Source organism: Kitasatospora sp. NBC_01266 (assembly GCF_036242395.1).
Taxonomy (GTDB): domain Bacteria; phylum Actinomycetota; class Actinomycetes; order Streptomycetales; family Streptomycetaceae; genus Kitasatospora.
Genome location: NZ_CP108458.1, coordinates 1310478 through 1366404 on the forward strand (window position 1 = coordinate 1310478; position 55927 = coordinate 1366404).

General features: G+C 69.8%; 61 protein-coding genes and 2 pseudogenes (2 of these 63 only partly in view). 23 read left to right on the forward strand and 40 right to left on the reverse strand.

The window, feature by feature from the left end; all coding sequences use genetic code 11:
• From OG403_RS05895 to OG403_RS05915, 5 genes are all read right to left on the reverse strand, one after another.
• Positions 1 to 134, reverse strand: partial view of a TRM11 family SAM-dependent methyltransferase gene (locus OG403_RS05895; protein ID WP_329562001.1) — the start only. Its footprint begins 865 nt before the window's first position; the window shows 134 of its 999 coding nt (coding positions 1–134); it begins with the start codon at positions 132 to 134; the stop codon falls past the left edge of the window.
• A gap of 43 nt (positions 135 to 177) precedes the next feature.
• Positions 178 to 954 carry a hypothetical protein gene (locus tag OG403_RS05900; RefSeq protein ID WP_329562002.1) on the reverse strand — a complete coding sequence of 259 codons (777 nt, stop codon included), beginning with the start codon at positions 952 to 954 and terminating at the stop codon, positions 178 to 180.
• Between the two features lie 372 nt (positions 955 to 1326).
• Positions 1327 to 1680: a hypothetical protein gene (locus tag OG403_RS05905; protein WP_329562003.1), complete on the reverse strand. Its 354-nt coding sequence runs from the start codon at positions 1678 to 1680 to the stop codon at positions 1327 to 1329.
• Between the two features lie 117 nt (positions 1681 to 1797).
• The gene (locus OG403_RS05910) at positions 1798 to 2175 is read right to left on the reverse strand and encodes a ribosomal protein L7/L12 (protein WP_329562004.1); all 378 of its coding nucleotides are present in this window, start codon (positions 2173 to 2175) and stop codon (positions 1798 to 1800) included.
• 178 nt (positions 2176 to 2353) lie between these two features.
• Complete coding sequence (locus OG403_RS05915; protein ID WP_329562005.1) at positions 2354 to 2836, reverse strand: WapI family immunity protein; 483 nt, start codon at positions 2834 to 2836, stop codon at positions 2354 to 2356.
• A 159-nt stretch (positions 2837 to 2995) separates the two neighbouring features.
• Here OG403_RS05915 and OG403_RS05920 point away from each other — a divergent pair, with 159 nt between their 5' ends.
• A complete protein-coding gene (locus OG403_RS05920) occupies positions 2996 to 3577 on the forward strand; it encodes an HAD domain-containing protein (protein WP_442911048.1) in 582 nt (193 codons plus the stop codon).
• 1 nt (position 3578) lies between these two features.
• Here the strand turns inward: OG403_RS05920 and OG403_RS05925 are convergent, their stop codons facing one another.
• Positions 3579 to 3854 (reverse strand): DUF6966 domain-containing protein, encoded by a 276-nt coding sequence (locus OG403_RS05925; RefSeq protein ID WP_329562008.1) that lies wholly within the window; start codon positions 3852 to 3854, stop codon positions 3579 to 3581.
• Between the two features lie 164 nt (positions 3855 to 4018).
• Positions 4019 to 5527 (reverse strand): S1 RNA-binding domain-containing protein, encoded by a 1509-nt coding sequence (locus tag OG403_RS05930; RefSeq protein WP_329562010.1) that lies wholly within the window; start codon positions 5525 to 5527, stop codon positions 4019 to 4021.
• 180 nt (positions 5528 to 5707) lie between these two features.
• Between OG403_RS05930 and OG403_RS05935 the strand changes: the two genes are divergently transcribed.
• The 5 genes and pseudogenes from OG403_RS05935 to OG403_RS05955 all read left to right on the forward strand — a co-directional run bounded on the left by OG403_RS05935 (position 5708) and on the right by OG403_RS05955 (position 8931).
• Positions 5708 to 6241 carry a hypothetical protein gene (locus OG403_RS05935; RefSeq protein WP_329562012.1) on the forward strand — a complete coding sequence of 178 codons (534 nt, stop codon included), beginning with the start codon at positions 5708 to 5710 and terminating at the stop codon, positions 6239 to 6241.
• 8 nt (positions 6242 to 6249) lie between these two features.
• A pseudogene (locus OG403_RS05940) lies at positions 6250 to 6525 on the forward strand (hypothetical protein); the annotation flags it as partial.
• A complete protein-coding gene (locus OG403_RS05945; RefSeq protein ID WP_329562016.1) occupies positions 6492 to 6785 on the forward strand; it encodes a hypothetical protein in 294 nt (97 codons plus the stop codon). The pseudogene OG403_RS05940 and the gene OG403_RS05945, both read left to right, overlap by 34 nt.
• An 88-nt stretch (positions 6786 to 6873) precedes the next feature.
• On the forward strand, positions 6874 to 7554 hold the full coding sequence (locus OG403_RS05950; RefSeq protein WP_329562018.1) for an SMI1/KNR4 family protein: 681 nt from the start codon (positions 6874 to 6876) through the stop codon (positions 7552 to 7554).
• 243 nt (positions 7555 to 7797) lie between these two features.
• A complete protein-coding gene (locus tag OG403_RS05955) occupies positions 7798 to 8931 on the forward strand; it encodes a hypothetical protein (RefSeq protein WP_329562019.1) in 1134 nt (377 codons plus the stop codon).
• A gap of 156 nt (positions 8932 to 9087) precedes the next feature.
• Here OG403_RS05955 and OG403_RS05960 read toward each other — a convergent pair whose 3' ends face one another.
• Positions 9088 to 9945: a YwqG family protein gene (locus OG403_RS05960; protein WP_329562021.1), complete on the reverse strand. Its 858-nt coding sequence runs from the start codon at positions 9943 to 9945 to the stop codon at positions 9088 to 9090.
• Between the two features lie 328 nt (positions 9946 to 10273).
• Between OG403_RS05960 and OG403_RS05965 the strand changes: the two genes are divergently transcribed.
• The 11 genes from OG403_RS05965 to OG403_RS06015 all read left to right on the forward strand — a co-directional run bounded on the left by OG403_RS05965 (position 10274) and on the right by OG403_RS06015 (position 23612).
• Positions 10274 to 11068, forward strand: a complete 795-nt coding sequence (locus tag OG403_RS05965; RefSeq protein WP_329562022.1) for a hypothetical protein — start codon at positions 10274 to 10276, stop codon at positions 11066 to 11068.
• A gap of 300 nt (positions 11069 to 11368) precedes the next feature.
• Positions 11369 to 11683, forward strand: a complete 315-nt coding sequence (locus tag OG403_RS05970; protein WP_329562023.1) for a pilin — start codon at positions 11369 to 11371, stop codon at positions 11681 to 11683.
• A 326-nt stretch (positions 11684 to 12009) separates the two neighbouring features.
• A complete protein-coding gene (locus OG403_RS05975; RefSeq protein ID WP_329562025.1) occupies positions 12010 to 13434 on the forward strand; it encodes a hypothetical protein in 1425 nt (474 codons plus the stop codon).
• Positions 13435 to 13440: 6 nt separating this feature from the next.
• On the forward strand, positions 13441 to 14406 hold the full coding sequence (locus OG403_RS05980) for a PrgI family protein (protein ID WP_329562026.1): 966 nt from the start codon (positions 13441 to 13443) through the stop codon (positions 14404 to 14406).
• A complete protein-coding gene (locus OG403_RS05985; protein ID WP_329562027.1) occupies positions 14403 to 16160 on the forward strand; it encodes a VirB4 family type IV secretion system protein in 1758 nt (585 codons plus the stop codon). The genes OG403_RS05980 and OG403_RS05985 overlap by 4 nt, the downstream gene beginning before the upstream one ends.
• Positions 16157 to 18523, forward strand: coding sequence for a type IV secretory system conjugative DNA transfer family protein (locus OG403_RS05990; RefSeq protein ID WP_329562029.1), 2367 nt, complete (start codon positions 16157 to 16159; stop codon positions 18521 to 18523). The genes OG403_RS05985 and OG403_RS05990 overlap by 4 nt, the downstream gene beginning before the upstream one ends.
• Before the next feature lie 8 nt (positions 18524 to 18531).
• Positions 18532 to 19494 (forward strand): replication-relaxation family protein, encoded by a 963-nt coding sequence (locus tag OG403_RS05995; RefSeq protein ID WP_329562030.1) that lies wholly within the window; start codon positions 18532 to 18534, stop codon positions 19492 to 19494.
• A gap of 9 nt (positions 19495 to 19503) precedes the next feature.
• Entirely contained in the window at positions 19504 to 20454 is a 951-nt protein-coding gene (locus OG403_RS06000) for a C40 family peptidase (RefSeq protein WP_329562032.1), read from the forward strand.
• A 124-nt stretch (positions 20455 to 20578) separates the two neighbouring features.
• Positions 20579 to 21253, forward strand: a complete 675-nt coding sequence (locus tag OG403_RS06005; protein ID WP_329562034.1) for a hypothetical protein — start codon at positions 20579 to 20581, stop codon at positions 21251 to 21253.
• 99 nt (positions 21254 to 21352) lie between these two features.
• The gene (locus OG403_RS06010) at positions 21353 to 21958 is read left to right on the forward strand and encodes a hypothetical protein (RefSeq protein WP_329562035.1); all 606 of its coding nucleotides are present in this window, start codon (positions 21353 to 21355) and stop codon (positions 21956 to 21958) included.
• Between the two features lie 121 nt (positions 21959 to 22079).
• Entirely contained in the window at positions 22080 to 23612 is a 1533-nt protein-coding gene (locus OG403_RS06015; protein ID WP_329562036.1) for a hypothetical protein, read from the forward strand.
• A 78-nt stretch (positions 23613 to 23690) separates the two neighbouring features.
• Here the strand turns inward: OG403_RS06015 and OG403_RS06020 are convergent, their stop codons facing one another.
• The 9 genes from OG403_RS06020 to OG403_RS06060 all read right to left on the reverse strand — a co-directional run bounded on the left by OG403_RS06020 (position 23691) and on the right by OG403_RS06060 (position 30268).
• Positions 23691 to 24194 (reverse strand): hypothetical protein, encoded by a 504-nt coding sequence (locus tag OG403_RS06020; RefSeq protein ID WP_329562037.1) that lies wholly within the window; start codon positions 24192 to 24194, stop codon positions 23691 to 23693.
• A gap of 241 nt (positions 24195 to 24435) precedes the next feature.
• The gene (locus OG403_RS06025) at positions 24436 to 25638 is read right to left on the reverse strand and encodes a hypothetical protein (RefSeq protein WP_329562038.1); all 1203 of its coding nucleotides are present in this window, start codon (positions 25636 to 25638) and stop codon (positions 24436 to 24438) included.
• Between the two features lie 83 nt (positions 25639 to 25721).
• Positions 25722 to 26564 (reverse strand): hypothetical protein, encoded by an 843-nt coding sequence (locus OG403_RS06030; RefSeq protein ID WP_329562039.1) that lies wholly within the window; start codon positions 26562 to 26564, stop codon positions 25722 to 25724.
• Between the two features lie 146 nt (positions 26565 to 26710).
• Positions 26711 to 26998, reverse strand: a complete 288-nt coding sequence (locus tag OG403_RS06035; RefSeq protein WP_329562040.1) for a hypothetical protein — start codon at positions 26996 to 26998, stop codon at positions 26711 to 26713.
• A 48-nt stretch (positions 26999 to 27046) separates the two neighbouring features.
• Positions 27047 to 27439, reverse strand: a complete 393-nt coding sequence (locus OG403_RS06040; protein ID WP_329562042.1) for a hypothetical protein — start codon at positions 27437 to 27439, stop codon at positions 27047 to 27049.
• A 68-nt stretch (positions 27440 to 27507) separates the two neighbouring features.
• Positions 27508 to 27975 (reverse strand): hypothetical protein, encoded by a 468-nt coding sequence (locus OG403_RS06045; protein ID WP_329562043.1) that lies wholly within the window; start codon positions 27973 to 27975, stop codon positions 27508 to 27510.
• A 73-nt stretch (positions 27976 to 28048) separates the two neighbouring features.
• Entirely contained in the window at positions 28049 to 28522 is a 474-nt protein-coding gene (locus OG403_RS06050; RefSeq protein ID WP_329562044.1) for a hypothetical protein, read from the reverse strand.
• 96 nt (positions 28523 to 28618) lie between these two features.
• Positions 28619 to 29425 (reverse strand): DUF317 domain-containing protein, encoded by an 807-nt coding sequence (locus OG403_RS06055; protein WP_329562045.1) that lies wholly within the window; start codon positions 29423 to 29425, stop codon positions 28619 to 28621.
• 126 nt (positions 29426 to 29551) lie between these two features.
• Entirely contained in the window at positions 29552 to 30268 is a 717-nt protein-coding gene (locus OG403_RS06060) for a hypothetical protein (RefSeq protein WP_329562047.1), read from the reverse strand.
• A gap of 805 nt (positions 30269 to 31073) precedes the next feature.
• On the opposite strand from OG403_RS06060, the pseudogene OG403_RS06065 reads away from it, so the two are divergent.
• Both OG403_RS06065 and OG403_RS06070 read left to right on the forward strand, forming a co-directional pair.
• A pseudogene (locus OG403_RS06065) lies at positions 31074 to 31371 on the forward strand (hypothetical protein); the annotation flags it as partial.
• Between the two features lie 17 nt (positions 31372 to 31388).
• Positions 31389 to 31697, forward strand: coding sequence for a hypothetical protein (locus OG403_RS06070; RefSeq protein ID WP_329562048.1), 309 nt, complete (start codon positions 31389 to 31391; stop codon positions 31695 to 31697).
• Positions 31698 to 31741: 44 nt separating this feature from the next.
• Here the strand turns inward: OG403_RS06070 and OG403_RS06075 are convergent, their stop codons facing one another.
• Complete coding sequence (locus tag OG403_RS06075) at positions 31742 to 33085, reverse strand: AfsR/SARP family transcriptional regulator (RefSeq protein ID WP_329562050.1); 1344 nt, start codon at positions 33083 to 33085, stop codon at positions 31742 to 31744.
• A 388-nt stretch (positions 33086 to 33473) separates the two neighbouring features.
• Between OG403_RS06075 and OG403_RS06080 the strand changes: the two genes are divergently transcribed.
• Both OG403_RS06080 and OG403_RS06085 read left to right on the forward strand, forming a co-directional pair.
• On the forward strand, positions 33474 to 33857 hold the full coding sequence (locus OG403_RS06080) for a hypothetical protein (protein ID WP_329560511.1): 384 nt from the start codon (positions 33474 to 33476) through the stop codon (positions 33855 to 33857).
• Between the two features lie 20 nt (positions 33858 to 33877).
• Positions 33878 to 34882, forward strand: coding sequence for an IS3 family transposase (locus tag OG403_RS06085; protein ID WP_329560509.1), 1005 nt, complete (start codon positions 33878 to 33880; stop codon positions 34880 to 34882).
• On the opposite strand, the gene OG403_RS06090 is transcribed toward OG403_RS06085, so the two are convergent.
• From OG403_RS06090 to OG403_RS06160, 15 genes are all read right to left on the reverse strand, one after another.
• Complete coding sequence (locus tag OG403_RS06090) at positions 34877 to 36085, reverse strand: LysM peptidoglycan-binding domain-containing protein (RefSeq protein ID WP_329562052.1); 1209 nt, start codon at positions 36083 to 36085, stop codon at positions 34877 to 34879. The genes OG403_RS06085 and OG403_RS06090 overlap by 6 nt on opposite strands.
• Positions 36082 to 36522 (reverse strand): pilus assembly protein TadG-related protein, encoded by a 441-nt coding sequence (locus tag OG403_RS06095; RefSeq protein ID WP_329562053.1) that lies wholly within the window; start codon positions 36520 to 36522, stop codon positions 36082 to 36084. The genes OG403_RS06090 and OG403_RS06095 overlap by 4 nt, the downstream gene beginning before the upstream one ends.
• Complete coding sequence (locus tag OG403_RS06100) at positions 36519 to 36950, reverse strand: TadE family protein (protein ID WP_329562055.1); 432 nt, start codon at positions 36948 to 36950, stop codon at positions 36519 to 36521. The genes OG403_RS06095 and OG403_RS06100 overlap by 4 nt, the downstream gene beginning before the upstream one ends.
• Positions 36951 to 36980: 30 nt before the next feature.
• A complete protein-coding gene (locus tag OG403_RS06105; RefSeq protein ID WP_329562057.1) occupies positions 36981 to 37400 on the reverse strand; it encodes a TadE/TadG family type IV pilus assembly protein in 420 nt (139 codons plus the stop codon).
• 9 nt (positions 37401 to 37409) lie between these two features.
• On the reverse strand, positions 37410 to 37622 hold the full coding sequence (locus OG403_RS06110) for a hypothetical protein (RefSeq protein WP_329562058.1): 213 nt from the start codon (positions 37620 to 37622) through the stop codon (positions 37410 to 37412).
• A 33-nt stretch (positions 37623 to 37655) separates the two neighbouring features.
• On the reverse strand, positions 37656 to 38540 hold the full coding sequence (locus tag OG403_RS06115) for a type II secretion system F family protein (RefSeq protein WP_329562059.1): 885 nt from the start codon (positions 38538 to 38540) through the stop codon (positions 37656 to 37658).
• On the reverse strand, positions 38537 to 39196 hold the full coding sequence (locus OG403_RS06120) for a type II secretion system F family protein (RefSeq protein ID WP_329562060.1): 660 nt from the start codon (positions 39194 to 39196) through the stop codon (positions 38537 to 38539). Before OG403_RS06120 ends, OG403_RS06115 begins: the two co-directional genes overlap by 4 nt.
• A 209-nt stretch (positions 39197 to 39405) precedes the next feature.
• Positions 39406 to 40620: a CpaF family protein gene (locus tag OG403_RS06125; protein ID WP_329562061.1), complete on the reverse strand. Its 1215-nt coding sequence runs from the start codon at positions 40618 to 40620 to the stop codon at positions 39406 to 39408.
• Between the two features lie 107 nt (positions 40621 to 40727).
• Positions 40728 to 41525 carry a hypothetical protein gene (locus OG403_RS06130; protein ID WP_329562063.1) on the reverse strand — a complete coding sequence of 266 codons (798 nt, stop codon included), beginning with the start codon at positions 41523 to 41525 and terminating at the stop codon, positions 40728 to 40730.
• Between the two features lie 6 nt (positions 41526 to 41531).
• Positions 41532 to 42086 carry an SAF domain-containing protein gene (locus OG403_RS06135; protein WP_329562064.1) on the reverse strand — a complete coding sequence of 185 codons (555 nt, stop codon included), beginning with the start codon at positions 42084 to 42086 and terminating at the stop codon, positions 41532 to 41534.
• Positions 42087 to 42289: 203 nt separating this feature from the next.
• Positions 42290 to 43036, reverse strand: a complete 747-nt coding sequence (locus OG403_RS06140; protein ID WP_329562065.1) for a hypothetical protein — start codon at positions 43034 to 43036, stop codon at positions 42290 to 42292.
• A 125-nt stretch (positions 43037 to 43161) separates the two neighbouring features.
• On the reverse strand, positions 43162 to 43800 hold the full coding sequence (locus OG403_RS06145; protein WP_329562066.1) for a hypothetical protein: 639 nt from the start codon (positions 43798 to 43800) through the stop codon (positions 43162 to 43164).
• A 369-nt stretch (positions 43801 to 44169) separates the two neighbouring features.
• Positions 44170 to 44883 carry an HAD family hydrolase gene (locus tag OG403_RS06150; protein ID WP_329562068.1) on the reverse strand — a complete coding sequence of 238 codons (714 nt, stop codon included), beginning with the start codon at positions 44881 to 44883 and terminating at the stop codon, positions 44170 to 44172.
• Between the two features lie 2 nt (positions 44884 to 44885).
• The gene (locus OG403_RS06155) at positions 44886 to 45902 is read right to left on the reverse strand and encodes an XRE family transcriptional regulator (protein WP_329562069.1); all 1017 of its coding nucleotides are present in this window, start codon (positions 45900 to 45902) and stop codon (positions 44886 to 44888) included.
• 189 nt (positions 45903 to 46091) lie between these two features.
• Positions 46092 to 47246, reverse strand: coding sequence for an IS701 family transposase (locus OG403_RS06160; protein WP_442911049.1), 1155 nt, complete (start codon positions 47244 to 47246; stop codon positions 46092 to 46094).
• A gap of 334 nt (positions 47247 to 47580) precedes the next feature.
• Here OG403_RS06160 and OG403_RS06165 point away from each other — a divergent pair, with 334 nt between their 5' ends.
• Positions 47581 to 47799: a hypothetical protein gene (locus tag OG403_RS06165; RefSeq protein WP_329562070.1), complete on the forward strand. Its 219-nt coding sequence runs from the start codon at positions 47581 to 47583 to the stop codon at positions 47797 to 47799.
• 19 nt (positions 47800 to 47818) lie between these two features.
• Here the strand turns inward: OG403_RS06165 and OG403_RS36660 are convergent, their stop codons facing one another.
• Both OG403_RS36660 and OG403_RS06170 read right to left on the reverse strand, forming a co-directional pair.
• On the reverse strand, positions 47819 to 48553 hold the full coding sequence (locus tag OG403_RS36660) for a 2'-5' RNA ligase family protein (RefSeq protein ID WP_442910868.1): 735 nt from the start codon (positions 48551 to 48553) through the stop codon (positions 47819 to 47821).
• Positions 48554 to 48600: 47 nt separating this feature from the next.
• The gene (locus tag OG403_RS06170) at positions 48601 to 50016 is read right to left on the reverse strand and encodes a helix-turn-helix domain-containing protein (protein ID WP_329562071.1); all 1416 of its coding nucleotides are present in this window, start codon (positions 50014 to 50016) and stop codon (positions 48601 to 48603) included.
• Between the two features lie 246 nt (positions 50017 to 50262).
• Here OG403_RS06170 and OG403_RS06175 point away from each other — a divergent pair, with 246 nt between their 5' ends.
• Positions 50263 to 50874 carry a hypothetical protein gene (locus OG403_RS06175; RefSeq protein WP_329562072.1) on the forward strand — a complete coding sequence of 204 codons (612 nt, stop codon included), beginning with the start codon at positions 50263 to 50265 and terminating at the stop codon, positions 50872 to 50874.
• A gap of 19 nt (positions 50875 to 50893) precedes the next feature.
• Here the strand turns inward: OG403_RS06175 and serS are convergent, their stop codons facing one another.
• From serS to OG403_RS06200, 5 genes are all read right to left on the reverse strand, one after another.
• Positions 50894 to 52126, reverse strand: coding sequence for a serine--tRNA ligase (serS, locus tag OG403_RS06180; protein WP_329562074.1), 1233 nt, complete (start codon positions 52124 to 52126; stop codon positions 50894 to 50896).
• A gap of 123 nt (positions 52127 to 52249) precedes the next feature.
• Positions 52250 to 53014, reverse strand: coding sequence for an NAD-dependent epimerase/dehydratase family protein (locus OG403_RS06185; protein ID WP_329562076.1), 765 nt, complete (start codon positions 53012 to 53014; stop codon positions 52250 to 52252).
• A gap of 181 nt (positions 53015 to 53195) precedes the next feature.
• On the reverse strand, positions 53196 to 53984 hold the full coding sequence (locus tag OG403_RS06190; RefSeq protein ID WP_329562078.1) for a sugar phosphate isomerase/epimerase family protein: 789 nt from the start codon (positions 53982 to 53984) through the stop codon (positions 53196 to 53198).
• A gap of 266 nt (positions 53985 to 54250) precedes the next feature.
• On the reverse strand, positions 54251 to 55804 hold the full coding sequence (locus OG403_RS06195; RefSeq protein ID WP_329562080.1) for a hypothetical protein: 1554 nt from the start codon (positions 55802 to 55804) through the stop codon (positions 54251 to 54253).
• A 16-nt stretch (positions 55805 to 55820) separates the two neighbouring features.
• A protein-coding gene (locus OG403_RS06200) for a radical SAM/SPASM domain-containing protein (protein ID WP_329562082.1) crosses the window boundary here: on the reverse strand, positions 55821 to 55927 show its 3' end. The gene runs 1375 nt beyond the window's last position; only the last 107 of its 1482 coding nucleotides appear in the window; its start codon lies off the right edge, out of view; the stop codon is at positions 55821 to 55823.

Here is a 55927-nt window from a genome sequence, read left to right on the forward strand (position 1 = left end):
TTGCGGGCGTCCTTCTGCGCGGTGACCCACACCGAGGTGGGCAGCGAGGCGAGGGTCACCGGGGCGGGGATGGTTCCGGGGGCTCGGCGCGGCGAGGGCTGAGCAGCGGGGGCGGGCTGGCGGTGAACGGTCATGGAGCGCTCCTCACTCGGGGGCTGGGGGTCGGGTGGGGAGGGTTCACGGCTTGATGAAGGCGAACAGGTCGTTGTGGATCACGTTGTGGCGTCCGGGCACCGGCTGGGTGTGGTGGCATACGCAGTCCTGGCGGTGCCGGACCCGCGCCGGGGTCGCGGGGATCAGGTGCCCGTCGGAGGCGGTGGCCTCGGCGGCGACGATGTGCTGCAGGTACACCAGGCCGCTGGCGCGGGCGTGCGCGACCAGGTAGCCGGCGCTGTCCTGGCCCGTGCTCTGACGGGAGGTCATCACCAGGACACCGTCGGGCGCGAGCGCCTGGGCGCAAGCGTCGGTCAGCGCCGCGAGCTGGGCGTGGGTGGTGAAGGCGTGCGGGGCGGCGATCGCGAGCCGCGCGCTGCCGTCGTGGTGGTCGGCGCTGGTGGAGTGGGTGTCGGGGTGGCCGCGGCGCAGCAGCGCGAGGGAGGCGACCTGGGCGGCCTGGTCGTGGAGAGTGCTGTAGGCGAGGTCCGCGTCGTGCCGGGTGCGGGCGTAGCCGAGCACCTTGCGACCAGCCCGGACGGCGGCGATCAGGCAGGAGGCGTTGCCGGCCTCGGGGACGTAGACGAGGTCGCCGGGGGCCGTGAACGCCTCGACGATCCGCCGCGCCAGGCCGATGGGCAGGCGGTTGGCACAGGCGGCGCCGATCGGGCTCTCGCAGACCGGGCAGCAGCCGGCGAGGGGCTCGGTCAGCCACACCGAGAGCGGGACTGGCCTGCTCGTCGAGTGGGGGCGGGAGCTGGAGCGGTAGATGGTGTTACTGGCAGTGGTGGGCTCGCTCATGGGCGTCGACCCGATGGTCGCCGCAGGACGTTGACAACCAGGGAAACCGCGATCCCCTCAGGTTTCTAACGCCTCCAGACATCGGTCCACATTATCCTCTGCATGCAGACCGTGAATTGCCGCCCGCCTGCTTCCGCGCGCGCTCGTGAAGCCCCTGCAGCACGGCTGCACAGGTGAGTTGATGAGGCTTCTGGACAACGGCTCGATGGATCACGAACAGGAAGGACTCGGGGCACCTACTATGACAAGAAGATCAGCCAGGGCAAACGGCAAACCCAGGCCCTTCTCTGCCTGGCCAGACGCCGGGTCGACGTCCTGTTCGCCATACTCCGGGACGGCACCTCTTACGAACCCCGGCCCGTCGGATCAGTCTCAATCGCCGAGAGCCCGCCTTGCCGCAGCCCATAGCTGCTCGAACTCCTCCGCAGAGATCTCGGCCGCATGGGGCTGGTCCTGCCAGCCGTCCATCAGGCCCTCGGCGAGAACGCCGTACTGCCGTTCATAGCGGCCCATCGCCGCGACATCGGCATGATCACGCAGGTGCAGCACCTCCACCAGAGAAGCTGCCACCACTGGCCGTGAGTCCTCGCCCCGGACCTCAACCTGACGCGCTGCCCAGCCCTCGTCGTCAGCCTCGACGTACAGCCACAGATCTTCATCCTCGTAGTAGGTGCGGAACCAGGTCGTCATGTCGTCATCCTGGCGCACGCCGTTGACCAAGCCCATAGGGGCACCCCCACCACCAAAAACGCCGGGTCCCGCACCGCCAGTCGGCCCTCCCGGGCGAGAGGCATCCAGGCCGGATCGTTCCGCTTCGGATGCGTAGGTGCGCCCGACGCGGCGTCAGAGGGTGAGGCTCGGAGACCCGTAGGCACTGCAGAATCCGCAGTCACAACTGGTGAGAGAGTTCGCCCGGCAGTGGGCAGTCGGCCAGGCGCGGGATGCGCAGGGGCCTGGCTCGAGCAGCGCCCCGTCGCGGGGCACTGTCCTGGCGCACCAGGTACAGCGGATCGTTGCAGGCACGCCGGCTTCCTGCAGCTGCTGGGCCGCGACGGCCGCCATGTCGAGCGGGACGTCCTCCAGAACCGCCGCAGGAGCGCTGCCCAGGAGGAGCTTGCTGCGCCACAGGCTCAGTCCGGTGACCGCCCCGATGGCTTGCAGGGCCTTCTGTCCGCCGTTTCCGGGCTCCGTCACCAGCACGGTGAACCCTGGGTCCTCCACAGACGCATCTCCTTCGCTGGCGGGACAACCGCCCTCAGTATGTCCATGGAAGAAGCCTTCGGCCCGTCAGTTTTCGGTGACCGCCGTGCCGCCACGTATCGGCGTACTCACGAAACTCCGGCCGGCCGTGAACGGCTGCAGCAGCGATTTCGTGATGTCAGCTGAAGAACGATGCTTGTCAGCGGGCCGGGAAGGACGCGAGAGCAAGATCCCACTGGTCGGCGGCGTGAAGCAGGGCTTCCGTATCCACCCGAACCTCCACGGCGTACTGGTAGATGCCCGTTCTCTCGTCGCCCTGCTGCCACGGGGGTGCAGCCTCCAAGGACAGGTGGATGCGAATCACCGCCCCGCCCTCGCTCCGATCGGCGACGCTGAAGGCCAGGACCGGCTCGACGAACCAGGTATCCGGGGCCAACTCGCCCTCGGCGTCCCGACCGGTCACGGCCACTGTCCCCGCCGCCACCGCACACAGCCAGGCGGTCACCTCGCGGGCTTCGCCGGTCAGCAGGCATGGATCGGCGAACGACCAGGCGCCCTGGGGAGTCGTCACCTTCCCGCCGATGACCAGCCAGTTGTCGTCGTACGGGTCTCCCCCGGTGGTGGGGAACTGGTAGCGCAGGGGGAAGAGTTCGACGGCGCTCGCGTGATCACTCAATAGCACTGCCGCAGGATGTCATATCCAGCTCAGTAGCCCCGGGTCAGGAGTGTGCTCCGGGGCACGGCGGCTGGGCGAGAACGACGGTCCGCACGAATAGATCGCTTCCAGGCGGAAATTCCGGGTGAGGTTCGTGGTGACGGCGGTACGGTGCCGGGCATGCGTATGGATGGTGAGTCGGTTCGGTGTCAACGGCCGTTGCTGCTGCTCGACGTCGATGGTCCGCTCAACCCGTTCGGTGGGATGCCGAACCGGCGCCCGGCCGGCTTCGAGACGCACCGGCTTATGCCGCCGAGCTGGGAGGCTGCCGAGCTCGCGCGCTTGGAGGCCTGGGGGCGGCCGGGGAAGCATCCGACGCCGTTGCCGGTGTGGCTGAACCCGGGCCACGGGGCTGAGCTGGCAGCGCTTCCGTTCGAGTTGGTGTGGGCCACAACGTGGGAGGACGAGGCCAATACCTTCATCGCACCGTTGATCGGCCTACCCGAACTGCCGTTCATCGCCGGGTCGACGCCACGCCCCACGCCGGGCGGGAAGGTGTTCTGGAAGACCCCGGAGATCGTCTCCTGGGCGGCCGGTCGAGCGTTCGCCTGGGTGGACGACGAGATCACCAGCGCGGATCACCACTGGGTGGCCGCCCACCACGAGGGACTGGCGCTGCTGCACCGGGTCGATCCGCATATCGGCCTGACCTCTGAGGACTTCCGCGCCCTCGAAGACTGGGCCGCAGCCCTGTGCGGCTCGGCTTGATCTACCGCAGTACGCCCGCGAGCCCGTAGGCCTCGCTCTTCAGGCGCTGGAACTGGTCGTTCACCGCGTCGACCTGGTCGGCTGAAACCGGGTGCCCGTTGGCTGGGTGGATGATCAGGTCGTTGAGGCTGCCCATACCGCCGAAAGCACTGAGGAAGTGGCGGATTCCCTCATCGTCACCGCCGTCGATGAGCTCACGGTCATGCTCAATCCAGGCCGCCCAGTGCTGAACGTCGTAGCTCCAAAGGAGGCTCGACAGTTCGGTGAGCGCGGCCACGAGGCGCTCTCTGGTCGGAGTCACCCCGTCAGTGTCCCACTGCAGGGCCCGCTGACTCCCTCGAAGGGCTCCGCGTCGACCGCCGGAACAGCTGGGCGGAGTACCTCGAAGCTGTCCAGGCCGTCGAACGATGATGGGCCGCGTTGAATACAGCCCCCGTGTCCTCATTCCGGCCGGGCGCGTTTGAGAGAAAGGCTGATGCGGCGACGCTCGCGGTCCACGTCGAGGACGGCAGCACGAACCTGGTCGCCGACGGCGAGCACCTCCTGCGGGGCCTCGACGTCGTGATCGACCAACTCGGTGAGGTGGACGAGGCCCTCGACGCCCTCCTCCACCTGGACAAACGCGCCGAACGGCACCAGCTTGGTCACCGTCCCCGAGACCGAGTCGCCGACGTTGTGGGTATCGGCATAGAGCCGCCAGGGATCGGGCTGCAGCGCCTTCATGGACAGGCTCACCTGTTCCCGTGCGAAGTCGACACTGATGATCTCGGCGCGGATTTCCCGACCGATCGGGGCGATGTCGTCCACCGAGTCAAAGCGGGTCCAGGACATCTCGGGAACACGCAGGAAGCCGAGGAAACGGCCCAGGTCGTCATCGAGGTGCACATACACCCCGATGTCGTTGAGTCCCGTCGCGACGACCCCGGAAACCGCGTCTCCAATCCGCAAGGAGCCCAGGAACGTCCGGCGCTCGTCCGCCTGACTCCGATTGGTGCGCCAGCGCGCCCGCAGGACACCGTCCCCGTCGGGCAAAACCGCAGCGAGAAGGGGGCGGCGATCAGCTGGTTCCAGCGGAACCAATGCAGCGCGGTGGCCCGGGCCGGCCGAAATCTGGGGATTCGGCACGTCTGCCCGGCCCATGCCCGGTTCTGCGACCCGCGCCGCGTGGAATCCCCCACCGGGATGCTGCCGCACAAGCAGTTGGAGGCGCTCCCCGCGCACGACGGCGGCGCGGATCACGTCAACGTCGTCGGTGAGGTCCGGCCAAACCGCCAGCCGCGCCCGTGGGGTCAGACGCTGACGCACAGCCTCGACCTCGTGAGCGGTCGTCAGGCGGTGCCAGCGGTAGGCGTTGCCGGTCGGACGTTCCTCCAGCAGGACCCCACCGCGGTCCGCGACCAGTGCGCCGACCTCAGACCAGAACTCCTCGCCGGCGGCCTGCGAGGCGTCCGTCTCGTCGAGAGCCGGATCGTAGGGTGAGCTCGCGAGCCGGTCGACGTGCAGCCCAAGAACGCGGGTGCGGAACACGGCGTTCTCGAAGTCCCGGGCGCCGCCGACGTATATGTCGTCCCGGTCGCCGACGTGGACGAAGAAGCCGTTGTTCGCCCGCAGCCGGCACCAGGCACCCTCGCGCAGCACCATCGCCCGCAACAACCCGAGACCGGTGGCGAGTTGGACGCGCGCGCCGTCGTGGAAGCCGACGCCGTCATAGGGGAAGAGTCCGCTCAGCCCGTGCCCTCCGCTTCCCGCGTGGACGGAGAAGGAGAAGAAGCCCTCGGCCATGGGGTTGTCGATCGTCACCTGCTCGACGGCGGCATCGAGCGCGAACCCCGCCACGGCTGCCACACAGGCAGCAGCGACGCGTTCCTGGGAGTCATACGCGATGGAGGTACTACCTGCGCCGGCCGCCGCGTCGATGTCAGCAGGGTCGTACGGAGTGATGCGGTACACGAAGGGCGCCATGTCAGCGGCCCGGATGGCTCGTAGTCGCCCTGAGGGCCGGTCGCGGGTGGACAAGGGGAATGATCACCCGCGCACTCTACCGGCACCAAGCACGGCATGGGCAGGGTTCGTTCCCGGCAAGAGCGACCCGGATCGGGAGCGCAAGGTCGGGACGGCTTGAATACGGACATGGACTCCCCGATCTGGGCCGCGCTGTCGGCCGCCGAGCGCTCCACCGTGGACAGCCTGATTCAGCAGGACCACCGGATAGCGGCAGTCGCCCGCATCCGCGAGACGTTCCCAGTCGAGTCCAGGCCGGGCCTGTACGACACACTCGACGTCGTGGCAGCGCGCTACCAGGAGCTGGGCCAACGGTTCGAGCGCTATCCGACCCCTCCGCTGGACCTGGTGACGCTGGCGGAGAAGGTGGAGGCCCTGCCCGGCCGGCCGGTCGCCATCGAGGCACTGTGGGACGGTGACACCGATGGTTGGTGCGTGGACTTGATGGCGCTCACGGACGACCCGGCTACCGAGCACCGGCTCGCCACGATCCGGCACGGCAGTGACATGAGACTGTTCAACGGCACGGTTCCGCCGTGGCCCGAGGCTCAGGAAGCAGAGACGGTCGGTCGTGCCCTGGCCGAGCGGTTCGCAGTGCTGTTCCATTTCACCAGCCCCGATCAGCCCGACTTCGACGCTCCCCGCTGGAGGACCGCCTCGTGAACCACGGGTCCACGTTCTCCACCGTCAAGCTGCGGACCAAGGCCACCCCCGGCGCCGGCAACCCCGCTGCGGCCCTGGCAATGGTGTTCACGCTCGTCGAATCCGCCCAGGAACGCTGGCGCGCGATCATGGGCGCCCGCCTTGTCGCCCTGGTCCGTTCCGGCGCCCGCTTCGGGAACGGCCTCCTGGTCGAGCGCGCCGAGGTGGCGGCATGCCCCAGTGCTTCACCCCAGGCAGCCAGGCCGTTGAGGTGGAACTGGCGATCGGTCAGGTCGCCATCGTGAACCCGGCCGAGGCCACCGCCACAGTGCGCTGCATGCTCGGGCCGGTTCGTCGCGGCGCCCGGTTCGACCGCATCCGCGACTCGGTAGAAGCCCTCGACTTGGAGCTGACGCAGATCCTCGCTTACCACCAATACGTCGAGGAACTCGACCCCGTCCACACCGCGCTCGTGACCCTCCGAGGCACAGGAATCCAACTCCTGACGTCAGCTACCCCGGGCTCCAGTTGGCAAGTCATCCAGGGAGCCAACCCGCCGCCGTGACCAAGCCATCCACAGGTATTGACTATTACTCCGAACTGGGGCTGGGCTCGTCTCTGTGTGTGTCGGGCCTGGCTCGTACGCTGCGGGCATGAGTTATGAATCTTGGGCGGGAGTCCGCGAGCAGATACAGGCACTGACGAAGGCGCCGGGTGCGAGCTCAGTCTTCGGGTTCCACGGTCACAAGTTCCTGCTGGAGGATCCGCTCACCGCAGGCGAGCTGGACGAGCTGGAGGGTCAGCTGGGTGTTCGACTTCCCGAGGACTACCGGGAGTTCTTGACCCAGGTCGGTTCCGGCGGTGCCGGCCCGGGCTACGGGGTCTTTCCGGTACGCCGCGTGGACGGGCGGTGGCGGTGGGAGGGCGACGGGGCGGATCTGGCGGATTTGGCCCGCCTGTCCGAGCCCTTCCCGGTCCAGGGTCCCGATTCCGCCGAGCTCGACGCTCTCCAGGAGGAGTGTCCCCAGGAGGAGGACTTCGACGAGGAGGAAGACTTCGACGAGGCGATGGGCGAATGGGATGCGAGGTGGGAGGCGCTGATGTGGAATCCCGAGCGGACCGTCGGCGCCATCGCCCTGTGCCATTTGGGCTGCGCCTACCGGCAGTGGCTGATCGTCAGCGGTCCCGAACGCGGTCGCATCTGGTCCGACGACCGGGCGGACGAGCGTGACCTTGAGCCGCTCCTCGGGCCTGGGCAAGAGCCCGTGACGTTCGCCCTCTGGTATCGGAGCTGGCTGGCACAGGCCAGCCGCTCGATAGCAGCGAGCCGCTGACGCCCCGTGGACGCATCTATCCAGCCTCAGCGGGCCAGACCTGTCGGGCTTGTTCGATACGCGCTTGGTGGTGGTTACCCCAGTCGTCGTCGAGGCGGATCCACAGCATCGTGTAGAGGCAGTCGGAGTCGTTGATCTCGGTGTGGGGCGCCAGCAGGTTCGTGAGGTGAGCGTAGGGTAGGGCGGCTCCTGCTCACGCGGCTGTGGAAGGCGACGACTGTGCACCCTGACGTGGAGCGCCTGATGGCGCTCATGCCGCCCGGGCCGGAGGGCGGAGACCGGGTCGACTGGCGGGCGGTCGAGCAGGATCTCGGTTGTCGGATGCCGACCGACTTCCGCGACCTCATCGCCGTGTACGGGGTCGGCACCATCGACGAGTGCCTGATGGTTCTCCCGCCGACCAGTGCCGAACACGAGTCAGGGATCCCGTCCGTGGGCCAGATGACACCGATGCCCGCGAAGACCGCCTGGCTCGAACACACGAAGTCCGACTATCCGCTGTGGCCGGAGCCCGGCGCCTTGGTATGCGGGCTGCGCATGGTGGACATCAACGGAGACCTGACGGGTGCCGTCTATTGGCGCACCACGGGGCCTGACCCCGAGCAGTGGCCGGTAGTCGTGTGGCAGCGCCACCGTCCCTTCGCCGAGTTCAACCTGAGCATGACCGGCCTCCTGGTGAAGTGGCTGGTCGAGGCCGCAGGCATCGACTTCGATCAGCGGATGGTTTTCGGCGCGCCGCATTCGCGGTTCATCCACTGGCGTGCCGAGCGCGTGATGCGTGAGCAGGGCCTGGACCCCTGGGAGTACCTGGAGCCGCTTTATGAAGAGGCGAACGAGGAGTGGGAGGAACGGAACCTTACCGGGGCGCCCCCCAGCTGGGCGTTGGCACACGAGATCGAGGTACGGCCGCCGATGCCCGAAGGCCTGCTGGTGTCCGAGGGTCCCCAGCTCGCCGTGCTGGGCATCACCGGGTCGTCGAGCGGGGACCTCGTCATCAAGGCGTCCGTCGCTCTGGGCAGCGCGACGGCAGCGCCCGTACGGCTGACGCCCCCGCTTGGACCGCGGGGCCCCATGGTGGAGGTCACCGGACCGGAAGGGCTGCTCGCAGCGGCCTTCGGCGCCGAGGTCACCGCTCCGGAGCCTGGTGCGCCGCTACTCGTCTCGTCCACCGAGCCGTTGACGTTCGAGGTGCGGGTGCCGCCGTCCGCGATCATGACCGACACGACGTGGCCGGACCTGGTCCGTCGGCTCGCAACCGGCGCCACGATGAAGCTGACCGTTCAAGACCCAGCCATCGCCGGCCTGCGGGCCACGCCTCCCGCCAGAGCGGCGGATGTGGACGACGTCCTGGTCGGCTGGTGGCCGCCGCGCTTCTGAGCCCCCGCCACGCGATCAGCGCACACCCGAGAACGAACCGAGCCTCATCCGGGTCCGCGCGGGCCTCCCAACGGACCCGCTTCACCGCGATCCCCTGCCAGCGCCGACTCACGCAGCAGATCGCCGGCTCTGCGGGGCTTCACCGCACTCGTGGGGTCAGCCGCATTGCCAGGTGAAGACCGCCTGGTCGAACCGCTTCTCGGCCAGGTCCTTTCGGCGGATGAGCCAGTACAGCGAGCCGACGTCGCCCCACATCATGTCGGCGTCGCTGTCGCTGTCGATCTGCGCGAGCAGCAGCCAGCGCTCGGCCTCCTCGGCCAGCTCCGGCGAGTGCCAGGAGGTGCTGCCGCCGAGGAGGGCGTGCGCGACCTCGTACTCGACGGGGTTCTGGACGGACATCGGGTGGCCGCCGATGCGGTGGCACGGTCCGTCCCAGGTCTTGCCGACGGCCTTCCCGAAGGCTTCGTCACTGATGGGGTGGTCGCGCGGGTCCCAGCCCGGTCCGCCGAAGGTGCGCTGGGTAACGGGGTGCCACGGGTCGAGGTCGGAGGCGGTCAGCTGCGCGGTGAGGCTGACCTGCGGATAGGGCGTCAGGCCTTCCGGGGTCGGGTGGTCGACGGTCTCGGTCCCGGCGGGGACGTAGATGACGCGGGCTCCGTCCCAGCTGTCCCGGTCGTCGACGATGACCAGCGCGTCGCCGTCGTCCAGCTGGCCGTCGAAGTAGAAGAACAGCAGCGTGCCGTCCGCCGGGAGCGGTATGTCCAGCTCACCGGTCGGCAGTGCCGCGCAGTCCACCGAGGCCACGAAGGACAGCGGTCCGTGTCCTTCCCAGACCGGCCAGTCGGTGTCGTGGGGCAACGCGGGGACGCCGCCGAGCCTGGCAGCCGCCTGCCCTCCGCCGGCTCCAAGGGCAAGGCGGGCGCAGGGCCGCAGCAGGGCGGTCCACTTGTCGGCGATGTCCGCCGGCAGGTGCTGGTGGGCGATGGCGGACAGTTCGGCGTTCCACGAGGTCATGCGCTGATCATGCCGGGTTCCTCCGACAACAAGCCGTCAGCCCCTGCTGCTGGCAAGGGGTCCTGAGGAACTTTTTCGACGAGTTTCCGCGGCCGCGGCGCCGCTCGGTCGCCGTGCCTCGGAGGTGGGCGTTTACGCTGCTCAGCCGCTTGATGGAGGCGGGATGGAGGTGGGCCGACTCCATCCCGCCTCCATGCAGCCCGCAGGCCGGCTCTGTACCTGCTCCGCCCCGTCCCGAGATCGTCTCCGGGGCGGCTCCGGGGCCCTTGGCGCACTCGATCCCACTCGGCGATCAACGCCGATGACCTCGGATCGAAGGAGCACAGCCGTGGACATCCGTACGACTTCGGGCAAGCCGGTGGAGCCGCTCCAGCTCGTGGAGCAGGAGATGCGCCGGCTGGTCGACCGGCGCGTGCCGTTGACGCTGTACGTCGGGGACCTGGACCCGGCGCTGCCGGACGCCTGGTTGGACATGGCGTCGCTGCGGGCGCTGCTGCTGCACCCGACGGTCGGGTACGCGGTGCGCGGGGCGATCTGGGTGCGGCTACTGCGGCTGACGCGGGCCGGTGGGCAGGCGGGTGAGGATTGGCGGGTCGCGACGTGCGCGATGGCGCTGCCGGGGCTGTACCGGATCGCCGCCCGGATGCGGCGGGAGGTGCCGCAGCAGGCGGTGGAGGTGCAGCAGGTGATGCTGGCCGGGTTCTGGGACGCGCTGGTGACGGTGCGGGAGCGGGCCGAGTCGATGGCGGAGCCGGGGCGGATCCCGTCCAGCCTGTGCTGGGCCGCCGATCGGGCGGCCCGCTCGTTTCGTGACCGGGAGCGTGAGGTCGGGCGGCGCACGAGCGGCCTGCGGGACGGGGACTGGCCGGCGGGCGTGGTGCTGAACCCGGAGACGGTGTTGGCGCAGGCGGTCTCCGAGGGCGTGTTGTCGCAGCGGGCGGCTGACCTGATCGCGGTGACCCGGCTGGACGGGGTGCCGGTGCGGGTGCTGGCCGAGCGGGCCGGGTGCACGCCGGAGTCGCTGGGGATGCGGCGTCGGCGGGCCGAGGTGAAGCTTGTCGCCGCACTGCGGGACGGGCGGCTGGACTGCGCGACGACGGTCAATCTGATGAGCGAGCGTTAGAAAGCCCTGCTCACAGTGTTTTGACTGATTGAGAAGGGAGTGCGGCCCCACGGAAGTGGGGCCGGCGCCCGGCATCACAGGGGCATCCGCCGCGGACGTTGACACCCGCTGCCTGCCACCCGACCCGCGAGGGGAGGTGACGGCCCGATGGAGCCCCCGCCGAGCGCCCGACCATCCGCACTCCCTTCTCCCCCGTCGGCCGGGTGCTGCCCGGCTCGGCTCCGTCCTCGTGTTCCTTGGGGGTTTCCCATGCGATGTGCACGTTTGCTGAAGTCTCGTCGGCCGCCGTGGTCCGAACTGATGGTCGTCTCCAGCGCGCTGTTCCTGACCCTCTCGGCCGCGGGTGACGCGTTCGCGGGGACGGCCGTGGTGGCCGGTCCACCGACGCTCGACCAGGTCTTCGGGAACATCACGTTGTGGATCACCGGGATCGTCGCCACAGTGGCCACCACGTTCCTGACCGTCGGCGGGCTGCGCTACCTGCTGGCCGGGGGTGACCCGGGCGAGGTGATGAAGGCGAAGAACGCGGTAAAGTCCGCCGGACTCGGCTACATGCTCGCGATCCTCGCCCCGGTGATCCTGGACGTGCTCAAGGGCCTGGTCGGCAGCAAGTGACACCGTGTCAGCGGCATTACAGGCGGCTGGTGCGGGTCGCGCTGGTGCTCCTCGCCATCGGCGCACTCTGCTCGCAGCAGCCCGCCCACGCCGACCCCGGGCCGGCACCGAGCACGCAGGCTCCGACGCCCGGCCTGATGCCGTCCCCACCGGTCAGTGAGCAGCCCCGTCCGACGCCGACTCCGGCCCCTTCGCCGGGACCGGCTCCATCCGCTCCCGCTGACAGTGGGTCAGGAGACGGCGGCGGGGACTCGGCGTCGTTCTGGGACATCCCGGGGCAGATCCGTGAAGCGATCACCGGCTGGCTGGGCGACCTGATCCGGCCCATGGTCGAGCCGGTGATCAACGGCGTGGTGCGCGCGCTGCTGATCACCCTCGATCCGGCGTTTTCGGGCCGGGTGCGGGAGTTGTGGGAGGCGATGCGGGTCATCGCAATGACCGGCTACGGGCTCTTCGTCCTGGCCACCGGGCTGACCGTGATGACCCACGGCAGCGTCCAGCAGCGATGGAGCGCGCAGGAACTCCTGCCCCGGCTGGTACTGGGTATCGCCGCCTCCAACCTGTCACTGACGCTGTGCTCCACCATGCTGACGCTGGCGAACGCCCTCACGGTAGCGATCTTCGGCAACGGCGTCAGCGCCGACGACGTGGCCGGCACCCTGATCGGACTGATCCTCGCCCAAGTCACCAACACCGGGGCGCCGTACATGCTGGTGATCCAACTCGTCGCACTCACGCTCGCCGGAACGCTGCTGGTGACCGCGCTCATGCGCACCGCAGGAATCGTGCTACTCACCGTCGGGTCCGCGCTGATGCTCGCCTGCCACGGCCACCCGGCCAGCGACGGCATCGCCCGCCTGTGGTGGCGCGCCTACCTCGGGTGCCTGGGCACCCAGATCGTCCAGGCACTCGCGCTGCTGGTCTGCGTCAAAGCCCTGCTGGACCCGGGCAACTACGGGCTCGTACCGATCACCAAGTCCACGCCGCTGGTCAACCTGATGCTGATCTGCTGCACCCTCTACCTACTCATCAAGATCCCGTCCTGGATCCGACGTATCGTCACCACCCCCGCCCGGAACATCACCGGCAACACCGGGCCGCGAGTGCCCGGGATGCGGATCCTGCGCAAGATCGCGATCGGCGCCGCCCTCGGGTCGCCGTTCGGACCGTACGCCTTCGGCGCCGCGCTCGGGGGCCGAGCCCGAGCGGCTTGGAAGGTCGGACGAGCCGCGACGCCTGGGCGCGGCGCGGGCGGTGGCACTCCTCGCTACCGCTGGGGGCCTCCCCGCAGAGGCGGCCCCGGCCCGGGAAGACCCGGCCGTCCAGGCGGCCCAGGCGGAGGCCGTCCTGGTGCCGGACCCGGCGGCCCTCGCCGCGGCGGCCCTTCACCGACCACGGCCGGCCCCGGCCCGAGTGCCGCGCCCACACCGTCCTACCAGTGGGGTCGACCTCGCCGGAATGCTCCCCGCAAGCAGACGCTCCCGCCGCCCAGCCCTTCGCTTCCGCCCGCAGGAGTGACCCCACCCGGCAACCGCCCCGGACCCACTGGCCCGCAGCCAGGCACCGGCGGCCCCGGTTCTCCGCCGCCCAAACCCGGCCCCACCAGCTCACCACCGCCCGCCGTGCGGCCGACCGCCGCTGCCAACCTGCGGCCGGCGCGGGTCAATCTCCCACCCCCGATCCCCCGCCCGGCGCCCTTGCGCCCGCCCCTCGACGACGGACCACCGAACTCCCGTCGCGGAAGGAGTTGAACAACCGTGAACCAGTACTCCCGCGAGGACGACGGCTGGCCCTCGCTCGTCAAGATCCCCGCCGAGGTAGAGCGGGACGACACAATCCTCGGCCCGCTGACAGCACGTCAGAGCATTCAGCTCGGTGTGCTCATGGCCGCGCTGTGGCTCGGCTACCAGGCGACAAAGCAGTTCGTTCCCCCACTGTTCTACCTGGCAGCCGCCGTCCCCATCGGCACGGCGGGCACCATTGCCGTCCTCACCCGCCGTGAAGGCCTCACTCTCGACCGCTGGCTGCTCGCCGCGTGGCGCCACTCCCGCTCCCCGCGACGCCTGGTGCCGGCCGCCGACTCCTGTGACGGCCCGTTTCCCTGGCAGGCCGCCGCGCAACGGGAGCAGCCGGCGACGCCCCCGGCCGAGCTGCGGCTGCCGATCGCGGATGTCGGGCCGGACGGAGTAATCGACGCCGCCGGTGCCGGCCGCGTCGTGCTCAGCCGGGCCGGGACCGTCAACTTCGGCTTGCGGACCGCGGGTGAGCAGCAGGCGCTGATCGCCGGGTTCGCGCGGTGGCTGAACGCCTTGACCGGGCCGGTGCAGATCCTGGTGCGCTCCCAGCGTCTGGAGATCGGACCCGCGATCGCCGAGTTGGAACAGGCCGCCGGCTCGCTCCCGCACCCGCTGCTGGAGGAGGCATGCCGGGAGCACGCCGACTTCCTCGCCGAACTGGCCGCTGAACAGGAGCTGCTCTCCCGTCAGGTGCTGGTGGTCCACCGCGAGCCCGGATGCGATCGCGCGGCCGGGATGAGGGCGCAGCGCCGGGCCGAAGAAGCGGTCGGGCTGCTCGCGGCGGCTGAAGTTCCGCTGCGGCCCCTGTCCGGAGCGGAGGCGTTCGCGCAGGTGGCTGCAGCGACCGCACCGGACACCCCAGTACATCCCGACCCGGCGCTGCCGAACTCGCCGGTCACTCTCATCAGCGACGGAGGTGCCCTGTGAAGGCCCATCAGGCGACCTGCGCAGTGGTGGGGCTGGGGCCGGACAGCCTCCAGGTCGAGGCGCGGGTGCTGGCGGTCGGTGATCTGCTCGCCACCACGCTCCTCGTCACCGGGTACCCGGCCGAGGTCGGCGCGGGCTGGCTGGAGCCGCTGCTGAGCTACCCGGGTCGGCTGGACGTCAGTCTCCACATCGACCCAGTGCCCGCCGCGCTCGCGGCCGACCGGCTGCGCAAGCAGCGTGCCCGACTGGAGGCGAGCCGTCGCGCGGGTGCGGGGCGCGGGCAGTTGGAGGATCCGGAGACGGAGGCCGCCGCGCAGGATGCCGCCGAGCTGGCCTGGCGCGTCGCACGAGGTGAGGGGAAGCTGTTCCGCGTCGGTCTCTACCTCACCGTCTACTCCACCAACCGCGTGCAGTTGGCAGAGGAGATCTCGGCGGTGCGCGCGATCGCCGAGTCGATGCTGCTGCGCTGCGAGGTCGCAACCTGGCGCGCCTTGCAGGGCTGGACCAGCTGCCTGCCGCTGGGCGTCGACCAGCTCGGCGCGAAGCGGACCTTCGACACGGCGGCGCTCGCCGCCTGCTTCCCTTTCGCCTCGCCCGATCTTCCCGCCGCCGATTCCGGATCGCCGTCGGCCGTGGGATCGGTGCTGCTCGGCTTGAACACCTCGGCGTCCGGGCTGGTGCTGTGGGACCGCTTCGCGCAGGACAACCACAACTCGGTCACGCTGGCCCGCTCCGGGGCCGGGAAGTCCTATCTCGCCAAGCTCGAAGCCCTGCGGCTGCTCTACCGCGGCGTGCGGATCTTCGTGATCGACCCGGAGGACGAATACGTCCGCCTCGCACAGGCAGTGGGCGGAACCACCGTCCGGCTGGGCACCGAGGGCGTTCGGATCAACCCTCTCGACCTCACCCAGGAGGACGAGAGCAGCCCCGATCGGCTCACCCGCCGAGCTCTGTTCCTGCACAGCTTCCTGGCCGTCCTGCTCGGTGGCGCCATCGACAGTGCCGGCAAAGCTCTCCTGGACACAGCCATCCTCACCGCCTACCGCGAAGCCGGAATCACCTCCGATCCGCGCACCCACACCCGACCGGCTCCTCTGCTGGCCGATCTCGCCAATGCACTCTCCGAGGCCGCCGATCCCACCGCGCACCACCTGGCGGACCGGCTCGCACCCTTCACCTCGGGCAGCCACCGCCGGCTCTTCGAGGGGCCGACAATGCACCTGACGAACAGTCACCTGACGGTCTACTCGCTGCGCGAGGTGCCGGATGAGCTGAAGGCCACCGCCACCATGCTTACACTCGACGCCGCCTGGCGCACCGTCACCAATCCGCGCGAGCGTCGACCCCGACTGGTCATCGTCGACGAGGCGTGGCTGCTGATGCGCGAGGAGCAGGGTGCCCGCTTCCTGAACCGCATGGCCAAGGGCTCCCGCAAGTACTGGGCCGGGCTGTCCGTGATCACCCAGGACAGCGCCGACCTCCTCGCCACCGACCTGGGCAAGGCAGTCGTCGCTAACGCCGCCACCCAGATCCTGCTACGCCAGGCGCCGCAGGCCATCGACGCGGTGACCGACGCCTTCCGCCTGTCCGCCGGCGAAGCCGCATACCTCCTCTCCGCGCCACAGGGCCAGGCCCTGCTATGCGCCGGGCCCGGCCAGCGGGCCGCGTTCAGCAGCGTCGCCTCCCCTGCCGAGCACCAACTGGTCACCACCAACCCGGGCGAGACCGGTGCGGCGGTCGAGGAGGCACGGTGAGCGCCGCACCGTTCATCCTCGACCCCGGCGAGCGGTGGGGCCAGCTCGGGGCCCTCCTCGTGCGGGACTGGCCGCCCCTCGGCGCTGTGCTCATCGCGGCCGCGACGCTGCGGTGGAGCATGCGCTGGTGGGTTCACCGCTCCCGGCAACGCCGTCTCACCGCCGACGGCACCACTTTGGTAATCCTCGCCCCGCCCACCGTCGAGCCGCGAGCGGCCGAGGTCCTGTGGGGGCACCTCATCGGCCTGCTGAAGCCCTGGTGGCAACGCCTGGCCGGCGGCCAGCCGCACATCGCGTTCGAGTACCGCTTCACCTCCAACGGTCTGACCATCCGCCTCTGGACGCCCGGCGTGATCCCGGCCTCCCTGCTGCGGCGGGCGGTGGAGTCGGCCTGGCCCGGCGCCCACACCACACTCGAACGCCCGGAAGCCCGGATCGAACTCGGCAAGGAACAACCCTTCGTCACCGGCGGCACGTTGCGCTTGGCGCGGCCCGAGATCCTCCCGCTGAGGACCGAGCACGGCGCCGATCCGCTACGCGCCCTGCTCGGCGCGGGGCTCAGTCTGGGAGCCGGTGAGGAGGTCACGGTCAGCGTGCTCGTCCGCCCGGCCACCGGTGCCCGCGTCCGCCGGGCCAAGTACCGGCTCCGCACCATGGGTGACGGGAGTGGCGGGCCCGCGAGAACCGGCCGGCTCTTCGACCTCCTCACCCATCAGCCCTCTCGCGCCACGCTGACCAGCCGGGATCCCGAGCAGAACGCCGAGCTTCGCGCCGCCCTCCTCAAGGCCGCCGGACCACAGTGGGAGACCGTCACCCGCTACTGCGTCACGGTTCCTACCTTGGGAAGTGACGAGTCGGCGCTCTCGGCAGCCCGAGTGCGCGGCCGGAGCCGGGCACACGCCGTCGCCTCCGCTTTCGCCGTGTACTCCGGGCGGAACTGGTACGCCCGCCACCGGCTGCGGCATCCCGCAGAAAGCCTCACCACACGTCACTTTCCCCACCGGGGTGACCTCTTGTCCGTCCCCGAGCTCGCGGCGCTCGCGCACCTGCCCACCGACCCCGCCGCCCCAGGTGTCCAGCGCGCCGGTGCCCGCTCCGTCCCTCCCGCTCCCGCCATCGCGCGCCCCGGACCGTCCGCCAAACCCCTCGGAACCGCCGACAGCGGCCCCACCCGGCCCGTCGGCCTCGCAGTGAGCGACGCCCGCCACCACCTGCACATCGTCGGAGCCACCGGATCCGGCAAGTCCACCCTGATGGCGACCATGATCCTCGACGACGCCCGCGCCGGACGAGGCGCCGTCGTGATCGACCCCAAAGGCGACCTCATCAACGAACTCCTCACTCGCCTACCCGAGTCCGCCCTCGGACGGACCGTGCTCATCGACCCGGACGACCACGCCCTGCCGCCCCGCCTCAACGTGCTCGAAGGTCCGGACCCCGACATCGTGGTCGACAACCTCGCCGGAATCTTCCGCCGGATCTTCGCCGCCTACTGGGGCCCGCGCACCGACGACGTCATGCGCGCCGCCTGCCTCACCCTCATGACCTCCACCACCACGCGGGACACGGTCACACTCGCCAACCTGCCGCCCCTGCTCACCGACCCGCTGTACCGCCGCCGGATCACCCGCGGTGTCAACGACAAGGTCCTGCGCGGCTTCTGGGCCTGGTATGAGCAGCTCTCCGAGCCCGCCCGAGCAGCCGTCACCGCCCCGCTGATGAACAAGCTCCGCGCGTTCCTGCTGCGCCCGTTCGTCCAGCACACTGTCGCCGGCGGACCCTCCACCATCGACCTCGGAGCGGTCCTCGACGGCGGCCTCGCCCTGGTCCGCCTTCCCAAAGGCGTACTCGGCGAGGACACCGCCCGACTGCTCGGCTCCTTCGTCGTCGCCAAGACCTGGCAGGCCGCCGCCCAACGTGCGGGCCGGCGCGAGAGCACGCGGCGAGACGCCGCGATGTACCTGGACGAGGCCCACAACTTCCTCAGCCTCCCCTACCCGCTGGAGGACATCCTCGCCGAAGCCCGCGGCTACCGGCTCGGGCTCGTCCTCGCCCACCAGAACCTCGCCCAGCTCCCCCGCGACCTGCGAGAAGGCATCTCCGCCAACGCTCGCTCCAAGATCGTCTTCAATGCTTCCCCCGATGACGCCCGCGACCTCGAACGCCACATGCGCCCCAACCTCACCGCCCACGACCTCGCGCACCTCGGCGCCTACCAGGCCGCTGCCCGCCTGGTCACCCACTCTGCCGACGCCCCCGCCTTCACCCTGCGCACGACACCCCTGCCCGCGCCCGTCCCGGGACGCGCCGGCGAAGTACGCCGCTCATCCCGCTCCACCTACGGCCCCTCCACCGGAAAGTGAGCCCACCCATGCGCCTCACCACGACTACCGAATCCCGCATCCGCACCACCTCCACCAGCACGCGTCGCCATCCGCCGCTACACAGCCTCGCCTCCCGGCTGACCGAGCGTGACCTGTGGCTGCTGGACATGCTGCTCGAACACCGCGTCCTGACGTCCACTCACGTCGCCGACCTCGCCTACACCTCCCGTCGCTCCGCCAACCGCCGCCTGGCCGCCCTCGCCGAGCTCGACCTTCTCACCACCTTCCGGCCGCAGCTCCCGCTCGGCTCCGCCCCCACCCACTTCGCCCTCGGCCGTACCGGTGCGAACCTGCTCGCCGCTCGGCTCGCCACCACCCCCGCCGCCCTCGGCTGGCACCCCGACACCGCCACCCGGATCGCCTTCTCCCCCACCCTCAACCACGACCTCGGCGTCGCCACCTTCTTCACCGCCCTCGCTCACGGCTCCACCCCTGCCGCGTACTTGAGCACCTGGTGGTCCGAGCTGCGGTGCCGTGACCAGTGGGGTGACCTCGCCCAGCCCGACGCGTACGCGACCACCACCAACTGGACCGGGAGCATCGCGTTCTTCCTCGAACACGACACCGGCACCGAGTCGCTGACCCGGCTGGCCGCCAAGCTCGACGACTACGCCGAACTCGCCCTCGCCACCCGCAGTCGCCCGCTGGTCCTGTTCAGCCTGCACAGCCAGCGCCGCGAAGTGAACCTCCACCAGCGCCTGGCCGCACACCGGGCCCTCGACCACCTGGCCGTCGCCACTCACACCCGCGACCAGCCACTTTCCCCCGCTGAAGCCGTCTGGCTGCCGCTCGGTATCGGCGGGCGACGGCAGTCGCTTGCCGACCTCCCCGACGGCTGGACCGCTGACCGGCGCCCCGTGACGGCCCCGCCCACAACGGGTGTCATGCGAGCCGTCGTTCCAGCGCCGAACCCGCTCGCCCCCGGTCACCCCGCCCGCTCGCACGTCTGAGCGGGGCTGGTGGAGTCCGCGGCGGCACGATCCGGCGCCGCGGCCGGGGTGGGTTGCCTCGCCGCCGCTCTGCTCTTCATCGCGGCGGCCACCGCCGTAGTGTCGACCATCAGTGGCGGCCTCTTCGACTTCTTCTCCGGACCCGGCGAACCCAGCTCCGTCGCCCGATCGGACATCCCACCCCGGATGCTGGCGCTGTATCAGCAGGCGGCTCCCACCTGCCCTGGCCTGCCGTGGACGGTGCTCGCCGCCATCGGCGAGATCGAGACCCACCACGGCCTCGACACCAACCAGGTTTCCAGCGCCGGAGCCGTTGGCCCCATGCAGTTTCTCCCCGACACCTTCCAGCAGTACGCGCTACCCGTCCCGCCCGGCGGCGCCAACCCGCCCACCCCCTGGGACCCGACCGACGCCGTCTACGCCGCCGCCCGCCTCCTGTGCGACAACGGAGCCCGCGACGGCCACGACCTGCACGCCGCGATCTACGCCTACAACCACGCCGACTGGTACGTCGCCCAGGTCCTCGCCCAGGCCCGCCAGTACGCCCTCGACGCCGATCGGCAGACCGCCCCGGTCCCAGCACCCAACCAGGCCACCGCAACCGCCATCGCCTTCGCCCGCTCCAAGGAAGGCACCCCCTACGAGTGGGGCGGCACCGGCGACCCCGGCCACGGCTACGACTGCTCCGGACTCACCCAAGCCGCCTACGCCGCAGCCGGCATCCCGCTCCCCCGTGTCGCCCAGGACCAGTACGACGCCACCCCCAAGGTCCCCGACACCGCCCCGCTCCTTCCCGGCGACCTCGTCTTCTACGGCACCTCCACCAACGACATCACCCACGTCGGCCTCTACGTCGGCACCGGACAGATGATCGACGCCGCCCACACCGGAACCCTCGTCCGCACCGAGCCATACCGCCACCACGACCACTACCTCGGCGCCACCCGACCAGCCCCCTGAGCAGCGCACACCGAGGTGCGCACCCAGCCACCAGGTGAACACCGCCAACTGGGTGGGTACGCGCGCACCCACAGCCGAGGCGCGCACACCCACCGAACCGAACACCACCAGGAGCAGCACGACCGTGAGCGACACGCACCCGATCTCGCCTCCGACGCCTGCCGAGATCCGCCGCACCGGGCTCGTGCTCACCGCCGGCACCTGGATCCTCATCATCGCCGTATGCACCTTTTCTGCCATGACGGGCACTCAGTTCATCGGTGCGCACTCCCCCTGGCACTGGTCCGGCTGGATCCTCGCCACTAGCATCGACGTCGCCTTCGTCATGTCCCTCCAAGCCGACGCGACCCTAGCGCGCTACGGCGTCAGCAGCGGGCGCTGGCCTGCCGCTTTCCGCTTGCTGACCGGTACCTTCTCCGTCTTCGTGAACATCGGAGACGCCGCTCTCCAGCACGATCCAGTCGGCGTCGTCGTCCACTTGATCGCCCCCGCCCTCCTCCTCGTCCTCGGCGAAGCCGGCCCCGCCTGGCAACTCCAGCTGGTCGCCCTCCACCGCGGTGCCCACCCGGTGCGCGCAGCAGCCACCAGTCCGGACACCAGGGGTGCGCACCTGGTCCCCGAGGTGCGCACCCCCGAGACCGACCCGCCGGCCGACGCCGAGGAGGCGCGATCACGGATCCTCCAAGGCCGACTCAACGGCCTGAGCCAACGCGAAACGGCCCGCTGGGCCCACCGCAGCCCCACCTTCGTCCGCAAGCTCTGGAGCACCTTGGACGACGACCTCGGCGACCCGTCTTGAACACGGAGGTGCGCACAGGAGCGGCATCCGGGCTGGCCACGGAGGCCGATCTTGCCGGGCTGACCGACCAGGTTGTTGACGACCTTGGACAATGCCCTCATGGACGATGCCTTCACGCTCCTTCGGCGAGCGACCGATCTGCTCCCCGAGGGAGCCCGCGCCGAAAACGGCGTGACGGTCGACGACGTCCGCGACTACCAACGGCACCAGGAGTGGGGGCTCGTCCTGGACCTCCTGATGGAGATCGCGGACGAGCGCCCTGTCCCGTTGCCGTTCTGGTCACTACTGGCGGACGCCGCCCGCCAGATGATGCTGGACCACAGCGCCCACTGGTGCGAGTGGCGGGCCGGGGAGACCCAGCACGGCACTTTCCGGGCTAGGTTGAGTCTGCTGAGCACGCAGGAGGGCGGACGCCGGACCGCATTCTCCGGGCAGGGGCAACTCCGGCCGCTCTGGGACATCGGCAATCCAGAACCCGACGGCGGGCAGGCCGTGAACGTTGCACGGCTGTGGGTGGAGGATGCGCTTGAGCTGGCGCCGGGAGAGGTCGGTACGGTCCGCCTGGCTCCGCTTTGCCCCGAACAGTGGCGCCATGTCAAGCCTGGAGACGTGATCACCATGCACGAGGGCAGGCCGATTGTCGGCACGGCCACGATCATCGAGGTAGTACCGCCTGCCGCTACCGGGCCCGAGGGGAAACTGTAGGCCCCAGCCGCAGGGAGTCCCGAGGTGCTCGGAGAACTGCGTGCTCGTTCACGCCGACGTGGCCAGCGAACGCGCTCAAGTGTCTGTTCGACGTGCTCACCTTTCGTGCGACGATCCTGGCATGGTCAACCTCGATGTCCCCTCTCCATGGCGCCGTGCGGGTAAAGGCGGTCTGCGTGGAGCGCCACCGGGCCGGCGAGGTTCCTCGATCGCCGCTCTCGGGGCCTTGCTGGATCGCTCGCTGGTGCAGATCGCTGACGCCTCCTCGGATGCCCGCCGCTTCGACCGGGAGACCATCAGCGTGGTGGCGGACGTGTGGGACAACAACACCTTCCCGCTGTTCGGGGCGGCGACGGCCGGCACGCGAAGCGGGCGCGAACGTCGTGCGCTCGCGGCGTTGGAGTGGATGGCCAGCCTCGGGGAGGAGAGACGCGCCTGGATGCTGGAGCAGGCCTCCGCAGCCGGACACTCCTTGGACGAGCTACTCGCGCCCGTGAAGCCGTACGTGCCAGGTCGTGACTATCTGGGACGGGTGATGGCGCCGGTGATGGCGGTGACGCCGCAGAACGCGGAGAGTCTGGCCGCCGACTACGACCTGTCGTCGGCCGAGGTCCGCCATCTGCGGGTGGAGCGGGCCGGCGGCCGTCTCGTCGGCTATCTCGAACTGGCTGTCGCCCGTTGCTATCCCGTGGACGACGGCGCCTCTCCCGAGGCCGCGACGCTGGGCATACGGCTGCGCGACATTACCGCGGTCCGCTTCGATTCCCACGACGCCCGGGGCGCCACGCTTCGAACAGAGGCGGGTGGGGTGTCGATCGGCATCGGAGCCCGCGGCACACTCCGCGCGGTGACAGCTGACCTCCGCCCGGACGACCGCTGCTGGTACCTGTCCGCCGCCGGACACCGGGCCGACGCGACCACACCACCCCGCGACAGCCAACCCGCCTGGCCCGACTCCCCGCGGGAGGGACGCTTGGGCGCCAACGCCATGGCCGCCGCGACCCTCCTCCACCGCGCCATGCTGCACATCCGGATGGTCCGCTCCGCCGGCGGCGCTCAGCGCGTCCCGGTGCACGATTTCCACCGGGCCTTCGCCGGAGCGGGCGAGGCGATCTTCACCGCCGGCGCGCACCGCCTGCCCTACCGCCGTGAAGCCGCCTTCCGCCGCCTGATCGAGCGCTGGGCCCGGCGCGGCGGCCCAGCCCTCGCCGACTGGTTCACCTCAGTGCTGCAACAGACGGCCCAGCAACCAGATTTCCTCGCCGACCTCCGTGACCAGGACCGAGCACGCTCGGCCGCCGACGCACCGCAGCAGCCCGCCCCAGAAACCACAGCGATCCCCGGTCCACCGGAGGCCGAGCTCCGACTGGCCACCTATGCTGCGGCACACACGCGCTACGGCATACCCCACGACGCCTCCGCCCTCGTGCACCTGGCCATGCCGCCCGCCCCCGGAACTACCGAAGACACCCCGTGGCGCCTGCGCGCCGTGAAAGGCACCAACCCCGCCCACTTCCGATTGCGAACCGAGGCATTCCAGAACACCAGCCGTCCCCCGGTCACAGTTGACGACAATGCGGCCCGCCACTTCGTCCTGCACGACGGGGCCCTCGACATCACGAGCGGGGAAGACTGGAACCACGATCCGTCGTAAGCACGTTGGTCTACACAAGGCTGAGCGCGTTGCCTCGAGGGCGGTCACACGCGTGGCTATCGGCCGAGTGGATCAGGCCTACCTCCAGAGGTCATCCCCGTCACGTCCGCTCGGATCCATGGTGAGGAGTTCCTCGTGCAGGCCCGAGAGGCATCGTCCGCTCGATGAGCCGTCTTCGCCGGCCTCCATGACCACCCAGCCGACGCCCACATCCGAGACGTTCACGTCACCGCCGGCGTCAAGCTCATCGAGCGTTGCGAACACCGATTCATAGGCCACAGCTCGGGCCAGGAGAACCAGGTCAGCCCTGTCCGCTCCAGCGGCGAGGAGCCGCCGAGCAGCCGGAAGTTGATCGAGCGCGCCCGGGTCGGCCCAACCGTCAATCGGACTGCGCCACAGTCCTCGGAGCAGCAGGAAGCGGGCGAGATGCGGCAGGTCCTCGCTGATCTCGGACCTCGCCCAGTCCGCACCATCAGCCGCCCCGAGAGTCTCGAACTGGGCGCGTAGCGACAGCGCGACGGCCTGTCGCGGCGCATCCAGGCTGCCCAGCCATGCTTGCCATGCCGTCTGAGGATCACTCACCGGAACAGCATGCACCACGGTCGCCGCGACCGTTCTCTCAACCGGTCTCGCTCAGCAGCGTCTCACGCACCCCAGGACACCAAGGCAGCAGACGATCACCAACACGCTGGGCCCTCAGCCAGTGCCGGACACGGCACTCACCCAGTCTCCGGTTGTGCAACACCAGTTGAGTAATGCCGAGCCGAGCGGTTGGGGGACCGCCCCTGGGGGTGACCCAAGGGGCGGTGCCGGTGCATGCCGATCACTCCGTGCTCGGCGCCTCCGAGGTTCCGCTCGGAGCTGCCTGGAAGCGGCGGGGCTTGTCGTTGGTCATGACGGCCTCGCCCCGGCTGACCATGGTGTCCAGGGCGTTGGCGATGGCTCCGGAGGACCGGCCCAAGGCCTGGGAGACCTTGGTGGGCGTCCAGTCCTGCTCCGGGTTGGCCCGCAGGTGCTCCAGAACCAGCTGGTGGAGTTGACCCGGCGCCAGGCGGGATCCCCCGGTGGTGGGGGTGACGGGGCGCTTGCGGGGGCGTGGGGCCATGTGGGTGCCGCAGGTCGTGCAGACGCAGATGTGCTCGCCGGGGGCTCCGTCGCTGTCCGGGGTTCGGCGCATCTCATCCTGGGCGGCGTCCGGTTGCCCGGTGCTGGTTGTCGGGGCGGCCGGTCCGCTTTCGCCCGCGTCGGACTCCGGCGTACCAGGCGAAGCGTGCTCCTCCTGCGGGCTGGCGTCCACAGTCAGCGGGTCACCCGTCAACTCCGCGTCGTCAGCGCCCTCTCCGGCGTCCGACGCGGCCACGGTGTCGGCGTTGAACGGGGTCTCGGTGTCTGCGTGCGGCGGCGTTTGGGACGTCTCGACGTCGCCATCGCCGGAGCCGTCCGGGCTCCCCTCGCCCTGCGGCAACTCCGCTTCCTCGTTCGCTGCTGTGGAGGAGACACCCCGTCCGTTCTCGCCGGTGCCATCCCGCAGCTCCCGTTCCGCGTGGCCGTCCCGGTCCTGGTCGTACTGCTCCGCTGGCGTGTCCGCATTCGGCTCCGAGCAGTCACCGCTCTCGGTGGCTGCTTCCGGCCCGTCCGGCGCGGTCGCGGTCGCCGGTTCACCCGCTGCCGTGCTCACGGCTGCGTCCTGCGAGGTGTTCTGCTCCTCGGCATTGCTGCCGTGCGGTCGCTCCGGTGCGCTGCCGGTGTCCGCGCTCCCGTGCGTGAAGGTGGCGGGGTGCCAGAGGTCGGGGAGCTTGCGGGTGCGGTCGTTGCCGCCGGGGGTGCGGTGGGCCAGGCCGCGCTGTTCGAGGCTGACGAGGGCCTTGCGGGCGGCGGAGGGGCTGACCTCGGCGGCCACGGCCAGGGCGGCGGCGGTGACGGACTGCTGGCCGCAGAGTTCGGTGTAGACGGCGGCGGTCGCGCCGGTCAGCGCGGTGACCGGCTGCGTGGCGGTCGTGGTGTTGGTGGTCATGGTCTGGGACATGGAGGGCCTCCTCGGGCCTGTTGGCTGTGCGTGGTTGGGGTGTCCGGGGGCCGCCCGGTGAGGGCGGCCCCGGGGAGGGGCGGTCAGCGGCGGCCGCAGTCGGCGTGACCGCAGCCGCCGCAGAACCCGCCCGTCGAGCAGACGCACGGGCAGGTGCCGGTACGGCCGCGCTGACGGGGCACGAACCGGACACGGCTCACCTGCGCCACAGGCGCCGCCGTTCGCGTGGCGGTGGGGCGCGCGGCCGTGAGGATCAGGTCGGCGAGTTCGGTGCGGGTGGCGGCCCTGGTGGCGTGGGCGAGGGCGGTGTCCAGTCCGGGAGCGAGGGCGCCGGTGGCGGGCAGGGCGAGGGTGAGCGCGAGGCGCAGGATCAGTTCGCGCTCGAGGAGGAGGCCGTAACCGTTGGGCAGGTCGCGGGCGGCCTCGTGGGCGGCGGTGGCCAGGGCGTGGGCGAGGGTGCGAGTGCGGGCGCTGCGCAGGTGGGTGGCGGCGTGGCGGGCGGCGGCGTGGAAGGTGGTGGTGAGCTGGGCGGTGGTGATGGTGGGCACGCTCGGCGGCGTGGGCGGGGACGGGATGGGGCCGGGGGTGGCGGGCAGGTGGGCGGTGGCGGCGAGGAGGGCGGTGCGGCGGATGGGGCGGGGCCAGGCGCGGTCGCGATTGGCGAGCGCTTCGGCGATGTTGGGGGTCAGGAGTCCGGGCGGGTCCAGGCGGGCGGCGTGGGCGAGGCGGTAGGTGGCCTCGCGGCGGACGAGGTCGGTGTGGCCGGGCTGGCGGATGCCGTGAGGCGCGGTCCGGTTGATCTCGGTGCGGGCTTCGGTGAGGCGGTCGTCGTTCGCCAGGGCGGCGGCGGTCGCGGCGGCGAGCAGGGTCGCGGCGGCGGTGCGCAGGGTGTTCAGGTCGGCGGGCGGGCGCTCGTGAGCGGGCATGGGGGGCGTCCCTCCGTTGGGGCGTGAGATACGTGTCGGGTGGCCGGGGCGTGGTTCGCCCCGGCCGGCGCCGTACGGCGGACATTGCAGATCAGCCGGACGGGTTGTTAGGCAGTGCTTCGGTGATGTGGCCGCTGAGCGGTTGTTCAGGCGGCGCCGGGGATGTCGTCGTAGGGGTCGTGGTGGAGCTCGACCCAGGCCTCGGCCGGGAGGTGGCCGATCTGGCCGCCGTCGCCGATCCAGACCGCGCCGCGCGGCTCGGTGTGGGGGTTCGGGTCCGTGCTGGTGGCGGGGATGGTGGGCGTGGCGGTGACGGCGCCGACGTAGTGCTCGAAGGGCCACTCCGGGGACAGGGCCAGGCGGACGGGGGTGCGGGGGTCGATGCCGGTGAGGCTGCCGAGGAGGTCGCCGACGGTGAGGTGACGCTGGGACACGGTCGGGTGTCCTTTCTGCCGCTGCGCGCGGCGGGAGGTGTTGTGACGTCAGTTGCGGTTCGGACCGGTGATGTTGAGCTGCTTGTAGGAGCGGATCAGCAGGCGCAGGTGGTGGGTCTGGGTGCGGCTGACGGCGGTGAGGATGTCGAGGATGGCCCCGGCGGCGGCGAGAGTGGGCTGGTCGATGCTCGCGGTGAGCGGGGCGCCGGTGGCGAGGACGTCGAGGTCGAGCTGGACGGCGGAGATCCTGGCCCGGGTCTCCTTGAGGGTCTGGTCGAGGTCGTCCGCGGTGAGGCAGATCAGCGCGATCAGCTCGGACAGGGCCTCGCCCCGGTCGGTGCCGGGGTGGGGCGGGGCGGCGAGGTGGGCGCTCACGAGGGCGGCGGCCATCTCCTGGTCGGGCGTGGGCAGCGGGGCGGGCGTGGGGGTCGGGCTGGTCATGTTCGTGTCTCCGTTCGGGGTTTGGGGGTGTGTGCCTGCGGTCGGGCGGTTGGGCATGCTGAGTTGGTTCAGGGGGCGGCCGGGCAGGGGGTGCGGTGGCCGGGGTCGTCGGCGAAGGCGTCGGCCAGGTGCGCGGGCAGCGGGCTGTCGGCCGGGATGTCGACCGGCCGGTGGGCGTCGGCGAGGTCGACCACGGTGCGGACCTCGCGGACGGGGACCTCACCACCGCAGGCCGGGCAGGGGCGCAGGAGGTGCAGGGTGTCGTCGTGGAAGCGGGGGTCGAGGATGCTGAATCGGTAGACGGCGCCCGGGTCGGCGGGGTCGGCGGCGCTCAGGATGAGCGCGGTGTTGAGTTCGGTGGTGCGCTGGTCGTCGGTCTCGGTGGTGATGGCGGTCGGGGCCAGGGCGAGGAGGGTGGCGATCCGCAGGCGGGCGCGGGCGCGCGCGGTGGCGTGCTTGCGATGTTCGGGGGCGGTGGTCCGGGCGGTGTGCAGGTGGGCGGCGGCCTCGCGGGCGCGGGCGGCGATGGTGGTCACAGGCGCTATCGCTTTCGGGGTGGGGCGGCCGGGCCGGTCATGGCCCGGCCGCTGTGTGGGTGTTGGGGTGGGGTCAGTGGCGCAGGGTGGTGGGGAGCGGGGAGTGCGGGTTGGTGGTCCAGGGCAGGAGGTGGCTCGCCCAGGTGTCCTGGGTGCACTTCCTCCAGTCGGTGCGGATGATCTGCAGGCCGTCGGGGCGCAGGAGGTAGATCCACTCGTGCCACAGCGGGTCGACGCTGGCGTGAGTCAGGAGGGTGGGGCCTTCGTCGTCGCGGCCGTGGCAGAAGCACCGGTTGTGCATGGCGTCAGCGGCACCGGCGGGGCCGTGGTAGGTGGGCTCGATGGTGAAGTCGGTGCCCAAGGAAAGCCATCCGGCTGGGTGGTCGTCCAGGTAGAACCGGGCGGCGGCCTCGATGTCGCCGGCGAAGTGCTCCTGGATGGCGGTCAGCAGGATCGGGACGCGGTCAATGGGGCAGCCTTCCTCGTGGACGTAGCGTCCGGCGAAGCCGTCGGGGGTGAGGCGGGCGATGATCGAGCGGGTGCTCACGGTGGCCTCCGGGCGTGTCTTGGTGGTTGTGGTGTGGGAGGCTGCGTGGTGGTGCCGCCCCCGATTGCAGCGGGGACGGCACCACCTCAGTCACCGTCAGGTGCGGGTGATCGTGTCCCGGCAGGGGCGCGGGATGTGGTGGTCCTCGCGGATCAGCGGGGCCGACTCGGCCAGGGCTCGGCAGAAGGCGGCGATCAGGCCGGTCGGGGTGCCGGTGGAGAACACGGCGTCCCACATCGGGCGACGGTAGGGGGCGGGCGCGGCCCAGACGGTCCAGCGGGCATCGCCGTGCAGGATCTCGTGCTCGGCGTCACCGCGCGTGTGCGCCCGCACCTCCACCCCGGCGCGACCGTCCGGGGCCGTCCACCGCTCCACGGTGCGGCCCGGCCCGGTGCTCGGGTCACGGTCCCACCCAGCGTCCCGAAGGACCGTCAGCACTTTCTCCACCCCGTCGCGGTGTCCCTCGTCCGGCTCGGCGAACGTCGGGTCATCCGGGCGATACCCCTCGGCCCAGTTGGCGGTGAAGGCGGCGATGAACTCGTAGGGCATGTCCTCGGAGAACGCCGCCATCCAGGTCCGCTGGCCGTGGTGGTGCGGGCGCACCCACGCCTTCCACAGGCCGACCGGCTCCGGGTTGTGCTCCGGCAGGAAGCCCAGGTAGGCACGCCCGCACGGGCTGCTGATGTGGCAGTTGGCGAGCTCGTCGCTCCAGGCGTTCCAACCGGCCTCGCCGGTCAGGGGCTCCATCGCCGCATCCGTGTCGAACCCGCTCCCGGCCAGGTAGCGGGGGCTGACGCGCACCTCCCGGTCCGCACGCTCGGGCGCGGGGTCGGTGTACGGGTCGGCGGCGGGCTTGTCAGGGGGCGGCGTGGTGGTGGCGTCGGCGGTGAGGGTATCGGTCATGGTGAATCTCCTCTTGTGGCATTGGTGTTGGCGTTGCGGATCGAGGCGCCGGTGTGGCACGGCTCGGGGTGCGGGGCCACGGGAACGGGGTCCGGGCTGGCCGGGCCCCATCCCGAGACGTGCGGGTCAGGTGTCGGTGCGGGCGGTCAGGTCGGTCAGCTGGCGGGACAGGTCAGCACCGTGGCTGGACCACGTGTCCAGCAGGGTGATGGCACGGTCGACCTGGTCCTCGGTCAGGACGAGCGGACCCTGGGCGCGAAGCTGAGCCTTCAGGCCGGCGACTACGTTGTGGGCCCGCTCCGCGTCGCCGTCGTGGTCGAAGGCGTACGGGTCACTTGCCGCGTGGAGCGCCCGGCTCAACTCCGTGCGCAGCGTGGTGTCGGGGCAGTCGGCGTTCCGGGGCCGGATAGCGTCGGCATCGATGCGGAACGTCCGCGCGGGCGGCTTTGCGGCTGGCGTTCCGACAGCGGAGGCCGGCGCAGGGGCGGGGGCCGGCTCGGACGCGGGCTCGGACAGCAGCTTCACCCTGCGGTTCGAACCCAGGACGCTGACCACCCGGACCAGACCGTTGAGGTGTTCGACGAAGCAGGTGATCCGCGACCAGTTCCGCCCGCCGGTCGTCCCGTTCTCCACCCGCGACACCCGCCCACGCAGGACCACCTCGTCACCGAGCTCCCCCAGCCCGACCGCCTCCGTCTCCGGGGTGACCACGGTGGTGAACTCGACCTGCCGGCCCGCGTGCTCGGGCCGCATCTGCACCGCATTCAGAACCTCTTCCGACTGCATTTCAATTCCCTTTCCACTTTCACAATCGGGCACATTTCGCCCGTCGCCGGATTTCATTGGTGGACTTCGACGGGATTCCCGCCACCCGGCTTTCCCGGGCACATTTAAAAGATAGCTCGATCCCGGGACGATGTGAAGTCGCATACGGGGCTCAGAAATGCTGGAATTCCGGGGTTTTCACGACGCCTTGCGTCGTTGATTTCCGGGCACTCGACACATTCGGTCGTTGAATTGTGATTGCACGACCGAATCACAGGACACGCCCCGCCGTGACGGCCCGAACGCCACCCGATCGGGTGAAACCTGGGGGCCCGGAGCGCCGGCACTTCACCCCGGCCCACGGACAGCGGCTACGGACAGCGGCCACGGACAGCGGCCACCGACAGCGGCCACCGACAGCGGCCACCGACAGCGGCCACCGACAGCGGCCACCGACAGCGGCCACGGACAGCGGCCACGGACAGCGGCCACGGACAGGCGCTGGCCTCCGCTTCGCTACGGCGACGCGCCCTCTCGCGGCTCGCTAGCGGGCGGCTGCCCTGACCTCTGTGATCTGCGACGACCGATACAACCGGCAAGAAGACGGGAAACGAAGCCGGCGCCGACGCCAGGGGGCGGAGGCCGGTTGCAGCGATCTGAGGCGGCCGCGCGTGGGAGACCGGGAAGGGACCTACCCCGGTAAGCAGTCTGGCTGCCCATCCCGCCTCCGTCCGGGCCCTGGCCTGCACATATGACATGGCCCGGGGTGTCCGATGACTAGCGGGACACCCCATCGGACAGGCTGAAGGACGTCCTTATCAGGGCACCCCATTGGCCAGCGCTCAGCGACGACTCTCCGCAGAACGACACCGAGCGGCTCGAGAAGAGCCACACCGGCCGGCGCATGGTCAAGAACGACCGTCTCAACGTGTCGGCTACCTCTGGGCGTTCTCTGCCCTCACCGCCTCACCCGGCGCCCACTACCGCGCCCGCCGCAAACACGGAGACTGGCACGCCGCCGCCCAGCGCCACCTCTTCAACCGCCTGCTCGGACAGCTCCACCACACTGCCTCCGGCACCACGAACGGTTCGACGAGCGCCCCGCCTTCCCCACAGCCACCTCGCAGGCAGAGACAGTTGCCGCGTGCCCTGGCGGAGCACCTTGCCTCAGCCAGCCGTAGCGGTCGATCATTCGTGGATGAGACCAGAAGTGCAGGCGTTCGTAGCCGACGGCCCTCTCCCCGATTGGGACGCCGACGGAGAGGAGATCGACCGGCGTTACGGCCAGCTCGAGGCCATCGCCAAACCCGTCACCGGCGAAGAGGCCCAAGCGCTGGTCGCCTGCTTCGGCCCGGACGACTGCTACGGCGTCGCCTGGGCCCTGCTGCACCTCATCGAGACGGGCCCGAATCCGATCCTGACCGCCGAGCCCGCTCCCGACGCCAACGAGTGGCATCACAGCCTCTGGGCCCGCATCGTCAACAGCGGACTCGCCCCGTCAACGTGACGCGCTAACCCCGTGCGATGTCTGCAGCCGAGACGGGGGCTGGATCATGGCCTGGCTCCGCGAGTCACCGGCGTCATGACGGGCCGCCGAACGGGCGGAGCCGGACGGGTGCCGTACTTCGGCGTGGAGGTGGGATGGAGGAGTTCCTGCAGCGCTCGGCTCGTGGGCGGGCAGGGCTTCTCTCCGAGTTCGCCAAGACTTGAGGTGAGGCGCTCCGTGGTCAGGCGGACCGCGTCAAGGCGGCCGTGCGCGGCCTGGAGCTGCGCGAGGCGGATGTACAGCTGCTCGTTGTAGCGGTCGATGCCGATGGCCTGGTCCAGGTAGGTCATCGCACGCTCCGGGTCTTCGGGTGCAGCCGCGGAGGCGAGGGCCCCGAGGGCGTCCAGGGCTCGCCGGCGGAGGTCCTCACGGGCGGGCTCGGCCCAGTCGTAGGACGCACCCGCGCACAGTTCACCGGTATAGAGGTCGGCGACGCGACGGTGGGCTGCCAGGCGGTCGACCGCGTCGGTGGCGGATGCAGTTGCTCGGACGGCGTCGTCGAAGTCGGCGAGGTCGGTGCCGATGAGTTCGTAGTTGATGTGCGACAGATCGCCGGTCGTGAGGATGCCGTTGACCGATGTAGTCGCGGCCAGCGCCTGGCGCAGGGCGGTGCGGACGCTGGTCTTCGCAGTGTTGAAGGCCTGGGTCGCCGCCTGCGGCGTGCGCTCCGGCCAGATGGCTTCGAGGATCGCTTCCTTGGTCACCGGATGTGGGTGGACCGCGAGGTAGGCCAGCAGCTCGCCCGCGTACCCGACCAGGCCGCGCGTGACCGTTTTCCCGTGGACGGTGACGGTGAGCGGGCCAAGCAAGCGGATCCGGACGGGCCGAGTTCTTTCTCCGCCAGGCACACTCCCCCGGTTCCCACCGGCTTTTTCCATCGGTGACGAGTTCTCATTCTGGAGCGTTTCAGCTCCCGGGTCTTGCAAACGCTCTGCCTGTCGCTCTGAATTCGCGACGTCGATGGTTTCTGTGTTCTCCGGCGCGACCGCCGAGGCCGAAGGTCCACTCTCACGGATGTCTGGCGCATTCTCGGCGGGTTCCTGCTGCTCCGCGCCGGTGCCGGCAGGGGATTCTGACTGTGCGGGCTCCGGAACTAGCTGGAGAAGGATGTCCGCGGCGTCGGCTTTCAGGTGAAAGAGCCGGATCGGCGTTGTGGTGGCGCCGTGCGGCGGTGCGAGCGTGGCGTGCCCGTCGGCCTGCACGTGGAGCTTCATTGCCTCGTGCATGGGGGCGTCGGCGAGTTGGACCGCGGCCAGCCCGTGTGGTCGGCCGTTACTGAGCACGGCACGCAGGCGCAGAGCGTCCTGCTCCTCGACGTGGCCGAGCAGCACCACGATCAGCCGCTGCAAGCCAACGACCTCGGAGGTGCCCGCTTCCTCGCGTCCCCGGCGGCGTGTCAGGAGCCGTTCATCAACGGCGTCCAGGGCCTGCCGGGCGTCGCGAACGTGTGAGCAGCCGGGCCACGGCTTGCGTGTTCCGAGGGTCGGAGCAAGGTGGTAGGCGAGCGTGTCGGGGATGATCAGTTCGAGTTCCGCGGGATGGGTGACCGCAGCAGCCAGTAGAGCTCGGGCCGCGTCGTCGGCACCGGGGCCGCTGAGTGCGAGCAGGCCGGCTGGGTGGCGTGTCAGTAGTTCGAGCAGTCCGAGCTGTAGGGGCCCCCCTCTCTGTCAGCCTTGGGTGAGACGTCCCGCTTTGTCGGGTTAGCCTGAGAGGGCCCGAGTAGGAGTTCCACCCCTGATGACCAGCACCAATCCGTCCGCAGCCGACCCGGCTCCCCGGCCGAAGCGCCGCACGTTCAGTCCCGAGTACAAGCTTCGGATCGTGGCCGAGTACGACGCCGCGCCCGAGGGCGAGAAGGGCGCGGTCCTGCGCCGCGAGCGCCTGTACCACTCGCACGTCACCGAGTGGCGGGCCGCGCGCGATGCCGGGGCCCTGGAGAACCTGGTCGACCACCGCACGAGCCCGGCCCGCCCGAAGAAGTCCGCCGCCGAGGTCGAGAACGAGAAGCTGCGCCGCCAGGTGGAACGGCTGGAGAAGGAACTCGCCCGGAACAAGGCCGCGTTGGAGGTCCTGGGAAAAGCGTCGGCGCTCTTGGAAATGATCTCCGAGAGCGCGGACTGAGGCACGCCGCCGATCCCGTCGTGGACGAGGCGTTCGCCGCCGTCGAACACGAGCTGGGCGTCACAGCCGCGTGCCGGCTGACCGGCCGCTCCCGGGCCACCCACTACCGCAGCCTGAAGCCGACGCCCGTGCGCGAGCCAAGGTCGCCGCAGGTCCAGCCGTCGGCCCTGACGGCCGAAGAGCGTGACGCGGTAATGGAGTTGATGAACAGCCCCGAGTACGCCGAGCTGGCGCCCGCGCAGATCTGGGCCCGTGAGCTGGACACCGGGCACTACCACTGCTCGGTCTCCACGATGTACCGGATCCTGCGTGAGCGGGGGCAGTCCGGTGAGCGCCGCCGCCAGGCCACCCACCCGGCCAAGACGGTGCCCGAACTGGTCGCCGACGGCCCGTCGCAGGTCTTCACCTGGGACATCACCAAAGCGGCCGGCCCAAGCAAGGGCATCTGGTACCACGCCTACGTCATCATCGACATCTTCAGCCGCTACATCGTCGGCCACACCGTCGAGGCGGCCGAATCAGCCGAGCGAGCCGAGGAGTTGATCCGCGACACCATCACGCGCAACGGCATCGTCCCCGAGACCGTGCACGCCGACCGCGGCACCTCCATGACCTCCAAGAAGGTCTCCCAGCTGCTGATCGACCTCGGCGTCACCAGAAGCCATTCGCGCCCGAAGGTCTCCAACGACAACCCCTACAGCGAAGCCCAGTTCAAGACCACCAAGTACATGTCCGACTATCCCGAACGGTTCGAATCCCTGGCCCACGCCCGCGAATGGTTCGACGCCTTCATCTCGTACTACAACCACGAGCACAGGCACTCAGGCATCGGACTACACACGCCCGCCAGCGTCCACTTCGGCACCGCCGAGGAGATCCGCGACCAGCGGGCCGTCACCCTCGCCGAGGCCTACACACGCCACCCCGAACGCTTCGGCCGCCGCCCCAGACCACCCGAGATCCCGAAGACAGCGTGGATCAACGACCCCGCCAAGCGCAGGGAACCCGCACCACAAACCTCATAGCGTCACGACCGTCTCACTGGACTTGAAATCTTCCGCCCGGGTGCCGATCGGCGTGTCGTCCAGAGGCGCAGATGCTGCGTCGCCCGAGCGGAGGCGACTGATGCGCCGCAGGGAAGCTGTGAGCGTGGCCTCCTCCGGCCGCGTTTCCTTCGGGTGCCCGGCCGGGCCGATCCGCCCGGGCTGGTAGGTGCGTCGGCGGTAGAGGGTTCGTGCCACAGCAGCGGCGCTGAGGGCGATACCGACGGAGAGCGCCAGATAGCCAGCACCTGCGGGGAGTTCGAGGCCGGGTGGTGCTGCGTGGACGGCTGCCGGAGTCGTCGGCGCCGGCTTGGCGGTGGGAGCCGCCGCGGGTGGCCGCGGTCCCGGCAGAGGCGCCTTGGGGGCTGGGCGACTTGGCGGTGCCGGTGGCACTGCTGCTGGTGCCGGCGGCTGGGTGCTACGGCTGGCCACAGGCCCTGACGGGGCTGCGGCATTTGGCTCGGGCTTTACGACACCGGCGGCGGGGAGAAGGAAGATCCAGCCAGGCCGAATGGTGTCAGGGTCGGCGAGTCGGCTGCCGTCGCCTTGTGCCCGACCACTGTTGAGCTGGTAGATCTCCTTCCAGCGCAGCGGGTTGCCGAGGTGGCGCTCCGCGAGGTCCCACAGGGTGTCACCGGGGAGCACCTCGCATGTCGCGTTGGTGCTGTTGCTCTCGACGCGGACGGCCTTGACGGTCGGTGCCGGGCTCGCTGTGGCGGCTACGGGCGCGGCGGTGAAGGTCAGCGGGGAGGCGGCGGCAGAGCCCGCTGTCGGCCGTAGCAGGGTGAGGAGGCCGAGAACGACGCTGATGACCAGGGCGCCAGTGAGCGTGCGGCGTACACGAAGGATGGGTGGCTGCTCCCCTGGTCCAGCACGCAGGAGCTGCGGCAGGCGAGCTACGCACCATGCCACTTCGTACAGGGTCTGCCCGCAGATCAACAGCCACAGTGCCCACCCGACGAGGACCAGCATCCGCATGAGCGTAAAGAGCGAGACTCCGCCGGTCAGTTCGGCGCTGAGCTCGCCCCAGGTCGGCACATGGGTGAGGTCCAAGGGCTCAGCGCACCAGGTGAGAGCGCATGGGAGCCCGACGACGAGCGCAGCGAGGGCGACGCCGGCGGCGAGCGCGCGACCGAGCGCTCGGAGGCGATCGAAGCGCGGGAGGCGGGTGGTCTTGCGGGTCACGGTGTGCCGTCTCGCCAGGCGGCATGGGCGGTTGCGGTGGCGGTGACGTGCAGCGAGGTAACGCCGACGAGGGAGAGGAGTTGGGTGCGCTGGGTGTGTTCGACGGTGACCGTGACCTCATCCGCCGTGGCGTTGACCCGGCCCTGGGCACCTGCTGCGTCGAGGTAGTTGGTGGCGGCGTTCTGTGCGGCGTCGGGTCCGAGATCGATGGTGTGGTCGGTCCGGAGACGGTCGAGGTCGAGGTGGCGTGCTCCCGCTCGGGCGGCTTCCTGGGCTTCGCCGGCGGCTTGGACCTTGGCGGCCAGGGCGAGTCCGCCGTCGGCGACCAGACCGAGGAGTGCGATCAATGCGGCGATGATGGTGACGGTGAAGGCTGTGACCGATCCTTCGTCACCCGCTCTGCCGACAGCAGCGTCCGGCAGCGGCTCGGGAGTCATGGCGTGTCCGAGGTGTAGGTGTCCAAGGGAGCGGTGAACGCTGCGGTGATCGTCTGATGACCGGGCAGCGGGACAGCTGAGAGATCGGCGAGCGCGACCGTGCAGCTGACCGTGACCACGACCTGGCCGCCGGGGTGGAAGGCGTCCGTGTCAACGTTCGTCTCGGGCTGGGGGCAGGACGTTCCCGCCTGCGACAGGGCCTCGTTCGCCATCTGCTGCCCCGCGCCGCGCGCTTCGTCGAAGCTGCGAGCGCGTGAGGCTGCCCGTGCGGCCTGGTGGGCCGCGTCCTCGACGTCGAGGCGGGCTCCGGCCAACCGACCCACACCAACCGCCAGCAGCACCAACGTGATGAGCAACGGGGTGATCAGCGTCAGCTCGACGGAGACCGAGCCGCGGTCCTTCGCTCGTTCGTCGTCGCGAGCCCACATGCCGAGATCTCCTTTGATTGGTCGGGTTGGTCAGCCGTCGGCTGCTGGTCCGGTGAGCTGCTCGACCGGGCCTGCCGCGTGGGCGCTGACGTCCAGGCGTAGGTAGGGCAGGAGTTCGATGACGTGTCCGTGCACCTCCGCCGTGGCCGTGGTAGCTGTCCGCTCGACGATGACGGAGGTCTGCTGGAGGCTGGCGGAGTCGATCTGCCGCAGTAGTTCCTCACCGGCGCGTTGACCGGTGGCGGTGTCGGCGTTCTGAGTGCGGGCCGCTGCTACCGCCTGGGCTGCGGCCGCCTGCGCGATGTGGTGAGCGTGTGACGCGAGAGCGAACTGCACGATCGCCATGAGCAGGAGGAGCAGCAGTGAAGTGGCGATGACCAGCTCAGGGCTCGCCGATCCCTGATCGCCTGGGCGCCTCCGCTGCTTGTCCGCAGAGGAATTGGTGACCATGACGGCGCGTCAGAAGTTGAGCGAGTTGGCTTTGTCGGCGACCTTGGCGGCAAGGATGCCGAGTGCTGCGATCCCCATGAGGACCAGAAGGGCCGTGATCACCACGGTTTCGGTGGTGTAGCCGGCGTCGGGTTCGCGGCGCATGGCCTCCAGCCGGTCGGCGAGGTGCTGGCGGGTGCGGGTCCAGACGAGGTGGATCTTAATGGTGAGGTCGGTCCTCATGGTGGTGCTCCGAGTGGTGAGAGGTGGGAATCGCTAGAGGCCGGTGAGGGCGTGGGTGATGGCGGGGTAACCGAGGAAGAGGAGGAATCCGCCGAAGAGGGTGACCACCGGCAGGCTCATCCGCTCGGTGGCGGACGCGGCGTCTGACTCCGCTTCGGCCAGCAGGTGGCCGCGCAGCGTGGCGGCTTTCGTGGCCAGGGAGTTCTTCACCCGCGCACCTTCGCTACCGGCCAGCGCCGCGGTGGCGGCGAGTTCGCCCAGCTCGGTGACGCCGAGCTGAGATCCGAGTTCGCCCAGCGGCCCCCATGCCGCGGTACGGGTGAGGTCAGCCTTCTGCAGCGCGCGACGGAAGGCCGCGAAGCCGACTCCGTGACCTGCCGAGGCCGCGGCGGTGAGCGCCTGCTCGACGCCGGCGCCGCCGGAGAGCGCGACGACGGTGAGGTCCAGCATGACCGACAAGGCGTGACGGACCTCCGCCCGCCGCTCGGAAGCCTTCTGGCGAACAATCAGGTCAGGGGCGAAGGACAGCGCACCGCCGAGGACCAGGCTGCCCCAGACCGGTAGGACCCAGCCGATACGCACACCGGCCAGCGCCGTGAGCGCGGCGAACAGCACAGGCATCACCAGGCCAGCCACGGCCGCGGTGGTCTTCTCCGCGAGGTGCCGCTCCACAGGGATCCCCAGCGTGCGCAGGTCAGCTGCCGTCTTGGCGCCAGGGAACCGGCACCGTTGCCACAGCGGTACGGACGCGGCCCCGGCCCGGGCCGCCCAGCCTGCTTCAACGTCCGTTGGCGACGGCGGCAGGGCTACCGCCGGGGCGAGGGCATCGGCGAGGTCCTCACGAGGCGGGCGCACACCGCGCCAGAACGTCCAGGCCCCGGCGCCGAACCCGGCGCCGCACAGCACAGCGGTGATCACGTGCTCTCCTGCGACACCTGGGACGCGGCAAGCAGCCGGGCGGGTTCGGTGAAGGTCGCGATCTTGCGAAGCCAGGCGAAGGCCGCCGCGAACATCCCGCCCACGAGCAGCAGCACGAACTGCCCTTGCGCGGTGTCGAATGGCCGCAGGTAGTCCCGGTTCAGCAGGACCAGGCCCATCGCCATGGCCAGCGTCGTGCCGACGACGATCCGCACCGAGGTCCGGACCCGGGCTCGTGAGGAGGCGGTGCGGGTGCGCATCTGCGCCTGCTCCCGGGCCGAGGCCGCGAGTCCGGCAAGCAGGTCACCGAGCCGACCGCTCTGGCGGCCGGCGGCGCCGAGGAGGGCCAGGACCACCAGGTCGCCGAGCGGGTCCGCCAGGCCGGCCGCGAGCTCGCGCAGCGCTTCCGGCAGGCGCTGTCCGCGCCGGATCCGCTCGGCCAGCGCGGCAACTTCCTTTCGCACGGGCAGCGGAGCCGTCGCGGCAGTGGCGAGGAGCGCCTGTTCGAGTCCGGCGGCCGCGCTGAGTGTGTCGCGTAGCTGCTCGGTCCAGGAGGCGATGGCCTCGATCCGATCGATGGCCTGCTGTCCTCTGCGGTCGCGTCCGAGCAGCCCGGGCAGCGCCCACGCGGCCAGCGCGGCGAGTGGTGCCGACACCGGCCAACCGGTCAAAGCGACCGCTCCCGCGGCAACCACGACAGCTCCCCCAATGCGACGGCCCGGGCGCGCCGGACGGACGCGCTGCCACCAGCTTGTGCCCCAGTCGGGCGTGCTGCTGGGTTCCCCAGGCCGGAGTCCCGAGTAGGCCGTGCAGGCTCCGGCGCCGAAGCCGGCTCCCAGCAGGGAGACGAAGGCCAGGTGCGCGCTCATTCCGACCACCCACCGAAGCCGGCCGCCACCGGCGGCAGGAAACCGGTCGCTTCGAGTTCCGCAACGGTCTGCGCTCGAAGGGGCGTGCTGCAGACGGCTCGTCGCTCCGGGCCGGGACGGTAGACCTCGTTGGAAATAAGCTGGGGCCCGTCGGCTCCGATGATCTCGCGGACCGAGGAGATCGCGCGGCGCCCGCTGGTGTCCCGAGCGAGGTGGACGACGAAGTGGACGGCGGACGCCACCAGGAGGTTCGTCGCCTCCAGGCTCAGCCGCTCCGGCGCCTGGACGGCGTAGGCGGCCAGCTTGGTGAACACGCCTCGGGAGGTGGAGGCGTGGATCGTGGACAGCGAGCCGTCGTTGCCCTGCGACATTGCGTTGCACATCGGCACCACCTCGGCGCCCCTGATCTCCCCGACGATCACCCGGTCCGGGGCCATCCGCAGACCCCAACGCACAAGCTCAGCCTGGTCGATCGCGCCCTCGCCCTCGATGTTCGCCTCGCGTGCCTGCATCGGGACCACGTCCGGGTGCAGTCCGTCCTCGTGCAGACCCAGCTCGTAGGTGTCCTCGATCGTCACCAGCCGCTCGGAGGACGGGATCTCCGACGCGAGCGCCCGCAACAGCGTGGTCTTGCCCACGTTGGTGCCGCCCGCCACGATGATGTTCTTCCGCGCGAGCACCAGCGCCCGCAGAAGCGACTCCAACTCGGCGTCGAACACACCGAGCTTCCGCAGCTCAGGCAAGGTGGCCCGCGGGTAGCGGTGGCGGCGGATCGACAGCGAGACCCGGCCGGAGACGGCCATCACCGCGAACATCCGCGACCCGTCGGGAAGTTGGACGTTCAGACGCGGCACCGCCCGGTCGAACCGACGCTCCTCGGCGCCACCCCGGGCCGCGATGGTACGGATCAGCTCCACCAGCTCAGCGTCCGAAGCGGCGATCGGCGCCATCTGCTCCTTCCGCCCGTCGGCATAGCGGACGAACACCCGGTCACACCCGTTCGCGTCGATGTTCTCAACCTCGCTGTCGTCCAACAGTGCCTGCAGTCCACCCAGCCCGAACAGCGCGTCGTGCGCGGCGCGCACCGCCCGCTCCTCAGCCTCGGCATCCAGCGCACGGCCCTCCAGCAGAAGCTTCCCGGTGCGCCGCTCCAGGGCCTCGGAGAGCAGCCGCTCGCCAATCGAGCGCCACTGATGCGCCGTCAGCGGCACATCGCCGTCCGACTCCAGTCGCTGGCTGTGGGCCAAGAGGAGTTGACCGACCTCTACTCGCAGCGTCTCGGCGAGCTCCCGCTCCGCTGTCGCGGAATCCGTCATCGTCATGGCCGCTCACCTCCGAGCATCGCCGCCAACCCATCCCCTGCCGACTCGGTAGCCGCAGGTTCGCTCGCTTCCGAAGCGGGCACCAACGCGCCCACAGCCTCGGCGAGCCGCCCGGCCGCGTCCAGCAGCGGGAACCTGCGCCAGGGCGGCAACCGTCGCTCCGCCGGAGCGCCGCGCAGCACGCGAGCGCTCCGCGCGTCGAACGGCAGCTGCCAGCAAACATCAGCGCCGAGCACCTGCCCGACCTCCACGGCCGACCACCCGCACTGGCCGACCACGACAACGGCAACCCGCCGAACCACCGCCCGCAGCCGGGGCACGGCCGCCTCGGCGTGCGCCAAGTCCTCGATCGCACCCCTGGTGACGAGCACCGCGAGATCGGCCGCCGCCACCAGATTCCCCACCGGCCCGAGCGACGGACCCATGCGGCCGACATCGGCGAGCATCACCGTCTGCCCCAACTCGATATCAGGCCAATGCTCTTCAAGGACTCCAAGTGCGGCCGAGCTCTGCGCCGGCACCGCCGGAGCGGCGACCACCGGCACCCCGCCCAACAGCAGCTGCGCATGGGTGTACACGAGCCGCTCGGCCAGCCCAGCCCTACGGGCAGCCGCGGCCAGAGTCACCAGGGACGGCGAGTCCAGCAAGCCGAAACGCGCGAGAGCATCCCCACCCCACGGATCCGCCTCGACCACCACCGGGACCTGCTCACCGGGCCACGCAGCCGCCAAAGCCAGTGCCGTCGTGCTCACACCCGGCGCCCCCTTCGCCGAACCCACCACGATCAAGGCCATCGCCCATCACCTCCCCGCCACTGCGGCGCCGTCAGCCCCCTGCGCGGGCAGCACGACAAGCGCCGGCTCCTGGAGCTGCGCGGCTCGCATCGCGCTGCCCTGATCGCACAGCACAGTCACCACCACCGTCCCAGCGCCACCAGGCCCCGGACGGGCGTCCAACACGACTCCGCGCACCGATCCCTCGCCCGACCCGGCCGGTGCTCCGGGTACTGCGGGCTTGGTCTCGGACACCACGACCTGCGCGCCCGGCCCAACCATCGGCGGCACACGGCCACTCTTCAACGACATCGTCGCCACCGCCTGCCCGGCACCGGGCACCGCCGAGGCCAGCGCCTCCTCGGAGAGCAGCGCCCCAGCCGGCAGTGCGGATGTCACCGCCCGGCCGACAACCTCCGTGCGGCGTGAGGCGGCCAGCACGGGGACACCGCTGTGTTCACCGATGCTCACCGTCCGCACGTCGGCGGCTGTCAGCACCTGCCCGAACGCAACAGGCCGGGCCAGCGCCAGGACGCTCGTCCGACCGCTGGAAGTAATAGCCGTCGCCCAGAAGCCGGCCACCGAAACAACCATCACGCCTGCTCCGGCCAACAGCCGAAACCGCTGCCGCCGTCGCGCGGCACTCCCCCGCACCCGCGCGGTCGGCCCAGCGCCACTGGGCCTGTCGCTCCGGGCGCCCGGCACCCACGTTGTACTCACCAACGCACTCCTCCCTGCTCGTTGCTCGAATTCGACCGCGGGCCCACGCCCCGCTTCATCCCCTGCTATCCGGTCACCAGGCTCTGGACCTCCACGGCCCGCACCGCAACGGTCGAAGTGGTCGTCAGGTCCGGATAGGTCCCGCGCTGGCCTGCCCCGGACCAGCTCACCGACCAGTGGACCGTCGCCGACGCCTTGAATGAACCGCCCGGCTCGGCCTCGGAAGAGCGCAGGTAGGTGTGCCCGCAGTCCGGCGAAGCCGACGCCGGATCAGCACTGCGGTCGTAGGGAGTCCCCGGCCCGGCGCAGGTCACGGTCGCCCCGTCACCGGTCTCCCACACCACCGAAGACGGCTCCGCCACCGCGACGACGGACACCCCGGGGGCATCGGCGGTCGCACGGACCGGCTGCCACTGCCCGCTGTCCACCCACAGCCACGTCGGCACCCGCACAACTTGCGGCCCGTCCACGCCTGGGTTCAATCGCACTTCAGGCTGCGGAGGCTGCAGCTGGGAGACCGCCTTCGCGGCCAAGGCGACCGGATCAACTGCTGGGCTCGGTGCCTGCGCACTGCTCATGTCCGCCCACAACGGGGGCCCCGTCAGCGGGTTGCTGCCGAAGCTGCCCTGCGGGAGGGTGCTGCCGCAGTCGAGGACGTACCACTGACCGAGACTGCCGTTCTCGGCCGCCATGACGTCCGACTTCGGGACCCGCACGCAGACCGGCTTTCCCGGGGCCGCAGCCTCCGGGACTGCGGGCTGCTGATCGTCGGAGAGCTTGCCCGGCCGGACGGATCCGTTGGCCGCCGTCACCTCGCAGCGCCCCTGCACACAAGCCATCGAGGCCGAGCTGCCGAGCGAGTCGTCCGCGCGAGCAGCAGGCACAGCGCCCACCAAGCAAACCGCTGAGACCAGCACCACCGAGGTGTGAGGGGCCCTCAGCACGTTCCCACCGCACCGATGAGTTGCTGGTCCACCTGCCACGAGCCGTCAGGCTGCCGAGTGATCGCCGCCGCCGAGATGTGCTTTCCGCCAGGGACGTCATCGGCGAGCTGGCCGTCCAGCTTGTACTTCAGCCAGTGCGTCCCGTCCAAGCAGTCCGCCACCTCCACCCGGTCCGGCTGGTCCGCCGGGGTCACCTTGGTAACCCTTGGGTTCCACACCGGCGCGCCGTGACTGACAAGTCCCTTGGTGTGCTGGTCGATCAGCGCCTTGGTCCAGTAGGTCAGCGGCTGGCCGGTCATGTGCGAGGCCAGACGGGGGTTCTTGTAGTCCGATGTGGCGGCGAGCGCGGTGATGTCCTGCATCATCGCGTCGTACGCGGCGAGCGCCTCCGGCGGTGCGGGCACCCCGGTCCACGAGGGAGCGGGAGAAGAAGGAGACGGCGCGGCGGACAATGCCGTTTGCTCCGAGGCCGAAGTCGAGGCCATACCGCCTGAGCTCGAGCTGGGCTGCACGGTCACCGCCTCACTCGACCCGCCCTTGTTCGTGCACCCCATCAGCCCGGCGATACCTGCAAGCCCCAGCGTCAACGCCGCGAATCGCCTGCGGCCGACCAGCCCAATCAGATTCACCACTGCGCACATCCCACCCATCGCTCTGGCCACGAAGAACCGGCGCCACGCCTCATCGGCAGTGCGAGTTCCATTCCATACCCGGACGGATCCCGATAGCGATCTTTCTCACTCCGAAGAGTGCAAAGTCCGACAACCTGCCGAATCAGCTTTCGATTTCACCTGCCTCTTGTCGGAGAAACTGCGTCAGCGCTTGCCCGACAGGCAACGGTTCTACTACCCGCACTCTCCGGCGCGCCATCGACGAAGCCGGGCGTTCACGGTCACGAAGGACAGCCCCTTCGAGCTAACGGTCTGCCAGGGTGAATTCTGCGCAGCCCCACTCCACGTCGGCGCAGCACTCTATTCGCTAGAGGACCGTCTATCCGGAGTTCAGTCCACCAGTCTCGCGATGGTCGCAAGAAGCAGCTGAGCATCCGTCAAATCTTCCAGAACCGCGTCGGCTCCGGCGTCTGCGAGTTCCTGCATGCTGCTGGTCCCGGAGGCGACTCCGATTACCTTCGCTCCCCCCTGAAGGCCAGTTCGAACATCCTCCAGGGAGTCGCCAATGATCACCGTGTTGGCGTTCGTGAACTCCGTCTGGTGCTTCAACCCTGCCCTTCTCTGGGCCACGGCCACGAGAGCCGGTCGGTGGGAATCGTCCGAGGCGAACGCACCGATCGAGGTGTCCAGGTAGCGACCCAACTCGAAAGCCTCGAGCTTGATCTCGCCGTTCGCCCGCAGGTTCCCCGTCAGCACAGTCGGGACCAGCTCAGCAGTCTGGCGCACCACCTGCAGGGCAGTGACCGCCCCGCCCATGAGCCGACCCTCGGTGCGCATCTCCGCCACGCGGGCGGCCAGCAGCTCGGGCAGGAGATGCATCATGCGCTCAGCCAAGGTGTCAACGCCCGACGCAGGGACGCTGTTCTCGTGCAGGAGCTGACGAACAGCCAGCGGCATCGTCACCCCGGTACCCCGGGCAGGAAGGTGGTCGGCGGGGCGACCGACCACACGCGCGAAGGCCTCGCGGTAGACCCGCCGATCGATCTCGCCGACGTAGAGCAGTGTCCGGTCGATGTCCCAGAGTACGAGCGTTCGGGCGAGCATGGTCAGTTCCTCTGGGCCAGCAGCAGGTCGGCGCGTTCGATCAACTCGCGCGTGCGCGCGCCACCACCGAAGGATCGCAGGTCGTCCGCTGTGCGACCGAGGTGCTCGTACAGGCGGGACGACCGAACACCGACCGCCAGCTCCAGCACGTTCTCGACGGCCGCGTATCCCGCCTCGCTCTCACCGCTCCGCAGGTGAGCAGAGGCCGCTCGTGCTTCGAACAAGGCGCGGGTCCGGCGGTCCGCCGGGTTCAAAGACGCATGGGCTGCTTCGAAATTGACGGCAGCCGGCCGCGGGTCCCCCAGGTCGAGATGGCAACTGCCGGCCTGCCCCGCGACCTCACCTTCGTTGATCCAGTACAGCCAGCCGGGATCTTCCTCCGCAGGACCCGCTGCTGTGAGTTCGGCGGCGGTCCCCAAAGCCCGAAGGCACGCTTCCCGCTCCCCCAGCTTGGCGTAACCGCGTGCCTGCCGCATGAGGAGCATCGCCTTCAGGGAAGGCGAGTTGACGGCCTTGACCTTCTCCCTGGCAGCCTGCATCGCACCGACCGCGTCACGGGGGTCACCGTTGGAGTAGCTCTGGATCGCCAGGTAGGAGAGCGCTCCAGCGCCGAGCCGCGAATCTCCGGAGGCGTGAGCCGCTCGCAGCGCGCCCAACAGGGCCTGCTGAGCCAGGGCGTGGCGTCCGGCATCGAAATGGAACCATCCGAGCTGGGTGGCAGTGTCGGCGGCGACGGCAGCGAGTGAGCGGCCGGTCGACTCGTCGTAGCTCGCGTTCCGCAGCATCCCTTCCAGGAGGGAGAGATGGGCGCGAGCCAGGTCGGCGAGACTCCCACTGCCAGTGCTGGCATCCATGTGCCGCAGCTGATCGGCCGTACCCCGGAGGTGCTCGATCAGCTCGCCGGTGATCTGGCCTCCGTTCGCTGCCCGGTACAACGGCTCCGGGTCGGCGATGCCCCAGTGGTGGACGTGTGCGGTCAGCGCTGTGCCTGACAGTGCGAGAAATCGGCGGCGGTCCATGGACTCCCCTAGTACTCCAGTGAGAGTTCTCCGTATGTCCTGGTCAGCGGCCTGGTGGCGGTGAGTGTAGCGGGGCTGCGGCGTGGGTGGGGCGGCTTTGACGTGGATGTCCCACCCACGGGTGGCCGCGCCGCATGTAGTGACAGCGGCGGGCGTGTGCTTGGTGGCGGCGCCGCCACCGGGACCATGTCACTGCGTGGCTGCGGTCCGGAGAACGCTGGTGGGGTCCAGTTGCCAGCAGACGGCGAATCTCGGCCGGCGTGAGGTCCACGAGGTCGGGCGCGTCGTGATCGCCTCCCCCTTTTCGCGTTCCTGGGCGGCCATGGCGGCCAGGAACATGTGGGCGAGCATGGCGAGCGTGATGTGTCGGTACCAGCCCACGAAACGGCGTACTTCGTACTGGTCCAGGCCGCACTCGTTCTTGGCGCTCTGGAAGCACTCCTCGATCTTCCAGCGGCAGCCGGCGACACGGACCAGGTCCGCGACGGTGGCCTCCAGCGGCGCGCAGGCGAGGTAGTAGGCAATCTCGTCGGGTCTGGTGATGCTGCGCCGGGCTAGCATCCACCGCTGGCGGGTGGGTTCCTCGCCGTCGAACTCCCAGACGGCGGGCAGGCGGGCGGCGGCCCAGTCGTAGAAGCGCTCGCCCTTCGCGCCGGCCCCGGCGGACAGCCGCTGCCAGGCCTCGGGCGGGGACTGACGGAAGAGGTGGTCGATGCGCGGGCCGTGGACCTGCTGGGACTTGGGTACCGCCACCACGTAGGAGAGTTGGGCGTCTTCAAGGAAGCGACGGAAGTGGGAGTCCTGGCCGTAGGCGGAGTCGGCTGTGACCCAGGCGATGGGCAGAGGCGAGGCCAGCGCGCGTGTGATCATGGTGCGGGCCAGCTCACCCTTCGTCGCGAAGACGCGCCCGTCCGGCACGCGGGCGGCGCGGCATCGTTCGCGGTCGTCGGTCCAGGAGTTGGGCAGGTAGAGCTCGCGGTCAACCAGTGCGTGGCCGCGGCTGGTGGCGTAGGCGGCGAAGACGCCGATCTGGCAATTCTCGGTGCGGCCGGCGGTTCCGGAGTACTGGCGCTGGACTCCGGCGGAGGTGGTGCCTTTCTTCACGAAGCCGGTGTCGTCGATGATGAACACGCCGTCAGGGGAGCCGAGTTGCTCGGCCGCGTAGGCCTGGAGGTCGTCGCGTACCTCGTCGGCCTCCCAGCGGGCGCCGGCGAGCAGGTGCTGCAGGCTGTGAGGTGCTTGGTGCCCGGCATACTCAGCCAGTTGCCAGCTGTTCTTGCGGCCTACCGGGCCCAGCAGGCCACGCACGTAGTCCCGCATCCGGCGTCGGGGCTCGACCCGCATGAAGCGGCCCCCGATTCGCAGGAAGAGCTCGTTGAGTTCCCGATCCCACAGATCTGTCGGCAGATCATCGTTCACACCGATGCTCTCTCCCCGCCGCTGTCACTACATGCGGCGCGGCCACCCGTGGGTGGGACATCCACGTCAAAGCCGCCCCACCCACGCCGCAGCCCCGCTACACTCACCGCCACCAGGCCGCTGACCAGGACATACGGAGAACTCTCACTGGAGTACCGGCCCAGGGTTCGGCGAGTCGGCCACCGACCTGGTGCTGGTGCCGATCCATCCGCAGACCGGAGACATGTGGCAGGCGCGCGCCGGGGCGGTGCCGGTACCCATGGATGCCACGCTCTGGGCCGAGCTCGCCTTCCCGCCACACCGGACCCGGCTGCCGGTGGTCGGCGGACTGCCGGCAGGCGTGGAGCGGGACGACCCGCTGCCGCCGCACCCGTGGTACCCGTTCCAGCCGTCCAGGGAGGCATTCCGGTACACGCTCGCGCGGATGCCTGCGGTCAGGGAACCGTGGCTGCGGGCGATCTACGACCGAGGATGCTGACCGTCAGCGATAACTCCCGCTAACGCTTGTCCCTCGCTCCATCGGAGACGCCACCGAGACGAATCTCCTCCAGCGTGGTCCAGCGATAGCGGTGATCCTCCCTCCGAAGTTCGACCAACTTGACACCCGATACAGGAAGTTCAGCAGGTTCGAGGCGACGGAGATCGGTGATTGCCCTTTGGATTGGTTCTGCCGGGACCGGCCGGTTGCAGTACGCGATTCCCAGGTGGGGTCGAAAGCCGCTGGTCGGCTTGGCCGTGGCCACCCCGGCCGCAGTGCCGACGTCGGTGAGTGTGCTGTGCAGCTGCAGGAGTGGCCCCCACGGTGCGAGACTGAAGCGCACTGCACCACGAGACCCTGCCAGGGGCAGGACTTGAAGGATGAATGGATCAAGTTCTGCGCAGCGCGCACGGGCAGCTGCAGCTACGGTCGCCAGCATGTCTTCGCTCGCCGCGCTGACTCGGCTGATTGTGATGTGCAGTCCGTCGGCGGCGGTGTGATCAAGTTCCGGCCGGGATAGCTGCCGCTGGCATCGCTCCGCCAGCGAGTGAACGTCGGGCGCCTGCTCCGCGGTAATGAACCAGTAGAGCCGACGGCGTCCGGATGATCTCCCAGTCCGGTCCCAGTGGTTGACCATCATGGTCACTGCGGAGAAGGCGGCCCAGTCGTGGTCCGCAATCACCCTGGGGTCAGTGAGCGACGGCGGCGGGTCGGCGGGGAAGACGGTGGGTCGTGTGGGCGTGTCTGGGTACATCGACGCTCTATTCGTCCACGGCCAGAGGGCGCGCTCAGGATCAGGGCCTATGCCTCGACAATGTACGCGGCCTTCTGGACCCTCCACTGCGCGAGGGCCACACCATACTCAACCACTGCATCGAGATGAGACCACGGTGCCGCGAGCTGCTGAAGTTCGGCAGCGCGCTGCACGACTGAGCGGATCGGGTTCGCACCTCCGGAGTGCAGCGCTGCTCGGCCGAGGTCCATGGACTGCTCGACCTCTGGGTTCGGACCGTGAAGGTAGGAGGCTGCGACATCCAGGGCGATCAGGGCCCGGCTCCAGGCGGAGTCCGCTTCCTGGACGTGCTGCGCGACCTGGTCAGCGTAACTGAGCACCTTCGGGGTATCGCCAAGCGCCATGTGAACGGTCGCGGCGTTGGCCAGCGTGCGTGCCAGTCCGTACGGCTCGAAAGAGATGCACGGCGTCAGACCGAGCGGCGTGCCGACCCGTTCGGTCAGTGCGAGAGCCTCCCCGATCGCCCGCTCCGCAGCCCGCCTCTCGTGGAGCTTGCCGAGGGCGCGCGCCTTGCCGTTGACCAGCAGTCGGACGGCTTGTGGGCTGCCGAGCGCGAGGCGGACGCCCGCGTCCGCGAGGTCGTGGGCCTCACGGTACTGGCCGGCGTAGTAGGCCTCCAAGGACTGTGTCCCCCGGACCCAAGCCATCAGTTCGACGTCCTGCACCTCCTCTGCCAGCTGGAACGCCTCCGCGCAGTAGGCCTTGGCGGCTGCCGGACGACCCGCGTTCACCGCCATATAGCCGAGGAGGCCGGCTGCCTGAGCAGCCAGAACGTAGAGCTTCTGTCGCTGGCCGGGATGCTGCCGTCCGCTCAGCAGAGCATGTAGCGAGGACCGTAGCTGAGCCCCGACCGGGGCGAGGGATTGCGGTCCGCCGGTCTCGTAGGACGTAACGATCGAGTCGACGGACCGAGCGAACTGGGACAGGACGGCGGTATCAACGTTCACCGAGGTAATCGCAGTCAACTGATCCGCGATCACCGCCGGATCATCCCAGATTCCCGCAGTGGCTGCCTTCTCCGGTGTGCTTCGGCGTTGGGCGCGCACCGGCACGAGCGCCGCCGACTCCGCAGGAAGCGGCGCGATCAGGGCGGGTGGGATGCCCAGCCCCTTGGCCCACTGCTGGAGCTGGTGACGGTCGCGGATCGTCTTACGACCGTTTTCCAGTCGGCTGACCTCGGCTTGATCGATTCCGACGAGCCGCGCCACGGCCGCCTGCGGAAGCCCTGTGTGCCGACGGTACAAACGAACCACCGCTCCGAAGTCCCAGCGTCTCAGCGCTCCCATGACCTCGGGCTCCGCCCAGAACGCCGCGTCGGCCTTGGGTGCCATGCCGCGCTCGCACAGCGCGCATTGACGCCGTTGGTTGAAGCGGCTGAGCAGCGCTCCGCAGCCGGTGCAGCATCGCTGTTGCGCGTTCTCCACGCCCCACCCCATTCGGTACGTGACCGGATGACACCGCTGAGTTCCACACTGCCACAGCTGCCCTTCACCCCGGCCAGTAGCAGCGCGATTTCCCGGGTGTCTGACTCGGGGCAGGAGGCTCACCCAGTCGGCCTACTCCCTGATGCCGAGTCTGCTGATCTGTCGTCGACTGGCATTGCTCCGTGTCTTGCATCAGCATGCGGTCCAACGTTGGGCTGCCGTGCCGTCGCTTCGGTGGAGGTCGAGATGAGCGCCAACTCCCACGGCATTGACACGTGGTGCCAACCAGGGCCGTACGCCGACCAGGCCCGCGCCTACTACGCGGCCAAGGACCCCGCTCACGACTTTGTGCACGTCCAGCGCATCCTGGCCCGGCTTGAATCCCTGCGTGACGGCCAGCAACCCAGACTGCACCTGCTCTACTTCCTGGCCTGCTTCCACGGACTCGTCCCCAACCTTGATGATCCGGGATTTCGGCGGGACACCGCCGCCTTCCTCGAGTCTCTCGGGTGGCCCGCCGAGGAGGTGACTCAGGCCCTGGTCAGCCTGGAACGTCACCTCAAAGAGCCGATGTTGCTGGAGGAGGAATTGGTCCACGACGCCAACTTCCTTGAGGCTGTGGGCGCTTTCGGCATCGCGAAGGCGTTTACTACCGGCGGGGCGAGAGGACAGCACTACGAGGAGACCATCGAACGCGCCAGATTCTTCATCGATCGCCCGGTCTTCCGGACTCGGCTCGGCAAGGACCTCGCAGTCGAACGCCGCTCCTACGCCCACGCCTTCCTCGACGTTCTGGAAGCTGAACTCGCAGCCGAGCTGTCCGTCCGATCCGAGGGGATCAGACGGACAGCTCGGTGAACTACCGTGCCACCGAACCTCAGTCAGCCGTGCCGAGCGTGGCTGGCGCCCCGTACTGCTGGAGCACCTTCGGGACCGCGACCACGCCTCGCTCGTCCTGGAAGTTCTCCATGACTGCGAGCAGGGCTCGCGCCGTGATGCCGGTGCCATTGACGGTGTGCAGGAACTCGGTCCCGCCGTCACGACGGACCCGGGCGTTCAGACGGCGGGCCTGGTAGTCGGTCGTGTTGGAGCACGACGTCACCTCGCGATAGCGCTCCTGGGCGGGGAACCAAGCCTCGATGTCGTACTTCTTCGCGGCTGGGTTGCCCAGGTCACCCACCGCGATATTGACCACCTGGTAGGGCAGGCCCAGCGCCTGGATGATCTCCTCCTCGTGCGCGAGGATCTCATCGTGGATCTGCTCGGACTGCTCCGGCAGGCAGAACACGAACATCTCCACCTTGTCGAACTGGTGGACGCGGAACATGCCGCGGGTGTCCTTGCCAGCCGAGCCCGCCTCGCGCCGGAAGTTCGTCGAGAAGGCGGTGTAGCGAGCGGGAAGCTCGTCTTCTTCAAGCCGTTCGTCCATATGGAAGCCGCCGAGCGCGACCTCCGAGGTGCCACTCAGGTACAGCTCGTCCTTGTCCAGCCGGTAGAGGTTGGTCTCGTCGGTCGGGAGATAGCCGGTGCCGTACATCGCACGCTCGTTGACCAGGACGGGCGGCAGGAGATAGGTGAAGCCCTTACTGATGATCCGGTCCAGCACGAATCGATAGAGAGCTTGCTCGGTCAGCGCGACATCCCCGACCCGGTAGGCGAAGCGCGCCCCGGCGAGCCGGGCCCCGCGCTTCATGTCCACCCAACCGGTCCTCGATGCCAGCTCGAGGTGGTCCTTGGGTGTGAAGGGGAAGACCGGGATCTCACCCCAGGTCCGGACGACCTCGCCTTCGTCCTCACCGCCGGCGGGAGCGGTCGGGTGCGGCAGATTCGGGAGCCTGTCCAGCAGATGTTGACGGCGGGCGGCCGCGTTGGCCAACCCCTCTTCGGCGTCACGAAGTTCGTCCTTGAGGCGCTTCAGGTCCTCGATCTGCTCGGGGGTCGGCGCGCCCTTGGGGCGCTTCTGCGATCGAAGCCGATCAACCTGGTCCACAAGTTCGCGCCAGCTCGCGTCAACCGCGAGCAGGTCGTCGAAGTCCTCTGCAGCGCCTCGCCTGGCGAGGGCGGCACGGAAGTAGTTGGGCTCTTTACGAGCAGCCTTCAGATCGATCACCCTGGTCAGTGTAGTGAATCCAGGCGGCTCTGGCAGCGCAATATCAACTGCTGACCCTGCGATTATTGATGATTGATTGATCATCAGCTCTTCGCATCCAAGTGCACCTCGGTGTGGCTCCTCTTATGTGGGAAGTTGATGGTCGGCGAAGGCTCCGCCCGTCCAGCGGTCGGTGAGCGGCCCGGGGTCGGGGTGCCGGTCAGCGCTGTCGGCGGCCTGGTAGCCGAGGGTGCCCCAGCCGGTGCGGGGCCACCATCGCTCGGCGTTGCCGGAGGTGCCGTACAGGGTGAGGAATCGGCTCGTTAGGGGGCGGGTGGCTGCGGCGTACAGCAGGATGGTGGCATCTCGGGGGCTGAGCCAGGTCACTCGGTGGCGGGGCTCGCTGGGGCGGGGCCGGCAGCTACCGATCCGGACCGCGACGACCTCCATGCCGCCCTTGTGCGCGTAGAGGTAGCCGAGCGCCTCCATAGTGACCTTGCTGACGGCGTAGAAGCTGTCCGGCGCCAACGGCGCGTCCTCTGGACCGCTGGCGGGGTTCAGGCCGGTGACATGGTGACTGCTGGCCAGCACCACGCGCGGTACCCGCTGGCGACGGGCCGCCTCAAGGACATGGTGGGTGCCGGTGATGTTGTGCTCCACCATGTCGGCAAAGGGCCCCTCCTGGCTGCTGCCCGCAAGGTGGATGATCGCGCACGCCCCTACGGCGGCCTTGTCGACAGCGTCCTGGTCGCGCAGGTGGGCCTGGACGAACTCGGCGCCGGCGGGAGGCCTGACAGCGGGCGTTCGCCGGTCGAGCAGCCGCAGCCGGACACCTTGGGCGGTCAGGTCAGTGGCCAGGCGTGTGCCGATGGCCCCGCTCGCCCCGGTGACCAGGAGAGGGCCGCTCACGAGCGAGGGCGTGGTTGAACATCGCGGCCACACCGTCGTCGCTCGGGGGTACCTGTAGGTTCCGCGCTGCGGGGCGCGGGATCGGCGACGGCCTCCGCCGCAAGACCGACGGACCCCAGGGCGGCCAGGGCACCCAGGTGCGTCGCGCCGACCTCGCCGGCGCCCACCAGCAGAACCCGGCTCACGCCAGACCTCCCGGCAGCGTCGCACGCAGGAAGGCGGCCCCTGCGGTGAGCGCGTCGGCTGGAGCGTCGCGAATATGGGTCTCCAGCGCGTACGGCAGGGCCGGACGGACGGCGCGCAGCAGGGGCAGCAGCTGCCGGTAGGGGACGCACCCGGTACCCGCCGTACAGAACACCCGGCCTCCGTCCGCAGCCGGACGGTAGTCCTTGACGTGCACGTACTCCACGTATGGGGCCAGGGACCCCACCACCTGTGGCGTGGCCTGGCCGACCTCGTGGAGGTTCGCCACGTCCAGCCACAGCCCGAGTCCCGTAGCGTGGTAGCGACCGAGCACCTCCAGCAGCTCGTCGGCGTGGGCGACGGTGCAGACCGGCTCGTTCTCCAGCAGAAGCCGCACTCCCGCCGCGTCCGCGACCTCCAATGCCTTCGCCAACAGCGGGTCACCGACCAGATGCTCCGTCAGATCCGGCTCAACACGTAGGTGGGAGAACACCCGTACCACAGGCGCTCCCAGAGCCAGCGCCGCCTGGACCGCCCGCTCCACCCACCCCAGCCGCTCGCTTCGCGCGACCCGAGTAGGGAACCCGAAACTGTCCACCGGCCCCGGCCTCGCTTGCGGCCGGCACCACTTCCACAGTGGAGAGGCCAGCGCCGCCACTCGCAGGCCGCGCTCCTCGGCCATGCCGCGCAAGCGCCGCAGCCGGTCGTCGCCCAGCATCACGGCGTTGGCGCCCCACGCCGTGCGGATCTCCAACTCGGTAATGCCCAACGCCAGGGCGAGGTCCATTCCATGAGCCGGGTCCTGCCCAAGCTCGTCCGGATTAAGTACCAGCGTGCCCGCCGGGTGTGAGTCCATGGTCGTCTCCAGGAGGAAGCTGTATCGGGAAGGTCGGCTCCCCGCAGGATCAGGGGGTCCTGCGGGGAGCCGTGATGCTCGCGAACGGGCCGCTCAGGGGTGCGGGAGCGGCGGGTTGGGGATCGGCGGCGCTCATTGCGTGGCTGCGCGGACAAGTCCGGGGCGACCTCGCACGAGAGGCCACAGAGGGCGAGCGTTCAGTTGAAGAGGTTCTCGTACTTCCAGTACTGGATCTCCCACTGGGTGGCCAACGGATCACGTGCCGCTTGATCACTCAGCAGGCCGCGCTTGGTCATGGCGAGCTGGAGGTCCGCGAACTCCCGCCAGCCCCAGCGCAAGAAGCCCTGCACGTCGCCGATCAGGACCTCTGCCGGCTGCTCGGTCAGGGCTCGCACCATCGGCACTGTCAGGAACCCCAGTGTCGAGGATTCGTACCGGTGCAGCGGGGGCAGATGGGTACCCGCGAGCAGGGCCTGTGCCTCCATCAGATGATCAACCACCTGGAGCTGGTACCACCGGCAGGTGAACGAATGCCCCCTCTGCGAGGCCTTGTTGACCACCCTCAGCTTCCGCCAGATGATGAAGTTGAGGAACCGCCACCTGCGATGACGTGCTGAAGAGTTCGAATCGACGGCGGGTCGCCCTGACAGTTCGACCTGACGCTCAATCAGCCAGCGGAGCGGCTCTGCGACTCGCATGCTCCCGTCGTACGTCCGGCTACCGATGCGGTCGCAGCCCAGCTCCGACCCGAGGTAGACGGTCTCGCCCATCGCTGCGGCTGCCCGCGCTGCGACATGGAACGCCCGTCCCGGGGCACGGTCGCGCGCCGCCCAGATGCTGCCGTATTCATCGACGAAGAGCTCGGCGTGGTCACGCAGTACGGGCAGCCAACCATCCGCCGGAGAAGGGGGATTACTGAGGTCGTTGGCGTCGAGATGGCCAAGCAGCAGGTCGTCCATCCCGCAGGTGGTCCAGGACGGCGAGGCCAGCCCTTGGGCGAGCCGCTGGTGGACTTCCAGACGCCGCTGCGCCTCGTGATGGTTGCGAAGCATGGCCGCGGCATACGCGCTCCTCCACTTCGGGTGAGGTGCATAGAGGCCGGCCTGGAGGTAGGCAAGCTCCAGCGAGGCCGTAGCGGCGCGGTACGCACTGCGCACCGCGACGAAGCTCGGGCCCTGATCCACCAGGAAACGGCGGGCGGTCCCCGTCCAGGCCGAGATCCGGGTGAGCGCGTCGTCCTGGCGTGCCAGCAGGATGCCGTCCGGCCACCGCCCGGCGCGCTGCTGGAGCCTTGCGTGGATCCCCGACGGGTCGTGGATGGGGTGTGAGTCGAGAAACCAGGACAGCAGCCATTCGCTCTGCCGGTGCCAGTGCTCGGGCCGCTCTGAGTGGTGGTAGATGGCGCTGAGGTCAGCCCGGGCGAGACTCTCGATCTCGAAGCGCATGCCCTTGTCGCACACCGCGCCGTAGAGAGCGTCGAGGTGGAGGTTGTCGATCAGCTTCTGCAGGCCGGATGCATGCTGGGCGTAGTCGCGCTCGCGCTCGAACATGACGAAGACGTCGAGGTCGGAGTGCTCGTCCGCGGCTCCGTAGGCGACCGAGGAGGTGATGTTGACGCTGATCCGGTTCTCGATCTCCGGGAGGTGCGTCCGGATCGCCGGCAGGAGGTGGTCGCGAAGCGCCTGCGTGGCGGTCTCACGAAGGCGCAGCGAGTCTGCAGTCGTGTGGGCCAGAGCCGTTGTCGTAGTCATGTCCCCTCCGGGGCAATCAGTCGAGCGTCTGGTGACCGATTGAGTAGGACAGGGTTCGCGGCCTAGCGGAGACCTCGCCGAACAGCCGCTGGCGCTCGGCCGGGCTGGGCAGGTGCCACCAGG

What these genes read in the sequence shown, in the direction of transcription:
- OG403_RS05900 (WP_329562002.1), bottom strand. Translation starts at nt 954, where the DNA reads ATGAGCGAGCCCACCACTGCCAGTAACACCATCTACCGCTCCAGCTCC.
- OG403_RS05905 (WP_329562003.1), bottom strand. Translation starts at nt 1,680, where the DNA reads ATGGGCTTGGTCAACGGCGTGCGCCAGGATGACGACATGACGACCTGG.
- OG403_RS05920 (WP_442911048.1), top strand. Translation starts at nt 2,996, where the DNA reads ATGGATGGTGAGTCGGTTCGGTGTCAACGGCCGTTGCTGCTGCTCGAC.
- OG403_RS05935 (WP_329562012.1), top strand. Translation starts at nt 5,708, where the DNA reads ATGGACTCCCCGATCTGGGCCGCGCTGTCGGCCGCCGAGCGCTCCACC.
- OG403_RS05950 (WP_329562018.1), top strand. Translation starts at nt 6,874, where the DNA reads ATGAGTTATGAATCTTGGGCGGGAGTCCGCGAGCAGATACAGGCACTG.
- OG403_RS05955 (WP_329562019.1), top strand. Translation starts at nt 7,798, where the DNA reads ATGGCGCTCATGCCGCCCGGGCCGGAGGGCGGAGACCGGGTCGACTGG.
- OG403_RS05960 (WP_329562021.1), bottom strand. Translation starts at nt 9,945, where the DNA reads ATGACCTCGTGGAACGCCGAACTGTCCGCCATCGCCCACCAGCACCTG.
- OG403_RS05970 (WP_329562023.1), top strand. Translation starts at nt 11,369, where the DNA reads ATGGTCGTCTCCAGCGCGCTGTTCCTGACCCTCTCGGCCGCGGGTGAC.
- OG403_RS05975 (WP_329562025.1), top strand. Translation starts at nt 12,010, where the DNA reads ATGGTCGAGCCGGTGATCAACGGCGTGGTGCGCGCGCTGCTGATCACC.
- OG403_RS05995 (WP_329562030.1), top strand. Translation starts at nt 18,532, where the DNA reads ATGCGCCTCACCACGACTACCGAATCCCGCATCCGCACCACCTCCACC.
- OG403_RS06010 (WP_329562035.1), top strand. Translation starts at nt 21,353, where the DNA reads ATGGACGATGCCTTCACGCTCCTTCGGCGAGCGACCGATCTGCTCCCC.
- OG403_RS06015 (WP_329562036.1), top strand. Translation starts at nt 22,080, where the DNA reads ATGGTCAACCTCGATGTCCCCTCTCCATGGCGCCGTGCGGGTAAAGGC.
- OG403_RS06025 (WP_329562038.1), bottom strand. Translation starts at nt 25,638, where the DNA reads ATGTCCCAGACCATGACCACCAACACCACGACCGCCACGCAGCCGGTC.
- OG403_RS06030 (WP_329562039.1), bottom strand. Translation starts at nt 26,564, where the DNA reads ATGCCCGCTCACGAGCGCCCGCCCGCCGACCTGAACACCCTGCGCACC.
- OG403_RS06040 (WP_329562042.1), bottom strand. Translation starts at nt 27,439, where the DNA reads ATGACCAGCCCGACCCCCACGCCCGCCCCGCTGCCCACGCCCGACCAG.
- OG403_RS06055 (WP_329562045.1), bottom strand. Translation starts at nt 29,425, where the DNA reads ATGACCGATACCCTCACCGCCGACGCCACCACCACGCCGCCCCCTGAC.
- OG403_RS06060 (WP_329562047.1), bottom strand. Translation starts at nt 30,268, where the DNA reads ATGAAATCCGGCGACGGGCGAAATGTGCCCGATTGTGAAAGTGGAAAG.
- OG403_RS06070 (WP_329562048.1), top strand. Translation starts at nt 31,389, where the DNA reads ATGAGACCAGAAGTGCAGGCGTTCGTAGCCGACGGCCCTCTCCCCGAT.
- OG403_RS06080 (WP_329560511.1), top strand. Translation starts at nt 33,474, where the DNA reads ATGACCAGCACCAATCCGTCCGCAGCCGACCCGGCTCCCCGGCCGAAG.
- OG403_RS06095 (WP_329562053.1), bottom strand. Translation starts at nt 36,522, where the DNA reads ATGACTCCCGAGCCGCTGCCGGACGCTGCTGTCGGCAGAGCGGGTGAC.
- OG403_RS06100 (WP_329562055.1), bottom strand. Translation starts at nt 36,950, where the DNA reads ATGTGGGCTCGCGACGACGAACGAGCGAAGGACCGCGGCTCGGTCTCC.
- OG403_RS06105 (WP_329562057.1), bottom strand. Translation starts at nt 37,400, where the DNA reads ATGGTCACCAATTCCTCTGCGGACAAGCAGCGGAGGCGCCCAGGCGAT.
- OG403_RS06110 (WP_329562058.1), bottom strand. Translation starts at nt 37,622, where the DNA reads ATGAGGACCGACCTCACCATTAAGATCCACCTCGTCTGGACCCGCACC.
- OG403_RS06130 (WP_329562063.1), bottom strand. Translation starts at nt 41,525, where the DNA reads ATGGCCTTGATCGTGGTGGGTTCGGCGAAGGGGGCGCCGGGTGTGAGC.
- OG403_RS06150 (WP_329562068.1), bottom strand. Translation starts at nt 44,883, where the DNA reads ATGCTCGCCCGAACGCTCGTACTCTGGGACATCGACCGGACACTGCTC.
- OG403_RS06155 (WP_329562069.1), bottom strand. Translation starts at nt 45,902, where the DNA reads ATGGACCGCCGCCGATTTCTCGCACTGTCAGGCACAGCGCTGACCGCA.
- OG403_RS06160 (WP_442911049.1), bottom strand. Translation starts at nt 47,246, where the DNA reads ATGCGGGTCGAGCCCCGACGCCGGATGCGGGACTACGTGCGTGGCCTG.
- OG403_RS06165 (WP_329562070.1), top strand. Translation starts at nt 47,581, where the DNA reads ATGGATGCCACGCTCTGGGCCGAGCTCGCCTTCCCGCCACACCGGACC.
- OG403_RS36660 (WP_442910868.1), bottom strand. Translation starts at nt 48,553, where the DNA reads ATGTACCCAGACACGCCCACACGACCCACCGTCTTCCCCGCCGACCCG.
- OG403_RS06175 (WP_329562072.1), top strand. Translation starts at nt 50,263, where the DNA reads ATGAGCGCCAACTCCCACGGCATTGACACGTGGTGCCAACCAGGGCCG.
- OG403_RS06190 (WP_329562078.1), bottom strand. Translation starts at nt 53,984, where the DNA reads ATGGACCTCGCCCTGGCGTTGGGCATTACCGAGTTGGAGATCCGCACG.
- OG403_RS06195 (WP_329562080.1), bottom strand. Translation starts at nt 55,804, where the DNA reads ATGACTACGACAACGGCTCTGGCCCACACGACTGCAGACTCGCTGCGC.